The 57,671-nt window shown below is 68.0% G+C and carries 39 protein-coding genes (2 of these 39 running past the window's edge); 7 read left to right on the top strand and 32 right to left on the bottom strand.

Features of this window, described 5'->3' with window-relative positions:
* The 3 genes in view from L3V18_RS07475 to L3V18_RS07485 are tightly spaced (at most 50 nt apart) and all read right to left on the bottom strand, a layout consistent with a single transcriptional unit that may run on beyond the window.
* Positions 1 to 306: the beginning of a hypothetical protein gene (locus L3V18_RS07475; protein WP_237054048.1), read on the bottom strand. Its footprint begins 2,127 nt before the window's first position; the window shows 306 of its 2,433 coding nt (coding positions 1-306); its start codon is at positions 304 to 306; its stop codon lies off the left edge, out of view.
* A gap of 50 nt (positions 307 to 356) precedes the next feature.
* Complete coding sequence (locus L3V18_RS07480) at positions 357 to 4,094, bottom strand: TonB-dependent receptor (protein WP_237054049.1); 3,738 nt, start codon at positions 4,092 to 4,094, stop codon at positions 357 to 359.
* Between the two features lie 13 nt (positions 4,095 to 4,107).
* Positions 4,108 to 12,972: a DUF6923 family protein gene (locus tag L3V18_RS07485; RefSeq protein WP_237054050.1), complete on the bottom strand. Its 8,865-nt coding sequence runs from the start codon at positions 12,970 to 12,972 to the stop codon at positions 4,108 to 4,110.
* Between the two features lie 660 nt (positions 12,973 to 13,632).
* On the opposite strand from L3V18_RS07485, the gene L3V18_RS07490 reads away from it, so the two are divergent.
* Positions 13,633 to 15,000 carry a sensor histidine kinase gene (locus tag L3V18_RS07490; RefSeq protein ID WP_237054051.1) on the top strand — a complete coding sequence of 456 codons (1,368 nt, stop codon included), beginning with the start codon at positions 13,633 to 13,635 and terminating at the stop codon, positions 14,998 to 15,000.
* 52 nt (positions 15,001 to 15,052) lie between these two features.
* Here L3V18_RS07490 and L3V18_RS07495 read toward each other — a convergent pair whose 3' ends face one another.
* The 4 genes from L3V18_RS07495 to ung form a co-directional block, all read right to left on the bottom strand.
* Positions 15,053 to 17,386: a ligand-binding sensor domain-containing protein gene (locus L3V18_RS07495; RefSeq protein ID WP_237054052.1), complete on the bottom strand. Its 2,334-nt coding sequence runs from the start codon at positions 17,384 to 17,386 to the stop codon at positions 15,053 to 15,055.
* Between the two features lie 33 nt (positions 17,387 to 17,419).
* On the bottom strand, positions 17,420 to 18,184 hold the full coding sequence (locus L3V18_RS07500; RefSeq protein WP_237054053.1) for a response regulator transcription factor: 765 nt from the start codon (positions 18,182 to 18,184) through the stop codon (positions 17,420 to 17,422).
* 316 nt (positions 18,185 to 18,500) lie between these two features.
* Positions 18,501 to 20,072, bottom strand: coding sequence for a phospholipase D family protein (locus L3V18_RS07505; protein ID WP_237054054.1), 1,572 nt, complete (start codon positions 20,070 to 20,072; stop codon positions 18,501 to 18,503).
* Between the two features lie 89 nt (positions 20,073 to 20,161).
* Positions 20,162 to 20,857 (bottom strand): uracil-DNA glycosylase, encoded by a 696-nt coding sequence (gene ung / locus L3V18_RS07510; RefSeq protein ID WP_237054055.1) that lies wholly within the window; start codon positions 20,855 to 20,857, stop codon positions 20,162 to 20,164.
* A 355-nt stretch (positions 20,858 to 21,212) separates the two neighbouring features.
* Between ung and L3V18_RS07515 the strand changes: the two genes are divergently transcribed.
* Complete coding sequence (locus tag L3V18_RS07515; RefSeq protein WP_237054056.1) at positions 21,213 to 22,163, top strand: hypothetical protein; 951 nt, start codon at positions 21,213 to 21,215, stop codon at positions 22,161 to 22,163.
* Between the two features lie 177 nt (positions 22,164 to 22,340).
* Here L3V18_RS07515 and L3V18_RS07520 read toward each other — a convergent pair whose 3' ends face one another.
* From L3V18_RS07520 to rhlB, 4 genes are all read right to left on the bottom strand, one after another.
* Positions 22,341 to 23,111: a response regulator gene (locus L3V18_RS07520; RefSeq protein ID WP_237054233.1), complete on the bottom strand. Its 771-nt coding sequence runs from the start codon at positions 23,109 to 23,111 to the stop codon at positions 22,341 to 22,343.
* Between the two features lie 95 nt (positions 23,112 to 23,206).
* Positions 23,207 to 24,181, bottom strand: a complete 975-nt coding sequence (ftsX, locus tag L3V18_RS07525; RefSeq protein ID WP_237054057.1) for a permease-like cell division protein FtsX — start codon at positions 24,179 to 24,181, stop codon at positions 23,207 to 23,209.
* The gene (gene ftsE / locus L3V18_RS07530; RefSeq protein WP_237054058.1) at positions 24,178 to 24,864 is read right to left on the bottom strand and encodes a cell division ATP-binding protein FtsE; all 687 of its coding nucleotides are present in this window, start codon (positions 24,862 to 24,864) and stop codon (positions 24,178 to 24,180) included. The genes ftsX and ftsE overlap by 4 nt, the downstream gene beginning before the upstream one ends.
* A 203-nt stretch (positions 24,865 to 25,067) precedes the next feature.
* Positions 25,068 to 26,783: an ATP-dependent RNA helicase RhlB gene (rhlB, locus tag L3V18_RS07535; RefSeq protein WP_237054059.1), complete on the bottom strand. Its 1,716-nt coding sequence runs from the start codon at positions 26,781 to 26,783 to the stop codon at positions 25,068 to 25,070.
* A gap of 280 nt (positions 26,784 to 27,063) precedes the next feature.
* Here rhlB and trxA point away from each other — a divergent pair, with 280 nt between their 5' ends.
* Both trxA and rho read left to right on the top strand, forming a co-directional pair.
* On the top strand, positions 27,064 to 27,390 hold the full coding sequence (gene trxA / locus L3V18_RS07540) for a thioredoxin TrxA (protein ID WP_237054060.1): 327 nt from the start codon (positions 27,064 to 27,066) through the stop codon (positions 27,388 to 27,390).
* A gap of 266 nt (positions 27,391 to 27,656) precedes the next feature.
* On the top strand, positions 27,657 to 29,363 hold the full coding sequence (gene rho / locus L3V18_RS07545) for a transcription termination factor Rho (RefSeq protein ID WP_237054061.1): 1,707 nt from the start codon (positions 27,657 to 27,659) through the stop codon (positions 29,361 to 29,363).
* Positions 29,364 to 29,604: 241 nt separating this feature from the next.
* Here rho and L3V18_RS07550 read toward each other — a convergent pair whose 3' ends face one another.
* The 3 genes from L3V18_RS07550 to L3V18_RS07560 form a co-directional block, all read right to left on the bottom strand.
* Positions 29,605 to 30,009, bottom strand: coding sequence for a nuclear transport factor 2 family protein (locus tag L3V18_RS07550; protein ID WP_237054062.1), 405 nt, complete (start codon positions 30,007 to 30,009; stop codon positions 29,605 to 29,607).
* Positions 30,010 to 30,075: 66 nt separating this feature from the next.
* The gene (locus tag L3V18_RS07555; RefSeq protein ID WP_237054063.1) at positions 30,076 to 30,618 is read right to left on the bottom strand and encodes a hypothetical protein; all 543 of its coding nucleotides are present in this window, start codon (positions 30,616 to 30,618) and stop codon (positions 30,076 to 30,078) included.
* Between the two features lie 24 nt (positions 30,619 to 30,642).
* Positions 30,643 to 31,491, bottom strand: a complete 849-nt coding sequence (locus L3V18_RS07560; protein WP_237054064.1) for an energy transducer TonB — start codon at positions 31,489 to 31,491, stop codon at positions 30,643 to 30,645.
* Between the two features lie 182 nt (positions 31,492 to 31,673).
* On the opposite strand from L3V18_RS07560, the gene L3V18_RS07565 reads away from it, so the two are divergent.
* Positions 31,674 to 33,488: a monovalent cation:proton antiporter-2 (CPA2) family protein gene (locus tag L3V18_RS07565; RefSeq protein WP_237054065.1), complete on the top strand. Its 1,815-nt coding sequence runs from the start codon at positions 31,674 to 31,676 to the stop codon at positions 33,486 to 33,488.
* Positions 33,489 to 33,744: 256 nt separating this feature from the next.
* Here the strand turns inward: L3V18_RS07565 and L3V18_RS07570 are convergent, their stop codons facing one another.
* The 4 genes from L3V18_RS07570 to L3V18_RS07585 all read right to left on the bottom strand — a co-directional run bounded on the left by L3V18_RS07570 (position 33,745) and on the right by L3V18_RS07585 (position 40,019).
* Complete coding sequence (locus tag L3V18_RS07570) at positions 33,745 to 37,101, bottom strand: ankyrin repeat domain-containing protein (RefSeq protein WP_237054234.1); 3,357 nt, start codon at positions 37,099 to 37,101, stop codon at positions 33,745 to 33,747.
* 25 nt (positions 37,102 to 37,126) lie between these two features.
* A complete protein-coding gene (locus L3V18_RS07575) occupies positions 37,127 to 37,396 on the bottom strand; it encodes a YcgL domain-containing protein (RefSeq protein ID WP_237054066.1) in 270 nt (89 codons plus the stop codon).
* A gap of 197 nt (positions 37,397 to 37,593) precedes the next feature.
* Positions 37,594 to 38,607 (bottom strand): cytochrome d ubiquinol oxidase subunit II, encoded by a 1,014-nt coding sequence (gene cydB, locus L3V18_RS07580; protein WP_237054067.1) that lies wholly within the window; start codon positions 38,605 to 38,607, stop codon positions 37,594 to 37,596.
* Entirely contained in the window at positions 38,607 to 40,019 is a 1,413-nt protein-coding gene (locus L3V18_RS07585; RefSeq protein ID WP_237054068.1) for a cytochrome ubiquinol oxidase subunit I, read from the bottom strand. The genes cydB and L3V18_RS07585 overlap by 1 nt, the downstream gene beginning before the upstream one ends.
* Positions 40,020 to 40,173: 154 nt before the next feature.
* Between L3V18_RS07585 and L3V18_RS07590 the strand changes: the two genes are divergently transcribed.
* Complete coding sequence (locus L3V18_RS07590) at positions 40,174 to 42,618, top strand: S9 family peptidase (protein WP_237054069.1); 2,445 nt, start codon at positions 40,174 to 40,176, stop codon at positions 42,616 to 42,618.
* Between the two features lie 368 nt (positions 42,619 to 42,986).
* Here L3V18_RS07590 and L3V18_RS07595 read toward each other — a convergent pair whose 3' ends face one another.
* The 3 genes from L3V18_RS07595 to L3V18_RS07605 all read right to left on the bottom strand — a co-directional run bounded on the left by L3V18_RS07595 (position 42,987) and on the right by L3V18_RS07605 (position 45,571).
* On the bottom strand, positions 42,987 to 43,580 hold the full coding sequence (locus tag L3V18_RS07595) for a TrbM/KikA/MpfK family conjugal transfer protein (protein ID WP_237054070.1): 594 nt from the start codon (positions 43,578 to 43,580) through the stop codon (positions 42,987 to 42,989).
* A gap of 273 nt (positions 43,581 to 43,853) precedes the next feature.
* Positions 43,854 to 44,993 carry a Tle-like phospholipase domain-containing protein gene (locus L3V18_RS07600; protein ID WP_237054071.1) on the bottom strand — a complete coding sequence of 380 codons (1,140 nt, stop codon included), beginning with the start codon at positions 44,991 to 44,993 and terminating at the stop codon, positions 43,854 to 43,856.
* A complete protein-coding gene (locus tag L3V18_RS07605; RefSeq protein ID WP_237054072.1) occupies positions 44,990 to 45,571 on the bottom strand; it encodes a hypothetical protein in 582 nt (193 codons plus the stop codon). The genes L3V18_RS07600 and L3V18_RS07605 overlap by 4 nt, the downstream gene beginning before the upstream one ends.
* Here L3V18_RS07605 and L3V18_RS07610 point away from each other — a divergent pair.
* The gene (locus L3V18_RS07610) at positions 45,570 to 45,785 is read left to right on the top strand and encodes a hypothetical protein (protein ID WP_237054073.1); all 216 of its coding nucleotides are present in this window, start codon (positions 45,570 to 45,572) and stop codon (positions 45,783 to 45,785) included. The two genes, L3V18_RS07605 and L3V18_RS07610, sit on opposite strands and share 2 nt — an antisense overlap.
* A 4-nt stretch (positions 45,786 to 45,789) precedes the next feature.
* Here L3V18_RS07610 and L3V18_RS07620 read toward each other — a convergent pair whose 3' ends face one another.
* From L3V18_RS07620 to L3V18_RS07670, 11 genes are all read right to left on the bottom strand, one after another.
* Complete coding sequence (locus tag L3V18_RS07620) at positions 45,790 to 47,688, bottom strand: peptidoglycan-binding protein (protein WP_343226316.1); 1,899 nt, start codon at positions 47,686 to 47,688, stop codon at positions 45,790 to 45,792.
* A 102-nt stretch (positions 47,689 to 47,790) separates the two neighbouring features.
* Positions 47,791 to 48,567, bottom strand: coding sequence for a hypothetical protein (locus tag L3V18_RS07625; protein ID WP_425493492.1), 777 nt, complete (start codon positions 48,565 to 48,567; stop codon positions 47,791 to 47,793).
* A 169-nt stretch (positions 48,568 to 48,736) separates the two neighbouring features.
* Positions 48,737 to 48,898, bottom strand: a complete 162-nt coding sequence (locus L3V18_RS07630) for a hypothetical protein (protein WP_237054075.1) — start codon at positions 48,896 to 48,898, stop codon at positions 48,737 to 48,739.
* 22 nt (positions 48,899 to 48,920) lie between these two features.
* Entirely contained in the window at positions 48,921 to 50,183 is a 1,263-nt protein-coding gene (locus L3V18_RS07635; RefSeq protein WP_255783820.1) for a Tle-like phospholipase domain-containing protein, read from the bottom strand.
* Positions 50,180 to 50,749 (bottom strand): hypothetical protein, encoded by a 570-nt coding sequence (locus L3V18_RS07640; RefSeq protein WP_237054077.1) that lies wholly within the window; start codon positions 50,747 to 50,749, stop codon positions 50,180 to 50,182. Before L3V18_RS07640 ends, L3V18_RS07635 begins: the two co-directional genes overlap by 4 nt.
* A 186-nt stretch (positions 50,750 to 50,935) precedes the next feature.
* On the bottom strand, positions 50,936 to 52,075 hold the full coding sequence (locus tag L3V18_RS07645) for a hypothetical protein (RefSeq protein ID WP_237054078.1): 1,140 nt from the start codon (positions 52,073 to 52,075) through the stop codon (positions 50,936 to 50,938).
* On the bottom strand, positions 52,072 to 52,713 hold the full coding sequence (locus L3V18_RS07650) for a hypothetical protein (RefSeq protein ID WP_237054079.1): 642 nt from the start codon (positions 52,711 to 52,713) through the stop codon (positions 52,072 to 52,074). Before L3V18_RS07650 ends, L3V18_RS07645 begins: the two co-directional genes overlap by 4 nt.
* 95 nt (positions 52,714 to 52,808) lie before the next feature.
* The gene (locus L3V18_RS07655) at positions 52,809 to 53,336 is read right to left on the bottom strand and encodes a DUF4189 domain-containing protein (protein WP_237054080.1); all 528 of its coding nucleotides are present in this window, start codon (positions 53,334 to 53,336) and stop codon (positions 52,809 to 52,811) included.
* A gap of 103 nt (positions 53,337 to 53,439) precedes the next feature.
* Positions 53,440 to 54,645, bottom strand: a complete 1,206-nt coding sequence (locus L3V18_RS07660; protein ID WP_237054081.1) for a TrbL/VirB6 family protein — start codon at positions 54,643 to 54,645, stop codon at positions 53,440 to 53,442.
* Positions 54,646 to 54,724: 79 nt separating this feature from the next.
* Positions 54,725 to 55,522, bottom strand: a complete 798-nt coding sequence (locus tag L3V18_RS07665; RefSeq protein WP_237054082.1) for a hypothetical protein — start codon at positions 55,520 to 55,522, stop codon at positions 54,725 to 54,727.
* A gap of 62 nt (positions 55,523 to 55,584) precedes the next feature.
* A protein-coding gene (locus L3V18_RS07670; protein ID WP_237054083.1) for a VirB4 family type IV secretion/conjugal transfer ATPase crosses the window boundary here: on the bottom strand, positions 55,585 to 57,671 show its 3' portion. Its footprint extends 379 nt past the window's final position; 2,087 of the gene's 2,466 nt are visible here — the last part of the coding sequence; its start codon lies off the right edge, out of view; the stop codon is at positions 55,585 to 55,587.

The raw sequence follows: 57,671 nt of genomic DNA on the forward strand, positions 1-57,671 counted from the left end.
CTGCCATGCGGGGTTGGCCAGGGACGGGTTTGTGAGCACGAAGTACTCGCCCTCGATGCTCGCCGACGTTCCCGGCGCCAGATAGGCGTCGGGGTCCGAACTGACCGGCTCGGCTCCCTGTCCGAAGTCCTGGATCAACAAAGAGTTCCAGATGGCCTGCGCCTGCACGCCGCTGCTCCACGCCGCCGAGACGAGACCCACCGCGCAGATCGCCATGGCTGCGAGACGGTGCCGCCCGCCTTCCAGGCGCAAGCTGCTTCCGGCATCGTTGCGCCGGGCGCCGGGATTACGTTTCGTGCCGCTCATGCTCGTCCCCTTTCCGTCCCGGCGTGATCCTTCGCTCTGGCCCCGCTTCATCAATAGCTCCCCACGAAGTTCACGAACCAGCCGCGGTGGTCGTAGTCGAAGTCGGTCAGGTCGTCGCTGAAGTCGGTGAAGTTGTAGCCGGCGCCGATGCGGAAGTTGCGGCCGATGTCGCGGTCGACACCGACCAGGAAGCCCTGGCGGGTGCCGCCGTCCTTCACGTCCAGCCAGCGGTACTCCGCCAGCGCATGCCAGCGCTCGTGGAGTTCGTAGCGGACCTGGCCGGCGGCGAAGGTGGTCGCCGAGTCGAACCAGGCACCGGTGCCGCGGCCGAAGCGCACCTCGCCCTCGCGCCGCGCCAGCTTGGCGGCCAGCTCCCAGTGATGGTCGAGCCGGTACACGCCCTCGAACGCCAGCACCTGGCTCTTCTGGTCGTAGTCCGCGCCGCCGACCTGCCCCAGCGTGGCCAGGTCGTACAGGTACGTGTAGCGGCCGAACAGGCCCCAGCGGCTGCTGTTCCACGGCCGGTAGGCGAAGCCGAAGTTGCCCTCGATGAACTTCGCGCCCGCGGACGGGTTCAGCTCGTCGTCGGTGTCGGCATAGTTGAAGCGCGCGGCGATCCGCCAGCTCTCGTTGAGCTTGTGGCTCAGCCGGTGGGTGCTGACCCACTGGGTGCGCCGCTCCACGCCGCTGTCGCGCCGCCACTCCAGCTTGCTCTGCCAGTCGGTGTCCGGCGAGTTGCGGCCGCCGGTGAGGCTGACCGCCTGGCGGTCGACCTGGCCGCCGGCGCTGTTGGTCAACTCGCCGTCGCTGAGGGTGAAACCCAGGTTCCAGCCCACCGCCGGGTAGAAGTCCATGCCGTAGGTATGGGCCAGCCCCGATTCGTTGCGGGTGCGGATGTACTGGCTCTCGTTGAACAGGTTCACCTGGTTCGACAGCCGCCAGCGCTGGCCGAAGGTCCAGCCGTTCTGCTGGTTCGGATTGAACAGCGAGTGGTACTGGGTGTTGTCGGTCGAATAGGTGTAGCCGCCGTAGAAGCTGTGCTGCGCGGTCAGCCTGTACTCGCCGCTGATCGTCGCCGCGTCACCGCGGTCGCCGGTGGTGACCTCGGCACCGAGGGTCGACAGGTCGGCGAAGTTGTAGCGCGCCCCCAGCGAATAGGCGTCGTTGTCGGCATAGTCGCCGTCGTCGTCGTCGAGGGTGAACTGGGCGGTGCCGAACAGGTCCAGCGCGGTACCTAAGCGGTGGGTGTAGCGCAATGCGCCCAGGGTGCCGGCGACGTCCTCGCCGCTGGCGCGTTCCTCTTCGGTGCGGCGCAGTTCGGCGGTCAGCGAGCCGTCGTCGCCGATCCGCCACTCGCCGTCGAGCTGCATCTGGGTCAGCGCCTCGTCGCTGCGTTCGGCGCGGCTGTAGCGGGCGTGGATGCCGAGACTGGGGCTGAAGCGGCCGAGCAGCTCGACGCCGTGCTCCTCGATCTCGCGGCCGCTGTCGTAGCGCGAGATCGAATAGCCGGCATCGACCTGACGCCACCACGCACCAGCGCTCCATTCCTGCTCGGTCCAGCCCAGTTCCTGGAAGTTCGCCCGCGCCTCGACCGCGCTGGCCTCGCCCTCGCGCGGGCCGTCGGGGTTGAGCCGGGTGAACGACAGGCCGCCGTTGTCGGAGAAGAACACCGGCGTGCTGGTCGCCTCGGTGCGGCTGTGTTCGAGCTTCAGGTAGGTGCCCTTGCCGGCCTGCAGGGTCAGGTCGGCGCCCATCAGGCTGTAGTCCTCGCCGGCACGGTTCTCGTCGACGTAGGTCAGCCCGACGCCGACATGGTCGCCGAACCAGTGCTTGCCGCGCATGCCGGCGGTGATCTCGTCGGCGTCGAAATCCGACGGCAGCCACTCGTAATCGACCAGCAGCCGCTGCTCGAAGCCGTCCAGCGGGGTGTCGCGGGTGATGGTCGGGATGTTCTGGCGGGTGATCTGCGACAGCGCCCGGGTCAGCAGGATCCGGCCCTGCAGTTCGTCGATCTCGTAGTCGGCGCCGCGCAACAGTTCGATCCGCTGCTCGACCCGGCCGGTGCTGCGGTCGCGCACCTCCAGCACCACGTGGTCGGAACCGGGCAACACGTCGGTGTGGCGCAGGTAGTACAGGCTGCCGCCGGTGCCGATGAACTCGCTGTGGCCCGGTGCGGTCTGCGCCTCGGAGCCGAACGCGCGCAGCTCGGTGGCCGGGTCGCCCCACGCATTGGCCGCACGCGAGCGCCAGTTCAGGCCGGCGCCGTACAACGAACGCACGTACTGCGCGTACTCGGTGCCGGTGATGCCTGTGTAGAAGTTACCCCACAGCGCCTCGTTCTTGTCCCAGTCGGCGCGCAGGTAGAAGCGCCCCATGGTGTCGACGTCGCGGTAGGTCGTCGAGTCATCGCCGTAGGTCGGGTAGTACAGGTCCGGATCCAGGCGCCGGAAGATGTCCTGCGGATCGGCCTGGGAGAAGCCGTCGAACAGGTCTTCCAGCGGCCGGTCGTGGGTGTCGGCCTGGGCGGTGATCAGGTATTTGCCGCGCGTCTTGGCCTTCATGTAGAACGCCAGCCGGCCGTCGCTGAGGATGTCGTCCCCGCGGCCGGCCTCGGCGATGTCGCGGCCGCGGCCGCTGGCCTTGTTCTCGTACACGGTCAGGTCGGCGATGCCGACGCCGAAGAAGTAGCGGCCGCTGACGTCCACGTCCAATGCATGCCGGACCGGGCTCGCGCCCTCCGGCCCCTGCAGGGCGATGTCGAAGCGGTGGCGGCCGACCGGCATCAGGTACTCGGCGACGAACTTGCGCTCCAGGTCGACCGGATAGCTGTCGCCGTTGATCAGCAGGCCGTAGCCGGCCGGCAGGTTGCGGCCCTGCACGCGCACCCGTGAACCGTAGATCGGGATGTTCTGGTAGCGCAGCGCACTTTCGCCGAACACGTCGTCGACCAGTTGCTGGGTCTGCGCCTGATCCTCGCTGAGCGCGGTACCGAGCGTGCGCTCGGTCTGGTCGCGCAGCCGCTGGCGGCCGCGCTCGGCTTCGTCCGGCCGCACCAGCTGCAGCCGCCGCGGCTGGGTCTCGTCGATGTTGCCCTCGGCATCGAACGCACGCAGCACGTACACCAGCTCGTCACCGGTGCGGAACGGAATGTCCGCGGGCAAGGCGCCGCCCCATTCGGTCTGGGACACCGCGGCGACCTCGATCGGCACCTTCGCCAGCGGATTGACCAGGTCGGCGTCGGTCGCACGGAACACCGCCAACTCCATCCGCTCGATGAAGCCGCTGTAGTTGCCGCGCACGAAGAAGCGCACCGGCCGGGTGATCGCCTTGCCGTCGAACGGCACCATCGTCGGCGCCGACACCGACAGCTCGGGCTGACCGAGGTTCGGATCCTCGGTCGCCCAGATCACGCCGCCGCCGGGCAGGTTCACCGAGAACCGGCCCTGCGCCACCGCGCGTCCGGGCTGCTCCAGGCCGATCGCGACCCGGCGGTCGGGCTGCAGCGCCTCCGACGAGGAACCCGCGCCGGTGCTTTCGGTCACCGGCTGGTCGTAGCTGCGCGTGCGCAGCCGGAACACCAGGTCTTCGCCGGAGTCGCAGCCGCCGGCATCGCAGTCGAGTTCAGGCGGCGGCGCGTCACCGGGCGACGGGGCCGGCTGGGCCGGGGCCGGCTGCAAGGGGGCCTGTTTCACGGAGGCCTGTTGCGCCGGCACTTGCTCTGCCAGGGCAGGCGACGTCATGCCGGCGAGGATGCCGATCAGGGCGGTATCGAGCAGCTTCATCTTCATGATCCGGCCCCCTTCACTTGCGTTCCGGACCGACAGGGGCTGTCGGATCGTTGCTGGATTCGACCCGCACCCGGGCGCGCAGCTCGGGACTGAGCCGTTCGGCGAGGGCCTCGTACACCGCGCGCGCCCGGCGCATGCCCAGTGCGGTGTTGTAGGCGTGGCTGCCGCGCACGTCGGTGTGGCCGACCACCGCGATCGCGCCTCCGCCCATGCCTTCCAGGCGCGCGGCGACGCGGTCGAGCAGCGGCGCGAACTCGGGCCGGATTTCGGAGCGGTCGGTGTCGAACAGCACGGTGCCGAGCAGTGCCCCGCCCTCGGTGGCGGCGGCGACCAGCGCATCCACCTCGGTGCGCACATTGACCACCAGGCCCTGCGCGTGTTCCGGCGCGACCTGCGCGACAAGCAAATCGCGCACCGCGGTCGCACGGTCGAAGGCCAGTGCTTCGCTGTCGCCGTCAGCGGTGATCACCACCTCGCCGCCGCGGTGGGCGTCGATCTGTTCGGCCATGCGGGCGATCGCCGGCACGTACTCGGGCCGCACCTCGGCGCTGCCGGGGGCGAAGATCACCTCGCCCAGGGTCAGCTCGACCGTGTCGGTGCCGCCCGGGATCACCGTGACCGGCAACTGCACGCCGAAATCGAAGCGCACCGGGATGCCCGGGGTGATCCTGCGCACCCGCGGGTTGTCGGTGGTGAACGCGGTACCCGGCGGCAGCGTCGACGGATCGACCTTGAGGATGAAGTTGCGGTAGCCGCGCTCGCCGCCCGGTACGTCGGCCAGGTGATAGCGGCCGAACTGGTCGGTCTCGATCAGCAGGCCTTCCACCGAAGCGATGCGCACGCCGGGGATGCCACGCTCGTCGATGCCGGCGTTGCCGATCACGTAGTCGACCACCACCCCGCCTTCGCCCTGGGCGATGCGGCGCTCGACCGTCGGCATCGCGCCGTTGAGGCCCTTGGCCGCGTCGCCACTGCGCTCGATCGTGGTCCGGCCCTCCGCGTCCATGCGCAGGGTCACGCCCTGGTCGCTGGTCAGCACGAAATCATCGGTGAAGGCCGCGCCGGTGAACGCTTCCTCCGCCAGACGCTGGCGGATCACCACCTGGTGCGCTTCGGCCGGATCGGCCTCGGACTGGCGGGCGGCGATCGTGCCGATCGCGATGCCGTGCAGCAGCGGCGCGCTGGCGTCGGCCACCGGCTCGGAAACCTCACCGCGCGCGAGCGTCGTCGAAGCGGCCAGGTAGGCGCCGGGCGCGAAGCCGCCCTGCACCCGCACGCCGGTCAGTTCGGCGTTGTCCTGCCAGCCGTCGCCATCGCGGTCGTCGAACACGGTACCGAAGATCAGGCTGTCGTCGAGCAGCGGGTCGGCATCGATGGTGACCTGCGCAGTGGCGACGTTGGAGATCGGGTCGCCGTCCGGGTTCCGTGCCACGGCCTCGTTGACCTGGGTGCCCTGACGGACGCCCGCGCCGATCCGCAACATGTAGACGATCGTCGCCTGCTCGCCGACCGCGATGTCGAGTCCGCCGATCTCCAGCGGATGACGGCCGGGCGAGAGGGTGAACGCGTCGTCGCCGTCGTCCACCGTCATCGAGCCTTCGACATAGCTGAAGCCGGCCGGCGGGGTGTCGACGACGATGCCGTCGGTCACGTTGACCACGCCGACGTTCTCCACCGTCAGCGTGTAGCGGACGATGTCGCCGATGCGAGCGCTGCGCACGCCGACGGTCTTGACGATCCTCAGCTCGGCCTCGTCCAGCACCCTGTGCGAAGTGCCGCAGGGCTCGCAGATCGGGTCGTTGCTGCCGCCGTACTCGCTGACCACGGCGTTGTTCACCTCGCCGACGGCGCTCGGGTTGACCGTCGCCGGGTAGCTGAAGGTGTAGGTGCCCGGCACGGTGCCGGCGGCGACCGTGCAGACGATCCCGCCATTCCCGCCGCTGCAGCCGGCCGGCAGGTCACCAACGGTCAGGCCGGCACCCGGGGTGTCGGTCAGCCGCACCGGCGTGGTGATCGCGGCGTTCTCGATCGTCACCGTCAGCGTGTAGTCGATGGTGTCCCCGACGCTGACCTCGGCGCCGTCGCCCGGCGTCGACGTCTTGGCGACGGAGACCAGCGGCTCGGCCAGCGGATGCGCGGTCTCGCAGTTCGCACAGATGGGCGGATTACCGCCGCCGCCACCGCTGGGAACGACCGTGTTGCCGATCTCGCCCACGGCGTCGGGATCGACCTGGGTGCGGTAGACGAACGCATGGCTCCCCGGCAGCGTGCCCGCGGCCAGCGTGCAGTCCAATCCGTCCGCACGGGCCTCGCAGCTGCCCCCGGCAGGCGTTTCGATCGAACCGGCCAGCAGCGTCTGTCCGGCGCCCAAGGTGTCGCCGAGCAGCAGCGGCTCGGTCGTCGCCGAGTTTTCCACGGTCACCGCCAGGGTATAGGTGATCACGTCGCCGGCACGGACTTCGGCACCGGACGGCGGATCCGACGATTTCACGGTGGTGATCACCGGCAACTCGATCTCGTGCTCGGTCGTGCACGGATCGCAGCCCGGGTCCTCGTCACCGCCGCCACTCGCGACCACGCTGTTGCCGACCGTACCGGCCGCATCGGTATCGACCGTCGCGGTGTAGGTGACCGCGTAGGTGCCCGGCAGGGTGCCGGCCGGCAGGGTGCAGACCAGCTCGCCGGTACAGGCGAAAGCATCCGCATCGGTGACCGCACCGAAGCTCAGGCCCTCGCCGAGGGTGTCGGTCAGCACGAACGGCTCGGTCGTCGCCGAGGTCGCGACCGTCGTGGTCAGGGTGTAGGTCAACGTGTCGCCCGGCCGCACCTGGGCGTTCTCGCCCGGATCGGCCGTCTTGGCGGTGGTGATCGTCGGAAGTTCGATCTCATGCCCGGTCTCGCAGGGCACGCACTCCGGATCCTCGCCACCACCACCGCTGGCGACCACGCTGTTGCCGACGGTGCCGGTCGCGTCCGCATCGACGGTCGCGGTGTAGGTGACCGCGTAGGTGCCCGGCAGGGTGCCGGCCGGCAGGGTGCAGACCAGCTCACCGGTGCAGGCGAACGCGCCCGCATCGGTCACTGCGCCGAACGTCAGGCCCGTGCCCAGCGTGTCGGTCAGCACCAGCGGTTCGGTGGTGGCCGAGGTGGCGATGGTCGCGGTCAGGGTGTAGGTCAGCGTATCGCCCGGGCGTACCTCCACGTCCTCGCCCGGAGCGGCGGTCTTCGCCACCCCGATCGTCGGCGGCTCGATCTCGTGCTCGGTCGTGCACGGCACACACTCCGGATCATCGCCACCGCCACCGCCGGCGACCACGCTGTTGCCGACGGTGCCGGTCGCGTCCGCATCGACCGTCGCGGTGTAGGTCAGCGCGTAAGTTCCCGGCAGGGTGCCGGCCGGCAGGGTGCAGACCAGCTCACCGGTGCAGGCGAACGCGCCCGCATCGGTCACTGCAGCGAAGCTCAGGCCCGCGCCCAGGGTATCGGTCAGCACCAGCGGTTCGGTGGTGGCCGAGGTCGCGACCGTCGCGGTCAGGGTATAGGTCAGCGTATCGCCCGGGCGTACCTCCACGTCCTCGCCCGGAGCCGCGGTCTTGGTCACGCCGATTGTCGGCGGCTCGATCTCGTGTTCGGTCGTGCACGGCACGCACTCGGGCTCGTCGCCGCCGCCACCGCCGGCGACCACGCTGTTGCCGACCGTGCCGGTCGCATCGGCATCGACGGTCGCGGTGTAGGTGACCGCATAGGCCCCTGGCAGGGTGCCGGTCGGTAGCGTGCACTGCAGCGTGCCGGTGCAGCTGAAGGCGCCGGCATCGGTCACCGCGCCGAAGCTCAAGCCGGTGCCGAGGGTATCGGTCAGCACCAGCGGCGCGGTCGTGGCCGAGGTGGCGATGGTCGCGGTCAGGGTGTAGGTCAGCGTGTCGCCCGGCCGCACTTCGGCGTCCGTTCCCGGATCGGCGCTCTTGACGACACCGATCGTCGGCGGCTCGACCTCGTGTCCGGTCTCGCAGGGCGAGCACACGGGATCATCGCCACCGCCGCCGCTCGCGACCACGCTGTTGCCGACCGTACCGGTGGCATCGGCGTCGACGGTTGCGGTGTAGGTCAGCGCGTAAGTGCCCGGCAGGGTGCCGGCCGGCAGGGTGCAGACCAGCGTGCCGGTGCAGCTGAAGGCACCGGTGTCGGTGACCGCGCCGAAGCTCAGGCCCGTGCCGAGGGTGTCGGTCAGCACCAGCGGTTCGGTGGTGGCCGAGGTCGCGACCGTGGCAGTCAGGGTATAGGTCAGTGTGTCGCCCGGCTGCACCTGGGTACCGTCGGCGGGATCGGCGGTCTTGGCGACGCCGATCGTCGGCGGCTCGATCTCATGTTCGGTCTCGCAGGGCGAGCACACCGGATCATCGCCACCGCCGCCGCTCGCGACCACGCTGTTGCCGACCGTACCGGTGGCATCGGCCTCGACGGTGGCGGTGTAGGTCAGCGCATAGCTACCCGGCGCCGCGCCCGTCGGCAGGGTGCACTCCAGCGTGCCGGTGCAGCTGAAGGCACCGGCGTCGGTGACCGCGCCGAACGTCAGGCCGGGACCCAGGGTGTCGGTCAGCACCAGCGGTTCAGTGGTGAACGCGGTCGCGACCGTGGCGGTCAGGGTGTAGGTCAGGGTCTGGCCCGGCACCACCTGGCTGCCGTCGACGGGATCCGCGCTCTTGGCGACACCGATCGTCGCCGGCGCGACCTCGTGTTCGGTCGTGCACGGATCGCAGACCGGCGGGTCGTCACCGCCACCGCTCGCGGCCACGCTGTTGCCGACCGTGCCCGAGGCATCGGCGTCGACGGTCGCGGTGTAGGTGACCGCATAGGCCCCTGGCAGGGTGCCGGTCGGCAGGGTGCACTCCAGCGTGCCGGTGCAGCTGAAGGCACCGGCGTCGGTGACCGCGCCGAACGTCAGGCCGGGACCCAGGGTGTCGGTCAGCACCAGCGGTTCAGTGGTGAACGCGGTCGCGACCGTCGCGGTCAGGGTGTAGGTCAGGGTCTGGCCCGGCACCACCTGGCTGCCGTCGGCGGGATCCGCGCTCTTGACGATGTTGATCGTCGGCGGTTCGACCCCGTGTTCGGTCGTGCACGGATCGCAGACCGGCGGATCCCCGCCGCCGCCTGTCGCGGCCACGCTGTTGCCGACCGTGCCCGAAGCGTCGGCGTCGACGGTTGCGGTATAGGTCAGCGCATAGCTGCCAGGCAGGGTGCCGGCCGGCAGGGTGCACTCCAGCGTGCCGGTGCAGCTGAAGGCACCGGCGTTGGTCACCGCGCCGAAGCTCAGGCCCAGGCCCAGGGTGTCGGTCAGCACCAGCGGATCGGTGGTGGCCGAGGTCGAGACCGTCGCGGTCAGGGTGTAGGTCAGGGTCTGGCCCGGCACCACCTGACTGCCGTTGGCGGGATCGACAGTCTTGGCGACCGCGATTTCGGTCGGCTCGACCCCGTGTTCGGTCGTGCACGGATCGCAGACCGGCGGATCCCCGCCGCCGCCCGTCGCGGCCACGCTGTTGCCGACCGTGCCGGTCGCGTCGGCATCGACGGTGGCGGTGTAGGTCAGCGCATAGGTGCCCGGCACGGTACCGGCCGGCAGGGTGCACTGCAGTGCGCCGGTGCAGACATAGGCGCCGGGGTCGGTCACCGCGCCGAACGTCAGGCCCGCGCTCAGGGTGTCGGTCAACACCAGCGGGGCGGTCGTCGCCGCGGTGGCGACCGTGGTGGTCAGGGTATAGGTCAGGGTGTCGCCCGGCTGCACTTCGGCGCCGGTACCCGGCACGGAGGTCTTCGCCACCGCGACCGTCGGCGGAGCGACCTCGTGCTCGATCCGGCACGGGACACATTCGGGATCGACATCGCCGCCACCGGTGCCAGTGACGCTGTTGCCGATCGTGCCGGTGGCGTCGGCATCGACCGTGGCGGTATAGGTCACCGCGTAGGTGCCGGCGGGCGTGTCGGTCGGCAGCGTGCACTCCAGCGTCCCGGTGCAGGCGAAGGCGCCGGGGTCGGTCACTGCGCCGAAGCTCAGGCCCGCGTCCAGCGTGTCGGTCAGCACGAACGGTTCGCTGGTCGGCGCCTCGGCGACGGTCACCGTGAGGGTGTAGGTGATCGTCTGCCCCGCCTGGACCTGGGCACCGGCGGCCGGATCCGCGGTCTTGGCAGTACTGATGACCGGGAATTCTCGGGTGTCGGTATCGGTGGCGGTGTTGTTGCCCGGGGTCGGATCGGGCGAGCCGTCCGGCGCGGTCACCGTCGCGGTGTTGACCAGATCGCCGGTGAATCCGTCCGGCACCGACAGGGTCAGGCTGAAGGTGACCGAGCCGCCGGCCGGCAGATTGACCGGCGCATCGACGATCGCGCCGGTGCCGTTGGCGACGCCGCAGCTGCCGCCGCCGGTCGCATTGCCGCAGGTCCAGCCGGCATCGGCGATGCCGGACGGCAGCGGGTCGTTCACCGTGGCCCCGGCCGCGCCGAACGGGCCGAGGTTGCTGACCACGATGGTGTAGGTGACGTCCTCGCCCGGGACGTAGGTGTCGCTGCCGTCGGTCTTGGTGATCGCCAGATCGGCCGGGAACTCCAGCGGCGTGGTCGCGCACTTGGCACCGTCGTTGCTGCCCGAACCCGGCAGGTCGGAGATCAGCGTGGCCTGGCCGGTGGTCAGGTCGAACCGGTAGAAGCCGCCGTTGTTGTTGCTGCCGAACACGCCGTTGGTGGCACCGAACATGCCGCCGAAAGCGCCTGCCACAGTCGTGGATCCGATCGGAGTGACGTTGCCGTTGGCCGGATCGATCGCGTAGAGCAGACCGGCATCCGGAGCGGCGATGTAGAGCTGCCCGTCGTGCCAGGCCAGGTCCTGGCCGTTGATGGTCTGGCTCAGCGGAACGGCGGTCGCCGTCATCGTCGTGATGTCGATGCGATACAGCGTCGTGCCGTTGCCGGTGTAGTAGGTGCCGTCCGGCCCGAACTCGCCGATGACGCTGTTGATCGGGAAGCCTGTGATGGTGCCGACGTCGAGCACGCTGCCATCGCTGCCGACACGGACGAGGGTGCCGGGCGCGGGTCCTCTCAGGCCGTAGATGTAGTTGTCGACCGGGTTGACCGCTATTGCGTTGTAGGTGATCGCCGAGGTCGGGCCGACCGGATCGACGATGAAGGGATTGGACGAAGTGTCGAACTGGAACAGACCGGTGGGCTGGTTCTGCGCCAGGTACATGGTCGCGCTGCAGGTTCCGAAGTTGGGTTGCACCGCATGCTGGACGGTGCAGGTGCCGCAGGTCGGGCCGTCGCCGCCGCTGGGCGTCACCGCGTTGCTGACCGTGGCGCCCGCGCCGGCCTCCACGACGGCGGTGTAGCTGAGCGCGTACGTGCCTGGTGCCGTACCCGCCGGCAGCGTGCACTGCAGCGCACCGCTGCAGGTGAAGCTGCCGGCGTCGGTCACCGAACCGAAGCTCAGCCCCGCACCCAGCGTGTCGGCCAGGGTGACCACGTCGCTGGTGGGCCCGCCGGCTATCGTGGTGGTCAACGTGTAGGTGATCGTCTGACCGACGGTCAGCAACTGGCCCGGCGCCGGATTCGCGGTCTTCTCCACCGTGACCACCGCCGGCGCGACGGTATCGGTATCGGTATCGGTGTTGTTGCCGGGGACCGGATCGGGCGAACCTGCCGGCGCGGTCACCGTCGCGGTATTGACAAGGTCGCCGGTGAAGTCCGCCGGCACCGCCAGGGTCAGGCTGAAGGTCACCGTGGCGCCCGCCGGCAGGTTGACCGGCACATCCGCGATCGCGCCGCTGCCGCTGGCGACGCCGCAGGCGCCGCCGCCGGTGGCATTGCCGCAGGTCCAGCTGGCGGTGGTGATGCCGGTGGGCAGCGGGTCGTCGACCGTGGCGCCGCCCGCGCCGAACGGACCGAGGTTGCTGACCACGATGGTGTAGGTGACGTCCTCGCCCGGTACGTAGGTGTCGCTGCCGTCGTCCTTTTCGATCGCCAGGTCGGCCGGGAATGTCATCGGCGTGGTCGCGCACTTGGCGCCGTCGTTGGCGCCGGTCGTCGCGGGGGAGTTCGATATCAGCGTCGGCGTACCCGTGGTCAGATCGAACTGGTAGAACCCGCCGGTGTTGAGGCTTCCGAAGACGCCGTTGCTGGCGCCGAACATCGCGCCGAACGGGATGTTTGCAATGCCGGTATTGCCGACGGTCGTCACCACGCCGGTGCCGGGATTGACGGCATACAACAAACCAGTCTCATGGGAGTGACCGTAGAGCAGGCCGTTATGCCAGGCCCAGTCGCTCAGCCATACGGCCTGGCTGAGGGTGATCAGGGCCGACTGCCGGGTCGTCAGATCCACCCGCCACGCCTGGTTGGTGTTCTCGGAACGCTTGACGTAGTAGAAGCCGTCCGGACCGATCTCGCCGGTATTCAATCCGTTGCTGGACGTATTGATCCCACCGCCGACGATGTCGCCGAGATTCTCCTCCGAACCGTCGCTGCCGATGCGCAGCAGGACGTGCGCGCTGCCGCTCCAGGTGCTCGCGTAGATGTAGTTGTCGGCAGGGTTGTAGGCTGACCCGTTGTATGTAACCGAGGCCGAACCCAGCGACGGATAGGTGAAGGGATTGCTGGACGTATCGATGCGGAACAGCGCGGTCGGGTCGCCCTGCGTGAGGTACATCGTCGAATCGCAACTGCCGAAATCCGGCAGCGGCGCTGTCACCGTGATGACGGCATCGTCGCTGTCGTTGTCCGGGATCGGATCGACCACGCTGGCCGGGGGCGCAACGGTCGCGGTGTTGGTGACCGAGGTCTGCGCCAGCGCCGGAATGCCGCCGGACAGGCCGAGCAGACCCAGCGCGGAAAGCAATACCGAAAGAACCTTCACTCGACGTGAGGCGGCTGTATCGCCCCGGTACGTATTGGCCACGCGCCCCCCCTTGCTCCAACAGGGGAGGCCGATTGTCCACCGGTACGCATGCGTCCTGGCGACGGCACCCCTGCCATGGAAAATCCATTCCGCCCCGTGAACGGCTACCGGTCGATCCGCGCGAAGGTCAATCCGCGCGAAGCGTGCATCCTTCGACTCTGGATGCGCCTCGACTGGAGGCGTTTGGGGTTCGTGCCGGGGAATTTAATGACACTTGGCAGCGCCTACACGCACCAAAACTGGGCAAAACTCACATAGGGTGAGAATCAGGACCTTCCCGCCAGGCGCGCCCCGCCAACACAGGCTTTCCATGGCGCGTCACAAAAAGAAGGTGATGCGAATCACATACAATGGGAACCAATGGACGAGCCCGGACAGCTGTGGCGATGCGTCGGGGCCGCTACCATGTCTACCGGTGCACTATCCGCCGAGCCGAACGCGACGCCCCCGCATGCCACAAGGCACCATGCCCGTGCAGCGAATCCAACGTGTCAGTGCCGCGATGGTGAATCAGCCTCCCCCTGATCCGCACAAACGCTCCCGGCGAAGCCTCCCCACCCCCTGCGGGTACCGCCATTGATGGATGCCAGCACGCCCCCCATGGATCTGCGGCGACGCTTTGCCGGCTGGATGAAGCACGTGTCGGTCGATGCGCCGCAGAACCGGCGCAATGCCCTGATGCTGCAGACGATTCTCGCCATCGTCGGCACGGCGGCGTTGGCGATGGCCATCGGCTCATTCGCCACCGCTGAAACGGCGGGGCGGAACGAGACCTGGGTCGCCATGGCGATAAGCACCTACGCATGGCTCTGCTTTCACCTGTCGCGAAAGGGGCTGTACCGGCTTTCGGCCAGCCTGACCGTCATCGGCAGTCTGCAGTTGATCGGAACCAGCTACTACATCTATGGACTGCAGGCCCAGCCCGGACTGCTGATGATCCACCTGATGCCGCTGCTGTTCGCCGGGCTGCTACTGGGACGGGCCGCCGTATGGTGGACCACGCTCGCCAATGCCATCGTGCTGGCGATCGGTGCATGGTCCGACATGCAACACGCGGCGAATACCGCCGCAACGTCGGAAATCCTTCCCAATCTGCTCCTGTCCGGCATGAACTTTCTCGTGCTTGCGGTAATCCTGGACCGCCTGATCCGGTCGTCCCAGCGGGCGATCGAACGCAGCCGGGAGCTGGATGCCGCCTGCCGGGATCTCAAGCGCGAGATCGAGGAAAAGGAACGCGCCTACGCCCGCCTCCTGCAGACGCAGAGGATGGAAGCCATCGGCCGGCTGTCGGCCGGCGCCGCCCACGACTTCAACAACATCCTCAACGTGATCGTCGGGCTGGCGACCGCGTCCCACCCTCGCGACACCTCCGCCGTGCTGCCGCAGATCCACCGGGCCGCACAGCGAGGCACCGTCGTCACGCGCCGCCTGTTGAGCTTCAGCCGCATGCAATCGCGGCAGACCTCGGTGTTCGATCTCGCAGAGGCCATCGATGAGATGCGGACGCTGATACTGCCGATGCTCCACCGCGGGATCAGGGCGAGCCTGGACATGCCGCCCCCGGGCCTGCTGATCGAGACCGACCGCGACGAACTCGAACTCGCGCTGCTGAACATCGTCGGCAATGCATGCGACGCGATGCCGCGGGGCGGGCGCTTCTCGATGTCCGCCCATGCCGTGGACGACAAGGTTCTCATCCGGATGGAGGACACCGGCGAGGGCATGTCGCCCGAGGTGCTCGCCAACCTGTTCGAGCCGTTCTTCACGACCAAGCCGAAGGGCGAGGGAACCGGCATCGGCATGACCATCGTCCATCGCTTCGTCACCGAAAGCCGGGGCGAGCTGAAGGTCCAGAGCAGTCCCGGCCAGGGCACCCGGGTCGACCTCCTGTTGCCGCGGGTCCAGACGGTTTCCAGCCGCAGGCGACGGGACGACGCCGTGGCCGTCGGCGCCGGCGACACACGCTGAGCCCGGCCGTCTCGACATTCCCGCCGCGCTCCGGCCTGGCCGGAGGGTCCGGTCAGTCGTCTGCCGTCCGGGTGCTTTCCAGATGGGTGCTGCCGACCAGCACCAGCAGGCCCAGCAGCATCACCAGCGTCCAGACCCACATCCGCTGGTACCACGGCTGCGGATGGACGATCCTGAGGCTCGCCGAGGCCGGCGACCAGGCTCCCCCCGCGACACGCGCCTGCACTTCGAACACATGTTCCCCCCAGGGAACGGACGGGTAGAGGATGCTGCGGTTCTGTCCCGCTTCCACCCAGTCGCCGTCGACGCCGGACAGCCGGAACCGGAAGCGGGTTTCCTGGGGTCGGCTCAGGTTGATCGCCGTATAGCGGATTTCCAGGTTCCGCGTGAACGGCTCCAGCGTCAGCGTCGGACTGGCGATGTCGAGCACGCGTCCGGCGGCGGCGACATGTTCGATGTGCGGCTTGAGTGTTGCGGCCCGGGTCGCGGATACGTCGGCGGGATCGATCACGCCGAATCCCTCCACCAGCGAGAACCACAGCCAGCCATGCCCATCGCGATGGCAGGTGGAGGATGCGCCTCCGTTGATCTCGGCGGGCACCAGACCGTCGCCTGTCGCGTATCCGACCGACTCGATCTCATCCTGCGCGTCCCGCGGCGAGGGCAGCAGGGTCACGCCACGGTTGCCTCCCAGCCACAGGCGTCCCCACTGGTCGGCGAGAATGCACGACACCGTATCGTCGAACAGGCCGTTGGCGGTGCCGTAGTGATGCACCTTGCCGTTCTCGATGCGGTTCAGGCCACCGCCGTAGGTGCCGACCCAGAGCGTGCCGGTGTCCCGGTCCTCGTACAGCGCACGCGCGAACCGCGAGGAAAGCCCTTCCCGTACCGACCATCGCTCGACGATCTCGCCGTCGCGCATCCGAAGCACGCCGTGGTCGCCGACGAACCAGGTACCGCCCCTCGCTGCCGCGACGACGCTGTTGATGCGCATGCCCTGCAGGGCGTCGATGCGGCGGCTTCCGACGATGCCGCCCTCCGCATCGACCGCGATCACGTACATCGATCGCCCCGAGCTGACGAGATAGCTGCCGTCCTCGCGCTGCCAGATGTTGACCGGCTCCAGCGTCGGCCAGGTGGCGACGAACTCGGGCTCGTCTCCGGCGATCCGCGCCAGCCCGCCTTCGGCCGACCCGGCCCAGAGCCAGCCGTTGCGGTCCAGCAACAGGCTGGTCACGCAACCGCTTCCCAGTACCTTCTCGAGCGTCAGCGCGCGCATGTGGCCTTCGTGCGACCAGTGGTGCACGCCGCCGCAGGCGGACCCGAACCAGAGGCCGCCGTCGCCGTCGGCGACAACGGCGCGGCCGGCCATGTTCGTGCCCAGCTGCGCGGACGAGAGCACGCCGAACAGCGGCTTGCGCGTCCGCAGCAAGCCCTTGCTCCCGCTGCCCGCCCACAGGTCGCCCTCGTCGTCCCATGCCAGGCTGATGACGCCCATGCCCGACAGCTCCGGCACGTCCTTCCAGGCGCCCGCGGCGTCCTGGCGCACGAATCTTCCGGAGAGCTGCGCGACCCACCACAGGCCGTCATCGTCCTGCGCGGCGTAGGTGGGCCGGTCGACGCCCAGCGCCTGCCACCGCCGGTGGGCCGGGTCGTACCGGTAGAGCTCCTTCTCGGTGCCGACCAGCAGACTGTCCCCGCTGCTTTCGAGCAGCCGTACCGCCCTGTCTTCGCCCGGCAGCCGGAGCCGCTGGAGCCGCTGGAGCCGTCCTTCATCCACGATATGGAAGCCGCCGTATCCGCCGACGTGGATCCGTCCTTCGCCGTCGCTGGCCAGCCGGTCGTAGCCGGCGCGAACGGGGCTCTCGCTCCAGACGACCCCGAGGTCCTCGGGATCCAGCTTGAACAGGCCCGCCTTGCTGGCGACCCATATCGCGCCATCGGTACCCTGCAGGATGTCGTTGATCTGGCAGGTGCCCGCGCAGACGGGCAGGTGGCGGAACGCGCCCCGCTCGTAGACGCTCAGCCCGGCGTCCTCGGTGCCGATCCAGAGCCGGTCGGCATCGTCCTCGAACAGGACCAGGATGCGGTCGCTGGCCGGCCCGCCGGTCTGTCCGCGGCCGGCGTCCCGCCCGTCGCCGGGGGAGGGGCGCCCCCTGAATGTCGTGAACGTCCGTCCATCGAAGCGGGCCAGCCCACCGAACGTGCCCACCCACAGATAGCCGTCGCGGGTCTGGACGAGCGCGCTGACGCCGGACTGCGGAAGTCCGTCGTCGCCGGTGAACACCTTCGGGCTGAGCCGGTGGTCGGGCTTCACCGGGTACGAGGCCTGTGCGAGACCGCACGCCGCCAGCAGGCCCAGGGCCAGCGCCATGCGCCTCGTCATCGCGAGCGCTTCATGGACCTGCATCGGAGCGGGCTACCAGGTCAGCACGTAGCCGACGCCACGGACCGCGCGCAGCGGCAGCTCTTCCCGGGTCAGCTTCAGGCACTTCCTGCGCAGGCGGTAGATCAGCATCTCGAGTCGATGCGGATCGAAATCGTGGACGTTCTCGACCAGGCGGGCGATCAGGCGCTCGCGTTTGACGGCGGTCCCCGGCGCGACGGCAAGCATCGACATCACCTGCTTTTCCGGAAGGCTCATCGTCACCTGGACGCCGGCCGGCGAGACGATGCACCAGCCGCCATCGGCCAGCCGCCACTGCCCGCCCGCATCCGGATCCGGCGTGGCGGGTTCCGGCGCCACCCGCCTGGCCAGATTGCGCAGCGTCGCGAGCAGCACGTCCATGTCGACCGGTTTGGTGAGGTAGGCGTCGACGCCCGCGTCCAGTCCCCGCATCCTGTCGCGCGCGGAAACGTAGCCGGTCAGCATGACGATTCCGACGGTCGCCGAAAGACCGCGCAGGTGGCGGGCGATGCTGAAGCCGTCGTCGTCGGGCAGCCCGGCATCGAGCAGTACCAGGTCGTAACGGCGGGCCGTCATCGACCGGTAGAGTTCCAGTGCGCTCGCCATGCCCTGCACCGAGAAACCCGCGGACGCGAGCGTCGGGACCAGAAGCGACTCCCTGTATTCCTCGTCGTCCTCGACCACCGCCAGGGTGGCCAGCTTTGCGTCGGTGCCCGGCTGCGCCGATTCACCCGACGAACCGGACACGGTCATTTCACCACTGTCGAGCCGCCCCATCGCTTTTCACCCTTTTCAGATCCCAATACCCCGGATCCGCCCCTGCCCTGCATCGCCGTCCGTGGATTCCCGCGGCGCCGTACCTTGCCGTTCCGCACGGCGCGCGTCGATTCACTTCCGCGTCGCCGGCCCTTCGGCACCACGCCTGGACCGGATCGCGCGCACCGCCGATCATGCCGCACACCGGCGGCATGCGGAAGGATTGTAGTCCCGCTTGCGGTGCTCGACCTTCGGATGATCGCTGTCCCGGAACGAACGTCCGCGCGCATTCGCCGTTCATGTCGCTGTCGTCGTCGAACGCTTCGACACGGGCGTCTCACAACAGCGCCTCGACCGGCAGCCAGCGCGCCAGCCAGGCCTGGAAGCGCCGTCCGAAACCGGCGTCTGGCTCGCGGTCGAAACTGCCGGTACCGTCGTTCCAGCGCAGTTCGCCACCGTCGAGGGTCACTTCCCATGCCGCGGCCGGCGAGGTCATCGTCCCGAACAGCGCCGCGACCTCGGCGGCGATCGCCGGCTCGTCGACCAGGATTCCCTGTTCGCAGTTCAGCGATACCGAACGCGGATCGAGATTGAACGAACCGACGAAGGCCACGTGGCCGTCGATCAGCGCCGCCTTGCTGTGAAGGCTGGCGCCGGACGAACCGAACAGGCTGATGCCGTCGCCATCGCCGTCCTGCGCGTGCTCGGGTTTGAGTTCCCACAGCTTCACGCCGCCGGCCAGCAGCGTCTTGCGATAGCCGGCGTAGCCGCCGTGGACCGCGGCGACGTCGTTTGCGGCCAGCGAGTTGGTCAGGATGCGGACCTCGCGACCGTCGGCGACCAGGGAAGTCAGCTGCGCGGCACCGGTCGCGCCGGGCACGAAGTACGGCGAGATCAGCACCACGTCGTCGTCGGCCGCGTCCACGGCACGATTCAGCCCGCTCAACACCGCCGATCCTTCCATCGGCGAGTCCTTGTACGCCGCCTTGTCGGGCGCGTCGCTGAGCACCTGCCAACGGCCGGTCCAGTGCATCGGCAGCGTCATCGCGCGTGCCGCCGCGACCGCATCGTGGCCCTCCATCGCCTGGATGTACGGCGTCCCGCGCGCCTCCACCGCATAGTCCCGGGCCTGGCGGCGCAGCGTGTCAAGTGCCGCGGTCGTGACCGCGTCCGGGCTCAGCGACTCGATCGGCCAGACCTGCGCGGAGTTCCAGTAACGGTCGAACGATGCGCTCAGCTCCTCGACCGCGGGGCCGACGAAGGCGAGGTCGAGGTCGTTGAAGTTGACGTGATCGCTGGCCGAGAAGTACTCGTCACCGATGTTGCGGCCGCCGGCGATCGCGAAGCGGTTGTCGACGATCCAGCTCTTGTTGTGCATCCGGTGGTTGATCCGCGAGAAGCTGGTGATCGCCTCCATGCCCTTTCCGAACAGGCCCCGGCGCGACGCGAACGGATTGAACAGGCGCACGTCGATGTTCGGATGCGCGGCCAGCGCCGCCAGCGCGAAGTTCTTCGCCCGCGCGTCCATGTCGTCGAGCAGCAGGCGAACCCGCACGCCGCGGTCGGCGGCCTCGATCAGTTCCAGCGCCAGCAGCCGGCCGGTCATGTCGTCGTGCCAGATGTAGTACTGCAGGTCGAGACTGCGCTCGGCGGCCCGCCCGGACAGGCCGCGCAGCGCGAACGCCGCAACGCCGTCGGAGACCAGATGGAAGCCGGACTGTCCCGGACGCTCGTCCAGCGCCGGCTGCACCACCGCGTCGAGACGGGCATCCCGGCCGGCCGGGATCGCGAAAACCGGCGGCCCTTCGGGTCGCGGCGGCAGCGTCGAGAACCCCAGCAGCACGAACAGCAGGGTCGACAGCAGCAGGACGCCCAGTGCGGTCAGGCCCAACTTGATCTTCCTTCCCATCGCGGCCGTCCCCGTCCGTCCGATCCCGTGGTCACCGCATCATCGCTGCCGCAGCGCTTCGCGCAAAGCGCCGGAGCCGGAGCCGACGCCTACGGCACCGCCGGCAGCGACCAGTCGACGGGCTTCTGCCCATGCCGGGCGAGGTACTCGTTGGCTGCGGAAAAATGACCGCAGCCGAGAAACCCGCGGTGCGCCGACAGCGGCGACGGATGCGGAGCCTTGAGCACCCGGTGGCGACGCGGATCGATCACCTTGCCCTTGGCCTGCGCATAGCTGCCCCACAGCAGGAACACCAGGCCCTCGCGCTCGCGATTGAGCACGTCGACGACGTGGTCGGTGAAGCCTTCCCAGCCCTTCCCCTGGTGACTGCCGGGCCGTCCGGCCTCGACCGTGAGCACGGCGTTGAGCAGCAGCACGCCGCGCTCTGCCCAGCACTGCAGGTAGCCATGCGGCGGCGGCTCGAAGCCGACGTCGCGCTGCAGCTCCTTGTAGATGTTCTGCAGCGACGGCGGCACCGGCACGCCCGGGCGTACCGAGAAGCACAGGCCGTGCGCCTGCCCCGGTCCGTGGTAGGGGTCCTGCCCGAGCACGACGATCTTGACCGCGTCGAACGGCGTCGCATCGAAGGCGGCGAAGATCTGCGGGCCCGGCGGATAGATCGTCGCTCCCGCCGCCCTGCGCTGGCGCAGGAATGCCGACAGCGCCTGCATGTCCTCGCGCAGCAGGTAGTCGCCGACGTGCGCCTTCCACGAGGGTTCGAGTTTGATGCGATCGGTGTCGGGCATCCGAGGGGCTTGCGGCTGGGATGGCCGTACAGGCTAGCGGCCCGCAGGCCGGTCGTCATCCCGGCGCCCAGACGAAGATCGACACACGCTTGCCGTAACATGGCCCGGTCGCGGAATGCCGGGGAAGAACGGACGCTGCACGATGTCCGGGCAATCCGCGTCGTCGCCGGCAGATCATCGAAACACGGAATCCATGACGAGGAGTCCGCGACGCGGGCTCCCGACGTCGTGGCGCCGCCGGGTCCGCGGCGCATGGACGGCCACGCCAGGTGCGGCGACGCCGTTCCGGCGCGGGCGCGGCATATGCCACTCAGCACAACATGGAAAACAGGGGGAACACCGAATGCAGAACACGATGAAAATGGCCGGCCACACGGTTGCCCACGCGATCTGGAGCGTGTCGGACGGAGAGGTGCTGATCCCGATCGTCGGGCACCTGGGAAGCGACGGCGGCGCGCGGATGGAAAGGCTGGCCATGGGCTCCGCGCAGGCGATGGCGATGGGGGCCGAGAAGATCTCCCGGCTGGAGCCGGGTACGACGGGCGCGGTGTTCGTCAAGGACACCCTGGTCACGCTCGAATCGGGCAAGGTCGACGCCCTCGTCGCCGACATCCGCTTCGCGGCCAACGACGCGAGCAGGCTGCAGTTGCTGGTTCCGTACCGCAACGCGAATCACGCCGACGGCTTTGCGGTCCATGCGATCAAGCTCACCGAGCTTGCGGAAATCCCGCGCGACGCGGTCGACGGACTGATGCAGGCCTTCGTCGCCGGGCTGGAGTCCCATCAGGAAGGCGGTCGGTTGTGGGCCGAGAAATACGTCGCCGAAGCGGGCGCGACCGCCGGGGAAGCGGGGGAACAGGCCACCGAATTCTCACCGGACGAGTTCGACGTGCTGAAGCGTTCGGTGTTCATGGTCTTCGCCGCAGTCGCCGCCTCCGACGGCAAGATCGAGAAGAAGGAGGCGGAGACGTTCGTCAAGACGCTGGGCGATGCCGAGCTGCTCAGGAATCCGCTGATGAACCGGATCGTGACCAACGTGATCCACGACATCCCTGGCATCATGGCCTCGATCTTTTCCGACGATGCGCCCTCACCCGCGATCGAGCTGCTGCAGGCGCGGCTCATCGTCGACGCCAAGCTTCCGGCCGACGAGGCCGGCGAGTTCAAGCAGGCACTGCTGGGTCTCGGCCACGCGATCGCCAGCGCTTCCGGCGGCGGCCTGTTCGGCTTCGGCAGCAGGATCAGCAAGGACGAGAAGCAGGCACTGGCCGCGATCGCCGCCTGCCTGGGCGTGTCCGCGCAGTGACCGTGCGGACGGGCCGGGGCGCTCGTCCCTGGTCCGTCCTGCAGTGGAGGTCGCGCACGCGGACGGGCATGACGGTCTGACCCCGCGCGGGTTCTCCGGCACACGGCCGGGCTCCGCCGCGGCCCGCCTGTCCGGCGTCCCGATGGGAGATGCCGGGCGTCGCCTCCGACTGCCGCCCTACAACCGCGAGACCCGCAGCTGGAACAGGGTCTTGGTTATCAACAGGCGCTCCTCGATCGGCTTCAGCACCAGATCGTTGGCGCCCTGCCTCAGCAACTTGCTCTGGTTGTCGCGGTTGTCGTCGCCGGTCATCACCAGCACCGGCAGGCGACGCTTGCCGTAGCCGAAGTCGCCGCGCAGCCGCTGCAGCAGATCCATGCCGCTGAGCTCGCCCTTCAGGTAGACGTCGGTCAGGACCAGGTCCGCGCCGGGATCGTCCTGGCCGCGGTGCGATTCCAGGTACTCCAGCGCCTCCTCGACGCCGATGAAATGCATCACCCTGACGCCGTGGCGCTCGAGCATGCGCTTGGTCGCCAACGCGACGACCTTGCTGTCCTCGACATAGAGCACGCGCGCATCGGGTATCGGTTCCGGCTGCACGTAGCCGCGGATGAAGGCGGCCAGCGCCTCGTGGCCGAGCGCCTTGTCGAAGTAGTCGGTCACATCCTCGGTGAACTGCCGCGCCTCCAGATGCGCCTGGGCGTCGCCGGAGACGACGATCACCGGCACGTAGGCCTGTCCGGCCGCCTCGCGCACGCTGCGTGCGAGGGCGACACCATCGCCGTCGGGCAATACCAGCGCGGTGGTGACCAGGTTCACCGGCGCTGCCGCCAGCGCCTCGCGCGCCTCGCCGATGTTGCCGCAGGTGACGACCTCGACCCGTTCCAGCGAACGGCGCAGGGTGTCGCCGATCAGCTTGCGGACCAGCCTGGAACCGTCGACCACCATCACCCGCGGGGCGTCGTCGGCCAGGTGCCTGAGGGTATGGGGTGCATCGGTCACGGCATTCGTACTCACGGAATCACGTCGTCAGGTACACGCAGTCAGGTGTCGGTCGGGCGGGTCTGCCGCAAGGTGTGCCCGGTCACCAGCCCTGCGCCGAGCCAGCCGAGCACGCCGGCCCCGATCACGATCGCAATCGCGTGTGTCAATCCGAATCCCTGCAGCATGAACTCGCTGCCATAGCTGCGCGCGAGCTCGGCCAGTGCCGGTCGCAGCGCCCATTCGGTCGCGGTCAGCACGGCCAGTGCGAGCAGGCCGGCGAGCACCCCGTAGCAGGCGCCCAGGTAGAGGAACGGGCGGCGGATGAAACCGTCGGTCGCGCCCAGTTGCTGCAATACGCTGACTTCCTCGCGCCGCTGCTGGATGTCCAGCCGCACGGTGTTGCCGACCACCAGCAATGCGCCGATCCCCAGCAGCAGCGCCAGCACCAGCGCCAGCCGCACGCCGAAACGCAGCCAGCTGTCCAGCCGCTGCCGCCAGACCGCATCGTGCTGGACCAGGTCGGCCTCGGGCAGCGCCGCGAGCGAATCGGCCAGGGCCAGCTCGTCGCCGCCCGGGCGCACGACCAGCACGCTCGGCAGCGGGTTGTCGCCGATCACGGCGATCGCTTCATCCAGGCCGCTCGCCGCCCGCAGCGCTTCCAGTCCCTGCTCCGGGGTGCGCAGCTCGACCGCGCCGACATCGCCACGCGACGCCAGCGCGGCGGCCAGTTCGCGCGCGCGTTCGACCGCGACTTCCGGCTTCAGGAACACGCTGATCTCGCGCGCCTCCTGCACGTCGCCGACGAAGCGTTCGACGTTGCCCAGCGCCGCCCACAGGCCCAACGGCAACGCCAGCGCGACCGCCATCACCCCGATCGTCAACGCCGCCGCCCACGGCTTGGCCAGCAGGCGGCCGACGCTGGCCACCAGGCTGAACGCATGGTGGTCGATCCACGCACCGAAACGCGACGGCCGCCGCGCCGCGGGTGCCTTGGCCGCCGCGCGCGGCCCCGTCTGGGGTGCGTTCGCGCTCATTCGGCCAGGTCCTCCGGCGCAATGTCGTCGAGCAGTTGCCCGTGGTCGAGCACCAGCACGCGCTTCTTCATCCGCTTGACCAGGGCCAGGTCGTGGCTGGCGACCATCACGCTGGTGCCGCGCTCGGGCAGCGACTCGAACAGCGCCATGATTTCCGCCGACAGGGTCGGGTCGAGGTTGCCGGTCGGCTCGTCGGCGACCAGCAGGCGCGGCTCGGCGATGATCGCGCGGGCGATCCCGACCCGCTGCTGCTCGCCGGCCGACAGCTGCGCCGGCAGCGCGCTGGCGCGATCGCCCAGCCCAACCCGGTCGAGCAGGCTGCGTACGCGCTTGCCGATCTCGCCACGACGTTCGCCGCGCAGCACCAGCGGCAGGCCGACGTTGTCGGCAACGCTGCGGTCGGCGAGCAGGCGGTGATCCTGGAACACCACGCCGACCTCGCGCCGGTGCAGCGCGACCCGCCGGCCGCGCACCTTCATGAGGTTCTTCTCGCCGAACAGCACGGTGCCGCGGCTGGGGCGCTCGGACAGGTGGATCAGCTTCAGCAGCGTGCTCTTGCCCGCACCGGAGTGGCCGGTGACGAACAGCATCTCGCCGGCTCCGACCTCGAAACTCACCTCGCTGAGCGCGTCGCGCCCGCTGGCGTACCGCTTGCTGACATTGTCGAAGCGCAGGACGCTCATGAATACCGGGGTTCCAGGGCACGGTGCCAGTGGCAAAGGCTACGACCTAATGCCGCTCCCGACCAGCGTGTCGATGCCGAACCGCGCCGCAGGAGCCACTGCCGGAGCGGCGTGAGCCGCGACGGGCTTTCGTGGCAACGCTTCACCGCGGCTCACGCCGCCCCGACCCTGAATCGAGCGGTCTGTCGCGACATCGGCCGGCGTCAGTGCTGCGAACGCGGCGCGCGGGTCACCAGCGATTTCAGACCGCGACCGATCCGGGTCAGCAGGCCCGGCCTGGCGTCGGCGGCCGGCTCGACCGCCGGTTTCGACGCCGCGCGCGGCTTGCCCGAACCGCCGCCAGCAGGCTTGCCGGCCGGAACCTGGGTCGGGCTGCCATTGCTGCGCGTGGCCTGGACGGCTTCACCCGCACCCTCGACGCGGCGGCCGCCACGACGGCGGCGGCGCTTGCGTGGCTTGGGCGCCTCGCCCTCGGCGGCAGCGACCACTTTGGATGCCACTTCGGCAGCGGCTTCCGTGGCCGGCTTCGGCGCCCGCGGCGCGCGCGCGGCACGTTCGCCGTCGCCACCCTCGCGACGCGGACCGCGTTCGCCGCTGCGCGAACGTGCGCCGCGACCGCCACCGCCCTTGCCGCCACCGCGGCGCTCCTCGTCGGCGGCACGCTGTTCGCGCGCCTCCCGGAAGATCGCGCTGACGCTCTCGCCCTCGTCGCCTTCGGACTGCTCGCGCGCCGCGCGCGGCACCGCCACCAGCAGCTCCGGAGACATCGGCTCGACCGGGATCTTCTGCTCGATGTAGGCCTCGATGTCGGGCAAACTCATCGCATAGCGCTCGCAGGCGAAGCTGATCGCGTCGCCCTCCGCTCCAAGACGAGCCGTACGGCCGATGCGATGGACATAGTCCTCGGCGTCGAACGGCAGGTCGAAGTTGTAGACGTGGCTGACGCCGTCGATGTGCAGGCCGCGGGCGGCGACGTCGGTCGCCACCAGGATGTCGAGCTGGCCCTTCTGGAAACGGCCCAGCAGGGTCTCGCGCTTCTTCTGCGGCACGTCGCCGGACAGCACGCCGACCCGGTGACCGGCCTTCTCCAGCGCGCGGGCGACCCGCTCCACGAACACCTTCGTGTTCACGAACACCATCGTGCGGGTGCCCTCGCTGCGCGACAGCAGGCCGATCAGCAGCGGAATCTTCTCCTCGTCGGCGGGAAAGTACATCTTCTGGCGCACCCGCGCGGCGGTGACCGTCTCGGCCTCGACGACCAGCTTCTGCGGCTCGTTCATGTGCTCGTAGGCCAGCTCCAGCACGCGATGGCTCAGGGTGGCGGAGAACAGCAGGGTCTGGCGCTCGGTGCGGATCGGCATCCGCCGCAGCAGGAAACGGATGTCCTTGATGAAGCCGAGGTCGAACATCCGGTCGGCCTCGTCCAGCACGCACATCTCGCAGGCATGCAGGCTGACCACCTTGTGCTGCTTGACGTAGTCGATCAGCCGACCGGGGGTGGCGATGATGATGTCGGCGCCTTCCTGCAGGATCGAGCGCTGCTTGTCGTAGTCGACGCCGCCGTAGACCAGGGCGAACTTCAGTCCCAGGTCACTGCCGAACTTCACCGCGTCCTTGTGGATCTGGATCGCCAGCTCGCGGGTCGGCGCCAGGATCAGCGCGCGCGGGTCCTCGGGCTTGCGCTCGGCCAGCGCCGGGCGGGTCAGAAGGCGGTTCATCACCGCGACCAGGAAGGCCAGGGTCTTGCCGGTGCCGGTCTGGGCCTGGCCGGCGACGTCGCGGCCGGTCAGGGCGATCGGCAGGGTCATCGCCTGGATCGGGGTACAGCGGGTGAATCCGGCGCCTTCGAGGCCGGCCAGCAGATCGGGATGCAGGCCGAAGGACTCGAAGGTGACATCGGTCAGGGGTTTGTCGCTCATTCGGTTCAGGTTTCCATGCGCGGCGCACGTCTTCTCATCGTGTCATCGCGACTTGTCATGGGGCAGCGCTTGCGCGGGTCACGCCGTCGCAGCAGACTGCCGGGGTCGGCCAGTGGATCCCTGACCGCAGCGTCGGCGGGCCTTGAAGCCGCCGTGAAACGCCCCAGTTTACCTCAATGCCGGCCGCAACCCGCCGGCGGCCGCGGATCCGGTGCCCCGGGCCGCGGCAGGGCCTGGCAACGGCCCGACCTTCCGCATCCGCACCACCCAGGAGAGCCTTGTGAGCGATAAAATCATGCATGTCGGCGATGCCGATTTCGACAGCGCCGTGTTGCAGTCGTCCGAACCCGTGCTGGTCGACTTCTGGGCCGAATGGTGCGGCCCCTGCAAGATGATCGCCCCGGCCCTGGACGAGCTGGCCGAGGCCTATGACGGCAAGGTCAAGATCGCCAAGCTGAACGTGGACCACAACCGCGCGACCGCGATGAAGTACCACGTCCGGTCGATCCCGATGCTGCTGCTGTTCAAGGACGGCCAGGTCCAGGACACCCAGATCGGCGCGGTCGGCAAGGCCCAGCTCGCGCAGATGCTCGACAAGGCGATCTGATTCCGGCCCCGTTCCCGGCACCGCCCCGTCCACCGGAGCGCGGTGCCGGCTGTCCGGACCGGGGCACGCCCGGCCGGCGCCGCAAGGTGAACGGCCAGCGCCGAAACCCTTGCGCGACGCGCCTTTGCGGTGCTAGTTTCAGTACACCCGGCGTTTCTGGATGGATGTCCGTCTCGCCGCACCCTTCTGGAAACACCAGACCCACCACGTCCATGACGCTCCGCTCGCCCGCGGCGAGCGCTCGCCGCTTAGCGAGGAAATGACGCTTGTCCGATAACACTCCCGACGCCGGCGAGACCGCCGAGAAGCGCGTGCGCAAGCCGCGTGCGACCAAGGCCAGCACCGCGGCCTCTTCCAGCAAGACCGAGTCCGCCGCCGAGCCGGCCCGGACCGACACCCCCCGCCCCGAGCCGGTGAAGACCGAAGCGGCGGCCGCTCCGAGCGCCCCCGCATCGGGTGGCGACGCCCCGGCATCGGCCGAGGGCGGCAGCGCGGCGCCCCCCGCCGGCGAGGGCGGCCAGCGTGAAGGCGGCCAGCGCGAGAACCGCGATCGCGACGGCGGCCAGGACGGGGGCCGCGGCAACCGCCGCGAACGCTTCCGCAACCGCCGCGACCGCAACCGCAACCGTGGCCGCGACGGCATGCCCGACGACAGCGGCGCGGAGGAGTTCACCCCGCGACCGCACCCGCAGGTGCCGGAAGGCTTCCCGCAGTACTCTCTCGGCGACCTGAAGCGGATGCCCGCGCCGAAGCTGCTGGAGATCGCCGAGCAGTTGCAGATCCAGGAGGGCGTCGCCCGCGCCCGCAAGCAGGACGTGATCTTCGCCCTGCTGAAGGTGCTGACCCGCCACGGCGAGGGCGTCGCCGCCGACGGCGTGCTGGAAATCCTGCCGGACGGCTTCGGCTTCCTGCGCGCCCTCGAGGCCAGCTACCTGGCCGGCCCGGACGACGTCTACATCAGCCCGAGCCAGATCCGCCGCTTCAACCTGCGCACCGGCGACCACCTGTCCGGCCGCATCCGTTGGCCGAAGGACGGCGAGCGCTACTTCGCGCTGTCGGTGGTCGACACCATCAACGGCGAGCCGTTGGAAGCGTCGAAGAACAAGACCCTGTTCGAGAACCTGACCCCGCTGTTCCCGCGCCGCCGGTTCCGGCTGGAGCGCGGCGACGGCAGCACCGAGGACATCACCGGCCGCATCCTCGACCTGATGGCGCCGCAGGGCAAGGGCCAGCGCGCACTGATCGTCAGCCCGCCGAAGGCAGGCAAGACCATGCTGATGCAGCAGGTCGCCACCGCGATCACCACCAACCACCCGGACGTGCACCTGATCGTGCTGCTGGTCGATGAGCGTCCGGAGGAAGTCACCGAGATGCAGCGCACCGTACGCGGCGAGGTGGTCAGCTCGACCTTCGACGAGCCCGCCGCGCGCCATGTGCAGGTCGCCGAGATGGTGATCGAGCGCGCCAAGCGCCTGGTCGAGCACAAGAAGGACGTCGTGATCCTGCTCGACTCGATCACCCGCCTGGCCCGCGCCTACAACAACGTCGTGCCGTCCTCGGGCAAGGTCCTGACCGGCGGTGTCGACGCCAACGCACTGCATCGCCCGAAGCGCTTCTTCGGCGCCGCCCGCAATGTCGAGGAAGGCGGCTCGCTGACCATCATCGCCACCGCGCTGATCGACACCGGAAGCAAGATGGACGAGGTGATCTACGAGGAGTTCAAGGGCACCGGCAATTCCGAGGTGCACCTGTCGCGCCAGATCGCCGAGAAGCGCGTCTACCCGGCGATCAACATCAACCGCTCCGGCACCCGCCGCGAAGACCTGCTGATCGAGCCCGACCTGCTGCAGAAGATCTGGATCCTGCGCAAACTGCTGCACGGCATGGACGAGATCGGCGCGATGGAGTTCCTGCTCGACAAGATGAAGAACACCAAGTCGAACGACGAGTTCTTCGCCTCGATGAAGCGCTGAGGCCAGCTATCGACGCACACGAAAACGCCCCGCATCGCGGGGCGTTTTCCTTTGTCGTCCCGAGCCCGCTCGGACCCCGGCCGCGGCGGCCGTGGGCGAGAGGGACTGGATCCCTGTCGTCATCCGCACGCGAGGAAGGACATGGGCCGGGGAACCGGTCGAGCGACGCCTCCTGCGACGGCACGACATCCACCGCCGGAAACGCGTCGATCGGGAGTCCCGCTCTCGGCTTCCGGGATCGTCAGCGCGCGCGACGGTCGCCGATCGCCGCCAGCAACCCGGACCTGTCGAAGTACACCTCGTTCCGCCGGATCCTGCCTGCATCGTCCAGTTGGACGAAACACACGCCGACGATCTCCAGCGCGCTGTCCCCGACCGGGATCCGCGCCAGCCACTTGTTCAGGAAGCCGTCCTCCAGCGGAATGCCCTCGATCTGCGACCACACCCAGTCCGGGTTGTGGCCCAGGAGCTTCCTGAAGTAGGCCAGCAGCGCCGGCCGGCCCGTGATGCCCTGCGGAATTCCGGGATCGAGGTAGAACGCGTCCTCGGAATAGAAGTTCGCCAGCCGTTCCGGATCGTTGCCGGTCCATGCCGGCAGCCAGCGCTCCGCGAACCGGCCGGCCTCATCGCGGGTCAGAAACTTCATCGCATCCTCCCGTTGTCGGCGATCGTTCCGGCCCGCCTGCCACGCGATTCCGGATCCATCGGGCCGTCAGCTTGCATTGGCGCGATCATGAAGCATCTCCGACTCCGAACCGCATCCATTGATGTCATGCGGCACCTCGGCCCTCATCACGCAATCGTGGTAGCTCTTCAGAATTGGTTCTTCGCCGCAGCGCGAAGCGCGCTCGCGCAGCCAGCCGGACATCTCGCGATCGTCAGAAACGGTTCGGGACAGGGTTTCGATCCTCAGGAATGTCCGTTCGCATTCTCCACTTGTCGCCAGCCGCTTTCCGTATGGATTGGCTGCGACATGAAGGCAATACAGGAACGCTGCCGCCGAAGCAGCGAAAAGGGCGCGTCGAATCGGCACCGTCCAGCGGCCCCGCCTGAACGCGTCGATCAGAAACGCGAACGAAAAGAGGAAGATGCTGAGCAGGCCGGGCGCTATCGCCTCGTTGTGCAGATGGAGCCCCCTTCCGCGCCGGCCAGGAATGTAGAGATCGTTGAGGAAGGCGCCCACCAGCGCGTACGCAAGAAGCCCGATCGCAGCGTACAACCACACCAGACTCGGTCGAGATCCTTCTTTACGCATGCGGCTACGGGCTCCCGACCCGGATCAGCCCCGTGGCGCGCTCAGCGGCGTCAACAGCTCCGGTCCGTGCCGGCCGACCGGGTATACGCCTCCGGCCGCGAGCGTATCCGGCGAGACGCCGTCGTCTTCCTGCGACCACGGATTGGGTCGGCGCGGGCCCGGAATGTAGGAATTCCATTCGCCGTAGAGCGGCAGGCGCGCCCCGGGCACGACGAAATCGATCGGCACCCGGACCATCCAGTACGGCTGGTCGTCCATCTGCCGTGGCGGGTTGAAGGTCCAGTTGCGCGCGGTGCCGACGGCGACCTGCTCGAAACGATCGCGCATGCGACGCATGCGCGGCTCGCTCGCGGCCACCTTCAGGTCCACCCGTTCGGCCATCACGTCTTCCACGCTGCCATCGCGTGCGATCCTGATCAGCAGGTAGACGGTTCCACCGGCTCCTTCACGCGCCAGCGCCCCCGGGAACACCGGCGGATACATGCGCCGGGACGTCGGCACGTCCTCTCTCCTCTCCTTGCTGGCACCGGAGAAACGGGCACCGGCGATCTCGACGAAATAGCTGTCGTCGCCCGCCTTGCGCGCCTTGAGGTGGATGCTGGCGCTCGTGCGCACCGCCGCGGGCCGGCCATCGATCAGCACCGGCCTGAAGCGCCATCGGGGCACGTGCGAGCCAAGGAGCTCCACCACGGCGGGCGGAAGCTTTTCAGGCTGGTCGAGACGCCAGGACGACACCGCTCCTTCCGGATCGATGTCGATCTCGCCAGTCACCAGCATGCTCGCTTCGACCCGGTCGCGCACCGGCCTGGAGTCCGGCGATGCGGCCAGCGCCGATCCGGCGGCCAGCGTCAGGATCAGGGCCAGGACTTTCATCGAATGCACCATCCCCGAACGGATCATCCCTTTCCTCCATGGGTATCGCCGGTGGCATGCGGTCGCCGCCATACTGCGGCTGCCACAATACCGGTTCCGCAGGTTCCGCCGCCATACTGCTGACCCATGAGTCTGGCCGGCCGCGACGCCGGAACGCACCTGCCACCATTTTCTGGAAGCTCATGCACGGACAAGGTCTGGAACTCGCTCTCGTATTCCTGCTCGCCGCGGTGATCGCGGTGCCGGTGTTCCGACGCTTCGGTCTGGGCGCAGTGCTCGGCTATCTTGCCGCCGGCGTCGCGCTGGGGCCGTTCGGGCTGAAGGTGATCACCAATGCCGAGCGGGTGCTGACCGCGTCGGAGATCGGCGTGGTGATGATGCTGTTCGTGATCGGCCTGGAGCTGTCGCTGCCGCGGCTGAAGGTGATGCGGCGGCCGGTGTTCGGCGTCGGCGGGCTGCAGGTGCTGCTGTGCGGGTTGGCGCTGGCGGGACTGTCGCTGCTGAGCGGGCTGGAGTTGAAGGCGGCGATCGTGGTCGGCTTCGGCCTGGCATTGTCGTCGACCGCGGTCGGCCTGCAGCTGCTGGCCGAACGCAAGTCGCTGACCGCGCCGCACGGACGGCTGGCATTCGCGATCCTGCTGTTCCAGGACCTGGCGGCTATCCCGCTGCTGGCGGCGATTCCGCTGCTCGCATCCGGCGGCGGCGAGACCGGGCCAGGCTGGCTGGGCGTCGCCAAGGCAGTCGCCGCGATCGCGATCCTGGTGCTCGGCGGGCGCCTGCTGCTGCGGCACCTGTTCCGCATCGTCGCGCGCTCGCAGATGCCGGAGGTATTCACCGGCGCCGCCCTGCTGACCGTGCTCGGATCGGCCTGGCTGATGCAGGCGGCGGGGCTGTCGGCCGGCCTGGGGGCGTTCATTGCCGGCGTGCTGCTGGCCGACTCGGAGTTCCGTCACGAACTCGAATCGCAGATCGATCCGTTCAAGGGCCTGCTGCTGGGCCTGTTCTTCATGGCGGTCGGCATGAGCATCGACCTCGGCCGGGTAATGTCGGAACCGCTGTCCATCGCCGGCCTGGTCACCGCGCTGATGCTGGTCAAGTTCGCGCTGATCTTCATGGTCGGCCGCATCCCCGGCGGCCTCGACCGCGGCGAGGCGCTGCGGCTGGGCGCGGTGCTGGCGCTGGGCGGCGAGTTCGCGTTCGTGGTGTTCTCCGAGGCGGTGCGTGCCGGCCTGCTCGACATGGTCGCTCGCGACCGCCTGGTCGCGGCGGTCGGCGTGTCGATGGCGCTGACTCCGCTGCTGCTGATCGCGCTGTCGCGGACGCTGGCGGACAAGCCGAGGGCTGAACCGGAACGTAAGGCCGATCCGATGCCGGAGGACGGTCGCCCGCAGGTGCTGATCGCCGGCTTCGGCCGCTTCGGCCAGATCGTCGCGCGCCTGCTGGCGATGCACCGCACGCCTTTCATCGTGATCGAGCACGACGTGGAGCAGTTGGAGTTCTCGCGCCGCTTCGGCAACCTGATCTACTACGGCGATCCGGCCCGGCCCGATCTGCTTCGCTCGGCCGGCGCCGCACACGTGGACGTGTTCGTGGTCGCGATCGACGACCCGGCCGAGAGCCTGCGCGTCGCCAAGGCCTTCCGCCACCTGTATCCGAAAGCGCGCGTGTTCGCACAGGCCCGCGACCGCCGTATCGCCTGGGAATTGATGGACATCGGCGTCGAGCCGGTGCGCGAGTTGCTGCATTCGAGCCTGCACACCGGCGAGGCGGTGCTGCGTGCGCTGGGCGTGCCGGCCGACACCGCACACCACCTGGCCGCCCGCTTCGCCGAGCACGATCAGCGCCTGTTGCAGGCGCAGCACCCGATCCGCCACGACGAGAACGCGCTGATGCAGACCGTGCAGGACGCCCGCCGCGAACTGGAGGAGCTGCTCAGCGCCGACGCCGGCGAAGGCGTGCTCGGCAAGGCTTCCGATCCTGACCCGGAACATCGCTAGCGGGGCAGGCAACTCTGAAAAATTCCGCGGATGGACACGGGTCAGGCCAACGGCGGCTGCATGGCCGCATATCCGCACCGATTCGACGTCAGGCGGCTCTTCCGGGGTGCGCCAGGGTCAGATCAGGCGACTTGTCGTGGTTTACGCGGACCAACACGGAACGGGCCCTCGGCGGTTGCTTCATCCATGCGTATCCCGTATCCGCATCGATCCGTTGCCGGAAGGCTTCCCCGAGTTGCGCGACGGGCTGGACAGCTCAGGACTTGTCGCGGAGGAAGCGCGCCATCGACACGCCCGACGACGACGCGGGGGCGCCGAACTCGGCGGCGATGTCGACGAAGCCGCGCATCACCGCGATCTCCCGCGGAGTGCGGTTCAGCGAATCGCGCTGCTCCGGGTCGGCGCCAGCGCGCAGCAGCCACTGCACCACACCGACCAGGCCATGCAGGGCGGCCAGGTGCAGCGGCCCGAAGCCCCGCGGGTCGGCGACGTCCAGGTGCGCGTCGTGGTCGACCAGCAGTTCCATGCCGGCGATCAGGCAGTCCTCGTCGGCGGCGGTACCGGGCTCGGCGCGGGCGCCGAGCAGCAGCAGCAGTGGCGTCACCCCCGCGGCACTGACGTCGGCATCGCCGTCGGCCAGCAGCAGGGTGTCGAACAGCGCGACCAGGCGGGTGCGGTCGCGCGCGGTGAAACCGAACATCGCCGCACAGTGCAACGGCGTACGGCCCTGGGCGTCGACCGCGTGCGCATCGGCGCCGGCCGCGAGCAGACGCGCGGCCATGTCCGGCAGGCCGAGCGCGCAGGCGACCATCAACACCGTCAGCTCGCCGGGCAGCCTCTGCTCGAGCGGCGCGCCGGCGGCGATCAGCGCGTCGACGATGTCGGCATGGCGCATGCTGACCGCTGCCGACAACGGCGTCGCTCCCGAATTGGCCGCCTTGCGCGGATCGGCGCCCCGCGCCAGCAACAGCCCGACCAGGGCCGAATGACCGCCGCCTGACGCGCGCAGCAACGCCGTGCAGCCCTGGCTGTCGGCCGCGTCGACCGGATGACCGAGGTCGAGCAGACGGCGGACCGCGTCGGCGTCGCCGACGATCGCCGCGGCCGGGACGTCGCTGTCGCGCAGTCGCCTGCGCGGCAGCGGCCAGCCACGCCAGTCGAGCCAGTCGGCAAGATCGCGGCGGCCGGACGAGAGTGCGACACCGAGCGGCGTCTGGCCATCGGCGGCGAGCAGGTCGGGCACCGCACCGTGTGCGACCAGCCGTCGCAGCATGTCCTCTCGGCCAAGCGCCGCCGCCAGATGCAGCGCGCTCATGCCATGGCTGTCGCGCACGTTGAGGTCGACGCCGCAGGTCAGCAGACGATCGAGCAACCGCGACCAGCCCAGGCGCACCGCCAGCGTCAACGAAGGATCTCCGGCCGGCGAGGGCGCGAACGGGTCGGCGCCGCGTTCGAGCAAATCCAGCGCCAGCGTCTCGCCGTGCGCGGCGGCGGCCTTGTCGGTCACGCAGGCGGCCAGGCACCTCGCCAGTCCGCCGGCACCGGAAGGCGCATGGCCATGCCGCAGCAGTGTCTCGACCTGCGGCCAGGCCGCCGGTCCGCGATCGAGCCAGTCGAACAGCACGGTGTCGCCGGCGGGGTTGCGGACGCCGGCATCGGCGCCATGGCGCAACAGCCATTCGACCTGCGTCGCCGTCGGTATCGGGGCAATGTGCAGCATCCGCCCCAGCTCGGCGACCGACATCAGCCGTGCGACCGACTCGGCGCCGCGCTCGCGGCCTTCGGCGAGGGCGTCGCGCAGCAGTGCTGCGGGCGGCCGGTCGGGCAACGGCGCATCGGCGTCGCCGTCGGTGTCGTCATTGATGCAGGCCGGCATCGCGTAACCCGCGTCCAGCGCCGCCACCAGCGCCCAGCGCCCGGCCTCGGCGGCACGGTCGACCGCACGCTTGCCTTCGCCATCGCCGTGCTCGGGCGAAACACCGAGCGCGAGCAGGCGCTCGATCAGCGCCGGCGTGGTCGCCTCGGCCATGCATGCCAGTTGCAGCGCGTTGCGGCCGCTCGCGTCCAGCGCATTCGCCTCCTCCGCGCCATCGCGTGGAAGGTGCTGGAGCAGCCGTTCGAGCACCGCCAGGCGACCGGCACGCGCGGCTTCGAGCACCGCGTTGTGTCCCTGGACGTCGGCGATGGCGGGGTCGGCACCGGCGGCGAGCAGCACCGCGATGATCTCCTCGTGTCCGGCCAGCACCGCTTCGTGCAGGGCGGTACGGCCGCGGGCATCGGCGGCGTCGACCCGTGCCTTCTGCTTGAGCAGCAGCTGGACGCCGGCCGGGTCGTCGTCCTCGCCTCCGGCCGCGGCGAGCAGGGCCGGCCGGCCGTCGGCGGGGTGCGGACGGGCGCCGCGTTCGAGCAGGAAACGCGCCAGCCGCCAGTTGCCGCAGGCGCAGGCCACGCCCAGCGGCGACTGGCCCTCGCCGTTGAGCGCATCGATATCGGCGGCGGCATCGCGCAGCAGCGCCGCGACGCCGGGATCGGAGCTGCGCGCGGCATGATGCAGCGGCGTGTTGCCGTCGCCGTCGCGGGCGCGCGGATCGGAGCCGTTGGCGAGCAGGGTCATCACTGCGTCCGGACGTCCGTGCCAGCTGTCGCGGGTCGCCGCGATCAGAGGCGTCATGCCGCCGTGCGCTGCATTGAGGTCGACGCCGGCGGCGATCAGCTGCCTCAGCAGGCGCAGGTCCGGCAACACCGATGCCAGCGCCGCCAGGCTGCGGCGGTCGCGCTCGCCCGGCGGCGGCGGCGCGTGCGGGTCGGCACCGGCCTCGATCAGCTCCAGCGCGCGCTCGACCCGTCCGCTGCGGGCGGCGGCGTACAGCGCCGGCACGAGCGCCTCGGCCGGCAGTTCGCTCCCGGTCTGCGGGACTTCGGGCTCCGTCGCGACGTCCGTGGCCATGCCACGCACCGGCAGCCCCCCGATCAGCAACACCGGATCGGCCTCGCGCAGCCCCTGCAGCAACAGGTGCATGGCCGGCGAAACGAGCGCCAGCGCCACCCCGACCGCCCACCGCCATCCACCCGCCAGCAGCTCCGGCCAGGCCAGCAGCAACACCAGCAGCAACGGCAGCAGGACCGCGGCGGCCGCCGCGACACCGCGCCAGGCGCCGGGCTCGACCTCCGGCAACCCGCGCCAGGCGGCCGCCACAGACCCGCCGTCGCGCTCGATCCGCTGCCACGCCGGCCAGGTACGCCACAGTGCGATCAGGACCAGGCCGATCACCGCGCTGACGCCGAGCGCAGCCGAGAGGGTGCCCTCCACGACCAGCGCCGACAGCGGCCAGGCCAGCAAGGCGGCAAGCGCGACGCCCGCACCGCCCCATGCCAGCAGCAGCGGCAGGCCGTCGCCGCGCCAGTCCGGGGCACCGGAGCCCGTTCCGGCGCGCCAGCGGCGTACCGCGACGGCGAACGCCGGCTGCGCCAGCACGCCAGCGAGCGCGGCCACGACGCCGCCCAATGCAGCCAGCAGCGACAGCAGCACGCCGGTCGCGGCGCCGATCCACAGCCAGCGGTCCGGACGCGTCGCGACGGCGGCCGTCACGGCAGCCTTGCCGGGCCGCTGCATACGAACCTGCCCGGGCACTTGCTCATCAGGCATCGGTGCCCCAGTCCTCCGTCATCGGGTCCGCCACGGTCGGCGGGAACTGCAGATGAAAGCCGCGAACCGCGAGATTCTCGCGGACCACCCCGGGATCTTCCCGGGCCAGTCTGCGCTCAGGAGTCAGCGCGACCTCGAGCACGAAGGCGAGCGGGCCCAGCTGGGTGCGCAGCGGCTCGGGCAGGCGGGCGAAGTCATCGCGCGCGGCCAGGTACACGTAGGTGTCGGCCTTGCGGAGACTCTTGTAGACGTAGGCTTGCATCGTGGGTGATGACGGGCCGGAGCGGCCCGCGAACGGCTGCGGCGTGATGATGCGCACAGCATACCCGCCGGCACGGCCGGCTTGAACTCGATGGCGCGACGCCCGTCGCAGCCGCTGCCGCCACGGCAGGGCTGCGGTTCAGGCACCGCCACGCCACGCCGCGCGCGTCCCGGCACCGGGTCCCGGGTCCCCGTGGGCTAGTGATATCCCACGTCGGCGGCGATCTTGCCCTTGAACACGCTGTACGACCACCAGGTGTAGCCGAGGATCACCGGCAGCAGCACGACCAGTCCAACCAGCACGAAACCCTGCGAAGACGGGGGCGAGGCCGCCTCCCAGATCGTCAGCGACGGCGGCACGAGGTATGGCCACATGCCCAGCACCAGGCCGGCGAAACCGAGAACGAAGAAGCCCAGGGTCAGCAGGAACGGCATTCCGTCGCGGCCTTCACGCATCACCGCGCGCCACATCGCCCAGGCATTGGCGAGCACCAGCACCGGCACCGGCGACAGCCACAGGAAGTTGCCGTCCTCGAACCAGCGCTCCATCACCCGCGAATCGAGGAACGGCAGCCAGGCGCTGACCAGGCCCATGAACACCACTACGACGAGCGCCAACGGCCTCGCAAGCGTGCGCGCGATACGCTGCAGCGCCCCTTCGGTCTTCAGGATCAGCCAGCAGGCGCCCAGCAGCGCGTAGCCGAACACCACCGCCACGCCGGTCAGCATCGAGAACGGGCTGAACCAGTCGAATGCGCCGCCAACGTACTTGCCGCCCTGAAGCGGCATGCCCTCGACGAGCGCGCCCAGAATCACGCCCTGCGCGAACGCCGCCAGCAGCGAACCGAGCGAGAACGCCGCGCCCCAGGCGGGCTTGGCCCGCTTGGCCTTGAAGCGGAACTCGAACGCGACGCCCCGGAACACCAGCGCGATCAGCATCAGCAGCACCGGCAGGTACAGCGCCGACAGCACCAACGCGTATGCCTTCGGGAAAGCCGCCAGCAGGCCGGCTCCGCCAAGCACCAGCCAGGTCTCGTTGCCGTCCCAGATCGGCGCGGCGGTATTCATCATGTGATCGAGCTGGCCCTCGTCCTCGGCGAACGGGGCGAGGATGCCGAGCCCGAGCACGAAGCCGTCCAGCAGCACGTACATCAGCACGCCAAAGCCGATCACGCCGAACCACACCACCGGCAACACGGTCTGCATGTCCATCACGCACCCTCCTTGCCTGCACCGCCCTCGATCGGTTCGTCCGGCACCGACAGCGGCCGCATTGGCGTCTTCTCCCCGGTCCCCGGCGATGGCGGCGTCTGCGGCACCGGTCCCTTGCGGACCAGCTTGAACAGATACCAGGTGCCGGCGCCGAACACGATTGCGTAGGCCGCCGCGTAGACCAGCAGCGAGGACAGCACGCTGGCGCCCTCGATCGGGCTGACGGCATCGGCGGTGCGCAGCAGCCCGTAGATCACGTACGGCTGACGGCCGATCTCGACCACGTACCAGCCGGCGAGGATCGCGACGAAACCCGACAATGTCATCGCCCGCCATCCGGCCAACACCCAGCGGGTGTCGTACAGGCGCTTGCGCCACCACGCCCATAGCGAGGCCAGCACCAGCAGCAGCATCGCCACGCCCAGGCCGACCATCACACGGAAGCTGTAGAACACCGGCTTCACCGGCGGTCGCTCGCTGGCCGGCACCGCGGTCAGCGGCTCGATCTCGCCATCCCAGCTGTGGGTCAGGATCAGGCTGCCCAGGCGCGGAATCGCGATCTCGTAATCGTTGCGCTCGGCCGCCTCGTTCGGCACCGCGAACAGCACCAGCGGCACGCCTTCGCCTTCGGGCTTGTGCTCCCAGTGCGCCTCCATCGCCGCGACCTTGATCGGCTGATGTTCACGCGCGTTCAGGCCGTGCAGATCACCGACGAAGATCTGCACCGGCACGGTGATCGCGGCGAACAACACCGACATCCGCAGCATCCGCGTCGCCGCCTCGCGGTGCGTGCCTCGGTACAGGTAGCCGGCGCTGACGCCGCCGATCACGAAGCAGGTGGTGATGAACGCCGCCAGCACCATGTGCGCGAGCCGGTACGGGAACGACGGGTTGAAGATGATCGCGAACCAGTCGGCCGGGTGGAACACGCCATCGATCAGCTCGTGGCCCTGCGGCGTCTGCATCCAGCTGTTGGCGGAGATGATCCAGAACGTCGAGATCAGCGTGCCCAGCGCGACCATGCAGGTCGACAGGAAGTGCAGCTTCTCCGACACCCGGCCCCAGCCGAACAGCATCACTCCGAGGAAGGTCGCCTCCAGGAAGAACGCGGTCAGCACTTCGTAGCTCAACAGCGGCCCGAGGATGTTGCCGGCCTGCTCGCTCAGCACCGCCCAGTTGGTGCCGAACTGGAAGCTCATCACGATGCCGGACACCACGCCCATCCCGAACGAGACGGCGAAGATCTTGGTCCAGAAGAAGTAGAGGTCGCGCCAGACCGTGTCGCGGGTGCGCAGCCACCGGGCCTCGACGAAGGCGAGCCAGCTGGCCAGTCCGATCGTGAAGGCGGGGAACAGGATATGGAACGAAACGACGAATCCAAACTGGATCCGGGACAGCAGCAACGGGTCCACGGGACGTGCCTCCACGGCACGCGGGGAGGGTGCCGCGGCTGGTCATTATCCTCCTGCCCGACGCATGGGGAAAGCCGGCCATGACCGATGACCCGATCCGGCACAGGCCACGCCTGCTACGCTGCGGCGGTTTTCCCGCCGGAACGCCCACACGATGCGACTTTCACATTCCCGCCTTCCGCTCGCCACGCTGCTCGCGACGGCGTTGCTGGCCGCCGCGTCTTCTGCCCTGGCCGGCGATTCCACGCCGACGCTGCAGCCGTCGCAGCCGCTGACGCTGACCCAGGCGATGGCCGACCCGGACTGGATCGGTCCGCCGGTCGAGGCCGCATGGTGGGCATGGGACGGCCGCAGCGTGCAGTACCGCCTCAAGCGCGCGGGATCGCCGGTCCGCGACACCTGGCTGCAGCCGGTCGACGGCGGCGACGCGCAGCGGATCGATGGCGCCGCCCGTGCCGATCTCGACGCGCCCCACCCGGCCTACGACGCGCAACGCACGCGCATCGCGTTCGCCCGCAACGGCGACATCTTCGTCCGCGACCTGCGCAGCGGCGCGCTGACCCAGGTCACCCGCAGCGACACCGCCGAATCGCGGCCGCAGTGGAGCGGCGACGGCAACCTGGTGTTCCGCGCCGGCAACGACTGGTTCCAGTGGCGTGCCGGCCAGGGCCTGCGCCAGGCAGCGCTGGTCAAGGCGGAGGATGACCCGGGACAGGCGCCGAAGGCCGACGACCTGCGCGACCGCCAGCTGCGCCTGATCGAGACCCTGCGCACCGAACGCGCCCAGCGCGAGGCGGTGCGCGAGCAGGAGGAGGCATGGCGCGGTGCCGATCCGACCCGCGCGCCGAAGCCCGCATACCTCGGCAAGGACGTGGCAATCGAGGACAGCGCGCTTTCCCCGGATGGCCGCTGGCTGCTGGCGGTCACCGTGGCACGCGACGGCGATGCCGGCACCACCGGCAAGATGCCCAAGTACGTGACCGAATCCGGCTACGAGGAGTTCGAGGAGGTCCGCACCCGGGTCGGCCGCAAGGCACCGCTGCCGCACCGGCTGTGGCTGGTCGAAACCGCGACCGGCGAGGCCGCCGAGCTGAAATTCGATGCGCTGCCCGGCATCGGCGACGATCCGCTGGCGGCGCTGCGCAAGGCCGCCGGCCAGGAAGCGCTGAAGGGCGACCGCGCGGTGCGGGTCGAGACCGATGGCGATGGCACCGGCCCGGCGATCCACTGGAGCGACGACGGCCGCCAGGCCGCGGTTTTGCTACGCGCGATCGACAACAAGGACCGCTGGATCGCGACGGTGAGCCCGGCTGCCGCTCAGGTCGCCTCAGCGACGCTGCAGGCCCGCCATCGCCTGACCGACCCGGCGTGGATCAACTGGCGCTACAACGATTTCGGCTGGACGCCCGACGGCGCCCTGTGGCTGCTGTCGGAGGAAAGCGGGTACTCCCATCTGTACATCGGCCAAGCCGGCGGTGGCGGTCGCCTGCGCGCGCTGACCTCGGGCCCCTGGGAAGTCTCGCAGCCGCAACTTTCCGCCGACGGCCGCAGCTTCTACTTCACCTGCAATCGCGACTGGCCCGGCGATTACGAAATCTGCGCGGTCGACCGCGACGGCGGCGCCGTGCGCGAGATCACCGCACTCGACGGCGTGGAGGATTTCGCGCTGTCGCCCGACGGTCGGCGGCTGCTGGTCCGCCACTCCGACAGCTATCTGCCGCCGCAGCTCGCCGTGCTGGACACCGACGGCAGCGGCCTGGCGCAGCTGACCGACACCCGCAGCGACGCGTTCAGGGGCCGCGACTGGATCGAGCCCGAATACGTGCAGGTGCCCAGCCGCCACGGCGCCGGCCACATCTGGGGCAAGTTCTACGGCCCGAAGACCTACGAGCCCGGTCGCCGGTATCCGATCGTGATGTTCGTGCACGGCGCCGGCTACCTGCAGAACGTGCACGATCGGTACCCCGCCTACTTCCGCGAGCAGATGTTCCACAACCTGCTGGTGCAGGAGGGCTACATCGTCCTGGACCTCGACTACCGCGCCAGCGCCGGCCTGGGACGCGACTGGCGCACGGCGATCTACCGGCAGATGGGCCATCCCGAGCTGGAGGACTATCTGGACGGCCTGGAGTGGCTCGTCGCCGAGAAGCAGGGCGATCGCGACCGTGCCGGCATCTACGGCGGCAGCTACGGCGGCTTCATGACCTTCATGGCGCTGTTCCGGGAGCCGGGCGTGTTCAAGGCCGGCGCCGCACTGCGACCGGTCACCGACTGGTCCCAGTACAACCACGAGTACACGTCCAACATCCTCAACACGCCCGGGCTCGACCCCGAGGCCTACCTCAAGTCCTCGCCGATCGAGTACGCCGAGCACCTGCAGGACCACCTGCTGATCGCGCACGGCATGATCGACGACAACGTGTTCTACAAGGACTCGGTGATGCTGGCCCAGCGGCTGATCGAACTGCGCAAGGACAAGTGGGAGCTCGCCAGCTATCCGCTGGAGCGCCACGGCTTCGTCCATCCCGACAGCTGGTACGACGAGTACCGCCGCATCCACGAACTGTTCGGGCGGGTGCTGAAGGACGGGCAGGACTGATTGCGAAACCGGCGGCTTGGCCGCTGCCAGCCGCATGGCCGGACAATGTCGGCGGAGGACCCGCTCCGCCGTAAACGCGTCGCCCGCGTGCGGAGGCGCGGGTCGTAGTGCCGCCTTCGCCAGCACCCTGCATGGCCGGGCCTGGGCGTCACGGAGGAGGATCATCCCGATCGGAGGTCATGCCAGGCATCCTCCGGACCTGCCCGATGCCCGCTCTTCGCATCGCTCCGGGCGGCGGGGTCCCGTGTCCCCTTCTGTCCGGCTGCGGGCAGGCCTGTCCTCGCGAACCTCGATGCGCCTGGGCCCGCGCGGCGTGAACGCACCCCGGGCCGTCGGTGACGGCCCGGGTTCGATTCATCTGCAGCCGCTTACCTGGAATTCCTGTAGTCGTACAGGCCGTTCCGGCGCGCCTCGTCCTCCTTGCGGATGCGATCGTTGTAGGCGGCCAGCGCGCTCTCGTAGTTCTGCGACTCGACCCAGTGGCCGCCGCGGTTCGGATCGCCGACGTAGCGCGGCGCGGTGTCGTCGAGATCGGTGTACTGGTGCCCGGTGTAGGCTGCGCAGTAACCCGGCATCTGGTTGCTGATGTAGGTATCGCCGTCGTCCCAGCTGCCACGCCAGAAGACCAGAGTGCGGTTCAGCGACTGCGCATCGCAGCGGCCGGCCCCGCGTGAAATCGCCTCGACCAGATTGGACATCTCGGATGACTGGCTCGACGCCGGACACAGCTGCAGGAAGTTCAGCCGCGCCTTCAGCGTATCCGACAGCTTCTTCATCTTGATGCCGAAGTAGCGCGACAGCGACGGGCTGCACTCGCCTGGACGGGTGCCGGACGACAGGCACAGGATCGCCTCGCAGGCCAGCCGGGTGTCCCCGGTGAGCATGTCCTGCGCGCTGGCCGAACCGATCGAACCGAAGGCGCCGGCGAGCGCCAGCGCGGCAACTAGCAGTTTCTTCCTCATGATCAGACACTCCCTTGTTACGCGGTTTGACGTCATCGCGGCCGTTGCCGCCGGAACCCGACGCCTTGAGAACAACGATTGTTGACGGCCCCGTTTCCGCCCGCAGGCGGAAACGGCGGCCTCGTTGGCAGGAATCTTTCCAACCGCCTTGCCGGACCGTCCCGAAGCATTCCCCAACACCCCGGACCGTCCACCCTGCCGATGCATCGCAAGGCCCCTCCCCTTACAGCTTGTCGAACTGCGCCTGCGTCGCCATGACGCTGCGCGTGGCGATCAGCGCCCCATTTCCATCTGCTGCGGCTGATGGGCCTGATTCCGTATCAGCTCGTTCTCCTGCTCGCGGCCCGGTTCCATCCGCTCGCGATGCGCGGCCACCTCGCGGTCCCAGGACTCGCGGGTCGCCGGATCGACCTGGCCTGCCAGCAAGCGGTCCAGGCGCGAGTGCGCGTCGGCGGCCGCCGGGCTGCGCTCCCTTTCCTCCCGCGCGCCCTCGCCTGCCGGCACCGGTCCACGCAGCCAGTCGACGCCGTCCTGCACCCAGCCGGCCGGCCCACGACTGATGTTGGTGACGCCACGGCGGAGATCTTCGACATCACCGCGGTAGTCGCCGATCATCCGCTCGTGCTCGCCCGCGAGTCGCCGTGCTTCCGGGTCGCGCAGACTCGACACGTCGGGGCGACCGTCGCCGTCGACGTTCAGGAAGTGATGCATGCTGTGGGCGCCGAACGAGCGCCCCGCGGCCACCAGCGGCAGATCCGAAACCAGCGCATCGACGATGCGGTTGTCGTGGTAGCCGCTGGTGTGGAGGCGGCCGATTTCGTCCGGCTGGGCATAGATCCGGACCTGCCCGTAATGCGGGCTGGCGGCGCTGACCGGGTCGGTCGCCATCACGTGGTTGACGACCTGGTCGCCACCCTCGGGAATACGCCGGTTCAGGCTGACCGCGCCGTAGGCGTTGAAGGTCTCGCCGCGGAGGTCGTAGTGATGCGCGGTGACCTGGGCCAATGCACCGCCTAGAGAGTGTCCGGTGACGCTGACCTCGGGGGCGTGGCCGTAACGCTCGACCATCGCCGGATCGCTCGCGTATTCGCGGGCACGCCGTGTAAGCCCGATCGCGTCGTCAACCTGGGCGTTGTGGCGCGATACCACCATGCCCGCATCGGTCAGGCCGTCCTGCAGCGGCTCGCGGTCGAACTCGGTGCCGCGGTGGGCAACGACGATCTCGCCGGTGTCCACCCGCTGATAGATCGTGCCCTGGTATCCGTTGCGCGGATTGTCCACATGATCGAGCACCTTGTAATCGATCCCCTCGATCTCGATGACCTCCTGCCGTGCGGCCAACTGTGCCATGTTGCCGTGGCGATCGTAGGAATGGTCTGCCAGGTTCGCATACTGCTGGCTATTGATCGTCATGGTGTCGCCTCCTGCGTAGTAAGAGTGATTGTAAACGTATCGTCATCCGTGAGATACGAAGCCATCTTCGAACGATCCGTCTGACCCGAGCTGAAAGGTTTTTCCAGCTTGGTTTCCGGATGTCGTGGATAGCTTTGCTTGGTGTAGTAGATCGTTTTCTCTTCTCCAGCCGCCAGCTCGCGTCCGAACATGTCCGCCATGAACAGCGTCTCGCTGTCCGCACCGGTGGCCTTCAGCTGGACCTGCACGTTGAGCAGCTTCCAGTGGCACACGCCGCGGCCGTGGTAGTCCTCGTCGATCATGCCGTCGGTGAACACGGTCGCCACGTACTCGCCATCGGATTCGCGCACGAGTTCGAACGGAATCATCTGCATCGGCACCGGCGATGTGTGTCCACCCGGGTTGTCCTTCGGCGGCGGCAGGCATTCGGTGTTGTCGACGTTGAACTGCATCGTGCCGTGCACCCAGCCGAACGCCCCCGGGGCATTCTCGATCCGCACCCGCAGGCGGCGCTTGTGCTGCGGATCCGGATTCTCCCGGTACTCGGGCTTGCTTTCGGGCGTGGGCGTGTCGTTCATGGATGCACTGCATGCGGCCGTGGAGGACAGGAGAAGAACCGACAGCGCCGCTGCCCACCGGTTCTTCGACAACGTTCCGTTTTTCGAAATCATGTATCCGGACATCGTGCTTGCGGGAATCGTGCGCTCAGACATCGTGCACCTCGCGACCGCTGCCAGCGTCCGTGCGGACGGGGAAACCGGGGCCACTGACGCGTCCAAGGCCCCTCCATGAGCGATCAACGCCCATGTCCCGCCTGCGCCTGCTGCTCTGCCTGAAGCTGGATGTCCTGGTCCTGCGCCTCTGCCGCACGCTGGCGATTCGCGGCGACATCGCGTTCCCAGGCCTCCTTCGCGGCCGGGTCGACCTGGCCGGCCATCAGGCGATCCAGGCGCGAACCGGCGTCGCTCCGCTCGGCCTGCTGTCCGGCGAGTGCGCCCAGCGTCTGCGGGCCGGCGATGCCGTCCACCTTCAGCCCGTTGTCGCGCTGGTAGTCGCGCAGCGCGTGCTCGGTGTTCGCGCCGAAGTTGCCATCCAGCGCCAGCGGTCGACCGTCGCGGCCGGTGTAACCGCGCTCGTGCAGGTTCTCCTGCAACCGGCGGATATCCTCGCCCCGCTCGCCATTGCGGAGCACGTCATCGGCCATCGGCTCTCGGGCCCTGGCCGACAGTTGCCTGTCGAGAGCTCCCAGGGTCTGCGGACCGGCGACGCCATCCACGTCCAGGCCCTTGTCGCGCTGGTAGGCGCGCACCGCGTGTTCGGTGTTCGCGCCGAAGTCGCCGTCCAGCGACAACGGCTGGCCATCGCGACCGGTGTAGCCCAGCTCACGCAGGTTTTCCTGCAGGCGCTGGATCTCGGCGCCGTTCTCGCCCTGACGGAGCAGGCCGTCGGCCATCGCGCCGCGGGCGCCCGCCTGCGGCGGGGTCGGCCCGGTTTCACCACGATCGCGGGACTGCCCCCGGTCCTGCAGCAGCTCGCGCGCTTCCAGCAGCGGGTCGCTGGCGAACAGCTTCACGCCACGCGCCTGCTTGCCGGCCAGATAGTCATCCAGCGGGGACAGTTCGACGCCCTCGCCGCCGCGCGACTGGCTCGCCATCAGCTCGCCGGTGCCGGGGTCGCGGACGACCATCACGATATGGTCGATGCCCTTGAAACGACCGGCGTCCCAGGACTTGGCGCCGTTGTCCTCGCCGATCACCATGCCTTCCCTGAGCGCGCCGAGGGTGACCTGGTCGCCGGTGAGCAGGACGCCCGACCGCTCCTGCGCCTTCTCGACGATCGCGGCCGCCGAGTCGTAGCCGGGGCTGAACCGGTCCTCGCGCCCGAACACCTCGCGGCCGGCCTTGCCGTTGATCTCGTCCATCGTCGCGTTCTGCATCGCGACGACCCAGCCCGAGCAGTCGACCCGGCCGCTGTCGGGATTCTTGTCGCCGAACCCGTACCGCACGTGGTCGTACCTGAGGCTCATCGCATGCGCGGCCTCCAGGGCGATGCCCGCCGCGGCCGGCTCGGGCACGCGTTCGGCCGGCGTCTGCGCCACCGGCTCGATGCCCTTCTCCGGAATCCGCACGCGGTCGAACTTCGTATCCCAGTATTCGACGAAGGTGCTCGCCATGTCGCGATCCGACATCTGCCGGAACTCGGCGTAGCTGTGGCCGGTAATGGCCTCGATGTCGCGCGAGCTGACGTTGTTGATCAGGTTGGCGCGGGTGCTCTCGAGCCGGAACTCGCCGGTGGCGATCGCATGCTGCAGCGAGCGATAACCGCCCGCGCCCTGCTGGTGCGCCAGGTACATGTCGAGCCCGTCGGGTTCGGGATTGCCCGACAGGTATGGGCGGCCATCCCGCTCCTGGCGGTTGACCAGCTGCTGGCGGTTGTCCAGGTACAACTGCGCCGCCGCGTCGGTATTGGCCACGGCGTCGAACTCGCGGCCGGCGATGCCGTACTGCGCCGCGGTGCCGGGGACGAACTGGAACAGGCCCTTCGCACCGGCCGCGCCGCGCGAAGCGTGCTCGTCGAACCGGCCGCCGGTCTCGATGTAGGCGAAGCGCAGGAAGTCGTCGCGGGGAATGCCGCGCTCGTTCGCCTCGCGTTCGATGATGTCCAGGACTTCCTGTCGGGTGTAGTCACGGTCCATTTACTGCTCCTTGAGAATGTTGATGCGCGGTCTGGCCGCGTTGCGTCAACCGGGCGAATCCTTGCGCCTTGTGTTCTCGGTCAACCGGGTGGAACGGAGTAGTCACAGGTCCTTCGTCCGATACTTCTTGTCCTCGGCGTCGAAGTGGTACTCGACGGCGTCGGACGGGCCGAGCGCCCGCGTCTTGCCGGGCCCCTCGATAATGGTGCCATCGCGCACGACCCTGAGTACCGGCATCGGGCCGACGTCTGCAGGGACGAACTGCAGTTTGCCGGTGCTCTTCACGCAGGGCAGCGTGCCGCCCTCCTCGTCGCATGCCGCGGCGTTGTCTTCACCGGCGAAGACATTGCCGACATAGCTCCAGTGATGCTCATCGACCGGGATCTCCTCGGCCGGATTGAACACGAACATGTCGAAGGAATCGATGCGCACGCCCGACTGCAGCGACCAGGTCGGCACCGCGAGCAGCAGGCGTCCGTCCGATGTCGGGAACTCCTGCGCCTTGCGCCCCTCGTCGATCGAGTTGCCCTTGTCGTAGGCGCCGAATTTGCCGATGTACGGTTCCGCGCCGACGAAGCTCCAGGGCTTGTCGGCGTTCTCGTCGACCAGCTGGAAGGTGGCGTGCGAAAGGAAGACCTGGTTTTCCGGGCCGGACGCGGTCTCGTCCCCCGGGAAGACTTCCCGGGTGGCATGGGCAAAACCGGTGAAATAGCGCTTGCCGTCGAGTTCGAACGAGTGGCCGTACCAGTAGGTCACCCACGCGCCGTTGGCGATCTCGTAGGAGGTCGCGCCGTCACCGTCCTTCTGGTAGATCAGGTACAGGACGCTGTCCGGTGCCGGCGGCACGACGACGTGTTGCTGGGTCTTTTCTTTTTCCATTCCTACAACATCCTGCTCAGTGGGGGAGTCGCCGGCAACTTCGGCCGCGACCGTAGACCCGCCGTCCGGCGGGCGTTCCGCATCGCAAGCGGCCACGGCGATGGCCAGGGCAAGCGACACCATCATGGCGAGAGGGGACATCGACATACCCGATCGCGGTTTCATCTGTTCACACTCTCGTGTTGATGGAGCGGTCCGAAAGTGGATTCGCGGCTGGAAACATGCGCCTCCCCGGCCCGTTTTTACTTACACAATCAAGATGACCAAACGACTGCTTCGCTTTGCAGCGGCGAGCCACGGCGGGTGACATGTGGCGGACGATCTTCTTCATTCTGCCATCCCGCCTTGCGGACTCATCGTGCCATGCCGGCCGGCTCGGCCGTCTGCTGCTGGTTCCGCTGTTGCAGGACATCCTGTTCCTGCGCCGGGTCGGTGCGCTGGCGGTGCACGGCCAGCTCGCGATCCCATTCCTGCTGGCGGGCTGGATCGATCCCGCCCGCCAGCAGGCGGTCCAGGCGCGCGCCTGCGTCCGCGCCGGCGCGCAGCGGAGGACCGCCCATCTCGCCCCGCGGCAACGAGTCCGGCCACTTCAGCGGCCCGTCCGGATCGAACAGTCCCGAACCTCCGCGATACGGACGCGCCCGCGCCGCTTCACGCGCCTCGCGATCCGCCTGCTCACGGGCTTCCCGTGCTGCAGGCTCCCCGGCCTCGACCGGTCCGCGCAGGCGGTCGATGCCGTCCTGCAATACACCGCCCGGGCCGCGAAGGACATTGGCCAGGCCCTGCCGCATCCCCTCGACGTCTTCACGGTACTTCTCGATCATCGGAGCATGGCTCCGGGCCAGCGCCTGTGTGCGCGGATCCGACAGCACCGACCGATCCGGTCGGCCATCGCCGTCCACGTTGCGGAAATAGTGCATGTCGTGCGAGCCGATTCCATCGATCGCCGCGCCGAGCATGTTGCGCGGATCGAGGAGCCGCGAGTCGTTGTTCGCGTACCCGCGATCTCGCAGCATCTCGATCTCCTGCGGCATCGCATACACCCGCACCTGGCCGTAATGACGGCTGCCCGAGCTCACCATGTCCGCCGCGGTCACGTGATTGATCATCCGGTCGCCGCCTTCCGGAATCCGGTAGCTCAGACTGACCGCACCGTAGGCGTTGAAGGTCTCCCCACACAGGTCGTAGTGATGCGCGGTGATCTGCGCCAGCGTGCCACCCAGGGAGTGGCCGGTGGTGGTGACTTCAAGTTTGTCACCGTATGGTCCCGCCACCATCGGATCCCCGGCAAGTTCCCGAGCCCTCTTGGCCAAAGCAAGCGCATCGTCAGCCTGCAAGTTGGTACGCCCAACCACCATTGCACCATCGGTCTTGATCAGGTCCTGCCAGCGTTCGCGCTCGAACTCGGTGCCGCGGTGAGCGACGATCAGTTCGCCGCTGTCCATGCGCTGATAGATCGTTCCCTGATAGCCATTATCTGGGTTGTCGACGAAGTCCAGCACCTTGTACCTCACGCCCTCCAGCGTGACTTCCTTGTTCACCAGGTCCCGCATCTCACCACTGCGGTCGTAACTGTGCTCCGCGAGTTCGGCGTAGTCCTGCGAGCTCATGCTCATGGCGCGGCCTCCTCTGCCACCAGGGTAATCGTGAAAAGGTCTCCATCCTTAAGGTATGAAGCCATTCGAGAGCGATCCGCTTGACCGAAGGTAAACGGCTTATCCAGTGTCGATTCGGGATGCCTGGGATAGCCCTTCTTGATGAAGTAGAGAACAGTCGGGCTACCCGCTAGAAGTTCATCTCGACTCAGGCTGGGAATGAACTTCGTCTCGCCTTCCGCGCCGGTTGCCTTCAGCTGCACCTGGGCCTGGATCAGCTCCCAGTGGCACACACCGCGTCCGTGGTAATCCTCGTCGACCATGCCGTCCGCATACACGACGCCCGTGTATACGCCATCGGATACCTGGGTCAGCTCGAACGGGATGTCGTGGGTCGGTACCGGCGAGGAGCGCCCGCCCGGATTGTCCTTGGGCGGCGGCAGGCACTCGCGGTTGACCACGTCGTACTGCACGGCACTGACCATGACCTGGAACGGGCCCGGCGCGTCGTCGATACGCATCGTCAGCCGGTAAGCCTGCTGTGGGTTCAGGTTCTCTCGGTACTCGGGACGGGGTTTGTCATTCATGGGTGCACTGCATGCGGCGGCGGAGAACATCAAAAGGGCCGACAGCATCGCTACCCATCGATCCCTATACATCATCCATGTCCTTGAAGATTGAAGAATTCAGGCAAAACAACGAATAGCCGTTCCTGTTTCAAGCGAGCCCACGGCTCAAGTCCGACACTTCATCTCAGGTCTGACCCTAAAAAATCAGTTCTTTCCCAAATAGTATTGCTGCCCCCACTCGTCATCAATTTCACCAGGAACTGCAGCAAAGCTGACCTCCCGATAAGATGCCGCAGACAATACCTCAGCGAGCCTCGGACTCGGAACGCTGTAGTTTGGCGCACTCATGTTCAACTCTCGTTTCCGTCTGTTAGGACCCAGCATGTCCTCGGTCAGACCCGCACGCAGGTCATCGATCGACGCCGCGATCCTTTGCATGGCAAACCCACTCAGATCGCACTTGACATCATCCCCGGCACCTGCCTCACATGACGCGTCGTCAAACCACACATTCGGCGGCCTTGCGAACACTCCATCGACAAGAACCACTTCACCTGCCCGCAGCTCAAACGATGCAAAGTCGCGATCCAGGGAGATCGACGCATTGACAGCGGGCCTGTCCACCTCCTTCACGGTCGGCTGGTACCCCGCAGGCCGAGCCACGCGCTTCTGCGCCTCCATTGCACTGCTGGAAATGCAATGACCGCCAACAGTGGGAGTGCAATAAGTCTGGAGGCGGTACTCATTCCATGAAATTTCGTCCTTCCACTCCTGCGTCCATTCATGGGCAGCATATGTTCCATTGCTCAGGTAAACCACTCCGATCCCTCTTGAACGGACTGGCTCCTGGGCCAGCTCCATCCCGTCCAAACTTGCGTTCCTCGCAACGTACCTGACAGCCTTGAGGCTGTACCTGCCTGGCCGCTCCACCGATACCAGGTAATCTCGACCATTGACTCGAACCTGCGTGGCTCCGAGCCAGGTAAGCGAGTAGCTTCCTCCCTCCTGGCTCGGGTTTTCCCAAAGCACATTCAGGCCGTCCTTGCCGCGATACCCTCCGCTGCGAGCCGCGTCACTGAAAATGGGGGACAGCACCACCGACTTCCCCATGGCGAGCTCATTTTTGAGGCGCTTGGCGAGAGCATCCATCTGCTCGATCTCTTTTTCAGGATCGACAGAGAACATGCCCACACCCAGGTTATATGGCGCGGGCCGATGAACACCGCACCCGGAAAGCACTAGTGCGCCGATCAATAGAAGCGGCAGCGAGCCAGCTTTGATCATGACGCCTGCTCCCTTCGAATTAATCGCGTTGCCACAGTCCTCGTGCGAGGTCACGCTCATGATGCTGCCTCCTCCGGGGCCAATGTGATCGTGAACAGCTGCCCCCGCATCTCGGGCTTGTACCCTTCAGCGCTGGACCCACCATGATCAGGGTAGTTCTCAATCTTCGATGCGGGGTAGCCGCCTTTCCAATAATGGACTGTCGTGGATGCACCAGACTGAAGCTCCTCACCGCTCAGACTGGCGATGAATTTCGTCTCATCTTCAGCACCGGTCGCCTTCAGCCGCACCTGGGCCGGATCCCAACGACAGACGCCGCGCCCGTGACAGTCCTCGTCGACCATGCCATCCCTATACACGACGCCTGTGCACAAACCATCGAATACCTCGGCCAACTCGAACGGGATGTCGTAGGTCGGCACCGGCGAGGAGCGCCCGCCCGGATTCTCCTTGGGCGGCGGCAGGCACTCGCGGTTGACCACGTCGTACTGCGCGGCACCCACCATGATCCGGAACGGACCCAGCGCATCATCGATGCGCATCGTTGGCCGGTAAGCGTGCTGCGGGTTCGCGCTCTCGCGGTACTCGGGCTGGGGCTTGTCGCTCAGGGATGCACTGCACGCGACGGCCGAGAACATCAAAAGGGCCGGCGGCACCGCTGCCCATCGATCCCTCAACATCGCGCCTCTTGGCGACATTCCCTATGCTCCATCAAGCCCGTTTCAAGGGGCACCACATGCTGTAGCCGGCTTGAGCATCCTTGCTCGAAGTGGCAACCGGGCAATTGCTCTCGTTAATAACGGTGAAAGACCGGCTTGGAGCAGGCAGAGTAATAGAGTTCACACTCTTCACTATCCTTCCTGCAGTCGCTCATACCCTGATCGATAGCTTCATCCTCGGTTTCCGCATTCGACAAAGTGAACTCATTTTCTCCCAAGATCATCGCAGCGCACTGATTATCAAAAGCGAACGGCTTACTTCTACATGCCCCCCCCCCTTTTGCTTCGCAGTCCGCTATCGCTAAACGCTCCGCCTCTTCCTTGCTGCTCGCCCCCACTGCTGCACCCAGCACCCCGCCCACCGGCGAAGGCGCCAACGCTCCCCAAGTCGTCTCCCACCAGCCCGTGGGCTGGGGCGGAGGGGGCGGCAGTTGCTGCTGCATCTGCTGTTGTTGGGTCATGTACCCCAGTCGATTCTGCTCAGCCGCATGGTTCTGACTCTGGACTCGCTGTTGCTGCTGGTGATACTGATTGTTGTTCATCTGAGCATGAGCGCTACCCGCTGCCAGGAGAACAAGTAACAGTGGTACCTGAAGTTTCATGTCTGCCTCCCTCGCCACCCATGGCGACGCTCTCTGCCAAAGAGCCTACGCTGCGTTGTAGGCAAATGTGGCTGAGCGCGGTGTGAATCCGACACCCATCACATCATCCACGGTCCCGAGGTGACGAGTCCCTTCGGATTGCATCATCCGCGGTGGACTGACCAGCCAAAGGTCCTGTTTGGGTTCGGTGGAAGTCCCCCATCGAATCACGGTCCGTATTTCTCGCAGTAGTAGCTACTGGCTGCATCGGCTGATAAGCCGGAGGCGCTCCATAGCCACCACCGCCACCACCGCCACCACCCGAGTACGCCCCCATCTGCGGCGGACCGGTGTTCAGGTGCGCGCCCATCGTGGCATAGGCGCTGAACTGACCGAGTGAGCCCTGGAAGAAGTTCGCCGCCATCGGGGGCACGGTCAGTAGCAACAGGGTCAGGATCAGACCCATGCCACCCTGTTGCAGCGCGCGGCTGCTGTAACCCATCGACTCGCCGCCCAGCAGCAGGGTTCCGATCGCATCCGACGTCCACATGCCGGCAGCGACGTCCGTCACCATCCGCAGCGCGATCGACGTCATCGCGGCCAGCACCGCCATGCTGAACATCGTGCCGATCCCGTACAGCAGCCAGCGCTGGAACAGGCTCTTGGTCGCATTGAACAGCAGGCACAGGATGAAGATCGGACCCAGGCCGATGAACAGCGCCATCGCCACCTGGTACATCAGCAGCAGCGCGCCGGCCACCAGCGCCGGGCCGCCGGTGCCGACCCCGACCATCGCGATCGCACGCTCCTTCTCGTTGCCCGCATCCAGGTCGCCGCCGGTTTCCAGCACGTCCAGGCTCGACATCGCCACCTGCATCCAGCCCAGGTTGCTGTCGATCTCATCTTCCGGCGAACCTTCCTCGCCGGTGATCACCCAGTAGATCCCGTCCTTCATGTCGGTGGTCACGTAGCGGGTGATCGGCTCGTCGAAGGCGCCGAACGACACCGCCGCGGTCACGATCAGCACCGCGCGCAGCGTACCGGTCATCATCTGCATCAGCGGCTCGCGCATCTGCCCGGTGAGGACGCGGTAGCCCTGCACGAACACCCACAGCGTCAGCAGGGTCAGCGCGACCAGTTGCACCAGATCCATCACCCGGCCGATCACGCCCTCGCCGAACACCCGGATGTCATGCTCCAGGCGGTCCAGTACGTACTGGAAGAACACGAAGTCGCCGAAGTCGTCGATCAGAGACGCCTTCGGCATCAACCAGTCCCATGCGCCCTGGCCCAACAGGCCGGTGAAGATCTCGAATCCCTGCATCGTCATCTGCATTGTTTCCATCGCTGTGGCCGACCGCTCCACGGGTGTGTTTCGGCGTGCCTATTGCATCGTTCCCGCACAGGCGTCAATCGTCACATTGGCCGCCGCCGCACAACGCCTGGTACATCACCGCCGTGGCGGCAACCTTCGTCAGCAGGCCGGAATGGCCGCGCATGGCCGCGCGGCTCAGCGTGCCCTGGTTGATCTCTATCGCCTTTGCAAAGGTGTCATAGGCTTTCATCCGGGCATCGAACTCCTCGTTCGACTTGGCGATGTCGCCCTTGACCTTCTGCAGCTTCGCCGAATAGGCGTTCATCTCGCCCTCGGTCTTCTGCCCACCGGTAAAGCTGTTGCCAGCCTGGTTCAGCTCCTGATGCATCTGCGGCATGGTCTCCTGCAGATAGGCCACCATCTCGTTGTACTGCTTGTTGCGCATCCGCTGCAAAGAGGCGCAATACTCCCAGCGCTTCTGCTGGGGATTGTCCGACAGCGTGAAGCCGGTCATCCTGCCGAGCACGCCTGCCACGCCGCCGCCGTAGGCGTCGCCACAGCGCTCCTGCACCATGTAGTTTTCCTCGACCGGCTCCAGCGGCGTACCCTGCGGCAGGCCGAACGCAGACTGCATGTTCTGGATGTTGGACAGGAAACTGTTGTACTGCTGGGTGAACTGCTGGGCTTCTTTGAGCCACTGCTGCCCCTGTTCGCCCCAGCGAAGAGCCTCTGTACCGAACTCCTGTACTTGCACGGCGATATGCCCCACATCGACTACGGGAATACCTGAAGACACCGCGTTACCCGAACCCAGCAGTCCACCCAGGGCCAGTGCCAGTATGGCCAGCCGCTGTTTGCCGGTTCGCCGACGGGAGGGGAATGCGTTCTTCATGGTCGTGCTCCCTGGATGTCCTGATGTTGGGGTGTGACTCTTGTCGCTGGAAAACATGGTGATCACGCCGTCGCGCCGATGCGCGGGCGTTCTTCGGTCTTGCCGCCGCCCTTGCCCGAGCCCTTGCGGTTCTCGTAGAAGTCCTCGAGCCACTGCTCGGGAGTCAGGTCGTCCGGCGTGGTGCGCAGGAAGCGCGCCTTGCGCTCCAGCACGCCGTGCAGGATGTCGATGTTGTCGGTGCTGGCGGAGATCACCGCCAGCGCGTCATCCATGCCACGCAGGTTGAGCTGGCACACGGTGGCGCCGTGGCCCTGCTTGACCAGGAAGCAGCGGCTGCGTTCGTCCAGGCCCTTGATGACCTGGAACTCGGCCTCGGTCAGCTTCAGGCCTTCGATGTAGTCCTCGCGGCTGGCGTTCGGGTTGGGCAGCAGGATCATGGTCGCGGTCTGTTCGATCAGCGCCGCGGCGATGTCACTCTTGAGCGCGTCCTCGGGGCTCTGGGTCGCGAAGATGCCCATGCCGTTCTGCTTTCGGATGGTCTTCTGCTTGTTCTTCGCGAATTCCTTGAGTCCGCCCTCGCCGTCGAGGATCTTCCAGAACTCGTCCATCACGTAGATCAGGCGACGGCCGTCGATCAGCTCCTCGAGCCGGTGCAGCAGGTAGTTGATCACCGGCACCCGCACTTCGGGATTGTCGATGATGTCGGTGTAGTCAAAGCCGATGATGTTGGCCTTGTGCAGGTCGATGACGTCCTTCGGGTTGTCGAAGACCCAGCCCAGCGAATTGCCGGCCGTCCACTTGCGCATGCGCGCGAAGAGCCCGTCGTCGCCCATGTTGGGCAGGCTCTTCTGGAAGTTGGTCATCGAGCGCAGGTGCATCGGTGTGTCGAGCATGCTCTCGACCGCGCGGAAGATGTCCTCCTCCTCGCGCGCGGTGTATTCGCGCTTGCCGGCCAGCACCTTGATCAGGTCGGCGAGGAACTGGATGTTGGATTCGGTGCGCTCGCACTGGAAGGGGTTGAAGCCGGTCGGCTGGCCGTTCTCCAGCGCCAGGTAGTTGCCGCCGCAGGCACGCACGAAGATCTCCGCGCCGCGGTCCTTGTCGAAGAAGAAGATCGTCGGCGGCGGGTCGAGCTTCTGCGCCTGGCTGAGCAGGAAGTTGATCAGCGCGGTCTTGCCGGTACCGGACTTGCCGATCACCATCGTGTTGGCGATCGCCTTCTCGCCGAACGAATTCTCGGACGGATGCGTCGCGTGGAAGTTGAAGTAGTACGGTTGTCCGTTGGTGGCCTGCAGCACGGTGACGCATGGTCCCCACGGATTGTGGTCCTTCTTGCCCGCGCTGAAGTTGTGCAGCGGGCTCAGGCCGAGGAAGTTCAGCGAGCTCAGGTTGGCCAGACGGGTGCGGTATTTCCAGTTGCCCGGCAGCTGCGAGTAGAACGAGGCGGTGATCGCCCAGTCTTCCTTCGCGGACACGAAGCCCGCGTTGGAGAGTTCGGCGCGCGTCGTGGCCAGCTGCCGGCCGAGCGTCTCCTGGCTGTCGGCGTAGATGGCGATGATGAAGTGGTATTCGCCGAGCACGAAGTTGCCGGACGCGAGCTGGTCCATCGCCAGGTCCAGCTCGGCGATCTGGCTGACCGCCTTGTCGCCGGAGGAAATCATCATGCCCTTGGTGCGGTCGAGCACCTTGAGCGCATCCTGCCGCCCCATCGGGCTGAAGGAATGGGTGATGACGTACTCGAAGTCCAGGTACTTCAGGCCATTGAGGATGCCCGGATAGGTGCCCTCCGGATACTCCTTGAGATTGAGGATGGCGCCGAAATGGTTCTTGCCGTTCGGCGTGCTGACGACGAAGTCGCCGGTCTTCACCGAGAACATCTGGCGGCTGACCGGCAGGTACTCCTGCACCGGCGCGGACAGCACCGGCACCGGCTCGTCGATGCGGTTGAGCAGATAGCCGAACAGCTCCAGGGTCTCGGAGAACACCACGCCGTTCTCCGCCTCGTACATGCCCAGGCGACGCGGCGCGTATTCCTTGAGCACGGCCTCGACGTTGCCGGCCAGTTCCAGCAGCTTGGTCACTGCCTGGTCCTGCTCCGCCTTCAGACGTTCCAGGTCGGAGCTCTTCTCCATGAAGGTCTTGCTGCCGC

This window comes from Marilutibacter chinensis (assembly GCF_021725675.1).
Taxonomy (GTDB): Bacteria; Pseudomonadota; Gammaproteobacteria; order Xanthomonadales; family Xanthomonadaceae; genus Marilutibacter; species Marilutibacter chinensis.

What these genes read in the sequence shown, in the direction of transcription:
- L3V18_RS07480 (WP_237054049.1), bottom strand. Translation starts at nt 4,094, where the DNA reads ATGAAGATGAAGCTGCTCGATACCGCCCTGATCGGCATCCTCGCCGGC.
- L3V18_RS07490 (WP_237054051.1), top strand. Translation starts at nt 13,633, where the DNA reads ATGGATCTGCGGCGACGCTTTGCCGGCTGGATGAAGCACGTGTCGGTC.
- L3V18_RS07495 (WP_237054052.1), bottom strand. Translation starts at nt 17,386, where the DNA reads ATGACGAGGCGCATGGCGCTGGCCCTGGGCCTGCTGGCGGCGTGCGGT.
- L3V18_RS07500 (WP_237054053.1), bottom strand. Translation starts at nt 18,184, where the DNA reads ATGGGGCGGCTCGACAGTGGTGAAATGACCGTGTCCGGTTCGTCGGGT.
- L3V18_RS07505 (WP_237054054.1), bottom strand. Translation starts at nt 20,072, where the DNA reads ATGGGAAGGAAGATCAAGTTGGGCCTGACCGCACTGGGCGTCCTGCTG.
- ung (WP_237054055.1), bottom strand. Translation starts at nt 20,857, where the DNA reads ATGCCCGACACCGATCGCATCAAACTCGAACCCTCGTGGAAGGCGCAC.
- L3V18_RS07515 (WP_237054056.1), top strand. Translation starts at nt 21,213, where the DNA reads ATGAAAATGGCCGGCCACACGGTTGCCCACGCGATCTGGAGCGTGTCG.
- L3V18_RS07520 (WP_237054233.1), bottom strand. Translation starts at nt 23,111, where the DNA reads ATGGTGGTCGACGGTTCCAGGCTGGTCCGCAAGCTGATCGGCGACACC.
- ftsX (WP_237054057.1), bottom strand. Translation starts at nt 24,181, where the DNA reads ATGAGCGCGAACGCACCCCAGACGGGGCCGCGCGCGGCGGCCAAGGCA.
- ftsE (WP_237054058.1), bottom strand. Translation starts at nt 24,864, where the DNA reads ATGAGCGTCCTGCGCTTCGACAATGTCAGCAAGCGGTACGCCAGCGGG.
- rhlB (WP_237054059.1), bottom strand. Translation starts at nt 26,783, where the DNA reads ATGAGCGACAAACCCCTGACCGATGTCACCTTCGAGTCCTTCGGCCTG.
- L3V18_RS07550 (WP_237054062.1), bottom strand. Translation starts at nt 30,009, where the DNA reads ATGAAGTTTCTGACCCGCGATGAGGCCGGCCGGTTCGCGGAGCGCTGG.
- L3V18_RS07555 (WP_237054063.1), bottom strand. Translation starts at nt 30,618, where the DNA reads ATGCGTAAAGAAGGATCTCGACCGAGTCTGGTGTGGTTGTACGCTGCG.
- L3V18_RS07560 (WP_237054064.1), bottom strand. Translation starts at nt 31,491, where the DNA reads ATGAAAGTCCTGGCCCTGATCCTGACGCTGGCCGCCGGATCGGCGCTG.
- L3V18_RS07565 (WP_237054065.1), top strand. Translation starts at nt 31,674, where the DNA reads ATGCACGGACAAGGTCTGGAACTCGCTCTCGTATTCCTGCTCGCCGCG.
- L3V18_RS07570 (WP_237054234.1), bottom strand. Translation starts at nt 37,101, where the DNA reads ATGCAGCGGCCCGGCAAGGCTGCCGTGACGGCCGCCGTCGCGACGCGT.
- L3V18_RS07575 (WP_237054066.1), bottom strand. Translation starts at nt 37,396, where the DNA reads ATGCAAGCCTACGTCTACAAGAGTCTCCGCAAGGCCGACACCTACGTG.
- cydB (WP_237054067.1), bottom strand. Translation starts at nt 38,607, where the DNA reads ATGGACATGCAGACCGTGTTGCCGGTGGTGTGGTTCGGCGTGATCGGC.
- L3V18_RS07590 (WP_237054069.1), top strand. Translation starts at nt 40,174, where the DNA reads ATGCGACTTTCACATTCCCGCCTTCCGCTCGCCACGCTGCTCGCGACG.
- L3V18_RS07595 (WP_237054070.1), bottom strand. Translation starts at nt 43,580, where the DNA reads ATGAGGAAGAAACTGCTAGTTGCCGCGCTGGCGCTCGCCGGCGCCTTC.
- L3V18_RS07600 (WP_237054071.1), bottom strand. Translation starts at nt 44,993, where the DNA reads ATGACGATCAATAGCCAGCAGTATGCGAACCTGGCAGACCATTCCTAC.
- L3V18_RS07610 (WP_237054073.1), top strand. Translation starts at nt 45,570, where the DNA reads ATGGATGCACTGCATGCGGCCGTGGAGGACAGGAGAAGAACCGACAGC.
- L3V18_RS07605 (WP_237054072.1), bottom strand. Translation starts at nt 45,571, where the DNA reads ATGAACGACACGCCCACGCCCGAAAGCAAGCCCGAGTACCGGGAGAAT.
- L3V18_RS07620 (WP_343226316.1), bottom strand. Translation starts at nt 47,688, where the DNA reads ATGGACCGTGACTACACCCGACAGGAAGTCCTGGACATCATCGAACGC.
- L3V18_RS07625 (WP_425493492.1), bottom strand. Translation starts at nt 48,567, where the DNA reads ATGGAAAAAGAAAAGACCCAGCAACACGTCGTCGTGCCGCCGGCACCG.
- L3V18_RS07630 (WP_237054075.1), bottom strand. Translation starts at nt 48,898, where the DNA reads ATGAAGAAGATCGTCCGCCACATGTCACCCGCCGTGGCTCGCCGCTGC.
- L3V18_RS07635 (WP_255783820.1), bottom strand. Translation starts at nt 50,183, where the DNA reads ATGAGCATGAGCTCGCAGGACTACGCCGAACTCGCGGAGCACAGTTAC.
- L3V18_RS07640 (WP_237054077.1), bottom strand. Translation starts at nt 50,749, where the DNA reads ATGAATGACAAACCCCGTCCCGAGTACCGAGAGAACCTGAACCCACAG.
- L3V18_RS07645 (WP_237054078.1), bottom strand. Translation starts at nt 52,075, where the DNA reads ATGAGCGTGACCTCGCACGAGGACTGTGGCAACGCGATTAATTCGAAG.
- L3V18_RS07650 (WP_237054079.1), bottom strand. Translation starts at nt 52,713, where the DNA reads ATGTCGCCAAGAGGCGCGATGTTGAGGGATCGATGGGCAGCGGTGCCG.
- L3V18_RS07655 (WP_237054080.1), bottom strand. Translation starts at nt 53,336, where the DNA reads ATGAAACTTCAGGTACCACTGTTACTTGTTCTCCTGGCAGCGGGTAGC.
- L3V18_RS07660 (WP_237054081.1), bottom strand. Translation starts at nt 54,645, where the DNA reads ATGACGATGCAGGGATTCGAGATCTTCACCGGCCTGTTGGGCCAGGGC.
- L3V18_RS07665 (WP_237054082.1), bottom strand. Translation starts at nt 55,522, where the DNA reads ATGAAGAACGCATTCCCCTCCCGTCGGCGAACCGGCAAACAGCGGCTG.